The 43,843-nt window shown below is 35.4% G+C and carries 31 protein-coding genes; 12 read left to right on the plus strand and 19 right to left on the minus strand.

Annotated elements, in window-relative coordinates:
* Positions 1-41: 41 nt before the first annotated feature.
* Positions 42-671 carry a 3-keto-disaccharide hydrolase gene (locus AC07XN_RS05055; RefSeq protein WP_309917250.1) on the minus strand — a complete coding sequence of 210 codons (630 nt, stop codon included), beginning with the start codon at positions 669-671 and terminating at the stop codon, positions 42-44.
* A 348-nt stretch (positions 672-1,019) separates the two neighbouring features.
* On the opposite strand from AC07XN_RS05055, the gene AC07XN_RS05060 reads away from it, so the two are divergent.
* The 4 genes from AC07XN_RS05060 to AC07XN_RS05075 all read left to right on the plus strand — a co-directional run bounded on the left by AC07XN_RS05060 (position 1,020) and on the right by AC07XN_RS05075 (position 4,787).
* The gene (locus tag AC07XN_RS05060) at positions 1,020-2,399 is read left to right on the plus strand and encodes a cytochrome ubiquinol oxidase subunit I (RefSeq protein WP_494742249.1); all 1,380 of its coding nucleotides are present in this window, start codon (positions 1,020-1,022) and stop codon (positions 2,397-2,399) included.
* Between the two features lie 50 nt (positions 2,400-2,449).
* A complete protein-coding gene (gene cydB / locus AC07XN_RS05065) occupies positions 2,450-3,484 on the plus strand; it encodes a cytochrome d ubiquinol oxidase subunit II (protein WP_323250546.1) in 1,035 nt (344 codons plus the stop codon).
* Between the two features lie 249 nt (positions 3,485-3,733).
* Positions 3,734-4,204, plus strand: a complete 471-nt coding sequence (locus AC07XN_RS05070; RefSeq protein WP_494742250.1) for a hypothetical protein — start codon at positions 3,734-3,736, stop codon at positions 4,202-4,204.
* Positions 4,205-4,271: 67 nt separating this feature from the next.
* On the plus strand, positions 4,272-4,787 hold the full coding sequence (locus tag AC07XN_RS05075) for a hypothetical protein (protein WP_494742251.1): 516 nt from the start codon (positions 4,272-4,274) through the stop codon (positions 4,785-4,787).
* A gap of 6 nt (positions 4,788-4,793) precedes the next feature.
* Here AC07XN_RS05075 and AC07XN_RS05080 read toward each other — a convergent pair whose 3' ends face one another.
* The 5 genes from AC07XN_RS05080 to AC07XN_RS05100 form a co-directional block, all read right to left on the minus strand.
* The gene (locus AC07XN_RS05080; RefSeq protein WP_309917236.1) at positions 4,794-5,159 is read right to left on the minus strand and encodes a helix-turn-helix domain-containing protein; all 366 of its coding nucleotides are present in this window, start codon (positions 5,157-5,159) and stop codon (positions 4,794-4,796) included.
* 78 nt (positions 5,160-5,237) lie between these two features.
* Complete coding sequence (locus AC07XN_RS05085) at positions 5,238-5,609, minus strand: hypothetical protein (protein WP_494742252.1); 372 nt, start codon at positions 5,607-5,609, stop codon at positions 5,238-5,240.
* 263 nt (positions 5,610-5,872) lie between these two features.
* On the minus strand, positions 5,873-6,169 hold the full coding sequence (locus AC07XN_RS05090) for a type II toxin-antitoxin system HigB family toxin (RefSeq protein WP_494742253.1): 297 nt from the start codon (positions 6,167-6,169) through the stop codon (positions 5,873-5,875).
* Between the two features lie 91 nt (positions 6,170-6,260).
* Positions 6,261-7,217: an SGNH/GDSL hydrolase family protein gene (locus AC07XN_RS05095; protein WP_494742254.1), complete on the minus strand. Its 957-nt coding sequence runs from the start codon at positions 7,215-7,217 to the stop codon at positions 6,261-6,263.
* A 12-nt stretch (positions 7,218-7,229) separates the two neighbouring features.
* Entirely contained in the window at positions 7,230-9,935 is a 2,706-nt protein-coding gene (locus AC07XN_RS05100; RefSeq protein WP_494742255.1) for an alpha-L-rhamnosidase, read from the minus strand.
* Positions 9,936-10,152: 217 nt separating this feature from the next.
* Between AC07XN_RS05100 and AC07XN_RS05105 the strand changes: the two genes are divergently transcribed.
* From AC07XN_RS05105 to AC07XN_RS05115, 3 genes are all read left to right on the plus strand, one after another.
* Positions 10,153-10,761, plus strand: coding sequence for a hypothetical protein (locus tag AC07XN_RS05105; RefSeq protein ID WP_309917222.1), 609 nt, complete (start codon positions 10,153-10,155; stop codon positions 10,759-10,761).
* A gap of 184 nt (positions 10,762-10,945) precedes the next feature.
* Positions 10,946-11,308 (plus strand): VOC family protein, encoded by a 363-nt coding sequence (locus tag AC07XN_RS05110; RefSeq protein ID WP_494742256.1) that lies wholly within the window; start codon positions 10,946-10,948, stop codon positions 11,306-11,308.
* Between the two features lie 146 nt (positions 11,309-11,454).
* Complete coding sequence (locus tag AC07XN_RS05115; protein WP_494742257.1) at positions 11,455-12,264, plus strand: TlpA family protein disulfide reductase; 810 nt, start codon at positions 11,455-11,457, stop codon at positions 12,262-12,264.
* On the opposite strand, the gene AC07XN_RS05120 is transcribed toward AC07XN_RS05115, so the two are convergent.
* The 5 genes from AC07XN_RS05120 to AC07XN_RS05140 all read right to left on the minus strand — a co-directional run bounded on the left by AC07XN_RS05120 (position 12,245) and on the right by AC07XN_RS05140 (position 21,495).
* Positions 12,245-13,114 carry a hypothetical protein gene (locus AC07XN_RS05120; protein ID WP_494742258.1) on the minus strand — a complete coding sequence of 290 codons (870 nt, stop codon included), beginning with the start codon at positions 13,112-13,114 and terminating at the stop codon, positions 12,245-12,247. The genes AC07XN_RS05115 and AC07XN_RS05120 overlap by 20 nt on opposite strands.
* 186 nt (positions 13,115-13,300) lie before the next feature.
* Positions 13,301-15,598, minus strand: a complete 2,298-nt coding sequence (locus tag AC07XN_RS05125; protein ID WP_494742259.1) for a DUF5703 domain-containing protein — start codon at positions 15,596-15,598, stop codon at positions 13,301-13,303.
* A 14-nt stretch (positions 15,599-15,612) separates the two neighbouring features.
* Positions 15,613-16,722, minus strand: a complete 1,110-nt coding sequence (locus AC07XN_RS05130) for an NHL repeat-containing protein (protein WP_494742260.1) — start codon at positions 16,720-16,722, stop codon at positions 15,613-15,615.
* Positions 16,723-16,749: 27 nt separating this feature from the next.
* Positions 16,750-18,270: a DUF1501 domain-containing protein gene (locus AC07XN_RS05135; protein WP_494742261.1), complete on the minus strand. Its 1,521-nt coding sequence runs from the start codon at positions 18,268-18,270 to the stop codon at positions 16,750-16,752.
* Between the two features lie 3 nt (positions 18,271-18,273).
* Positions 18,274-21,495, minus strand: a complete 3,222-nt coding sequence (locus AC07XN_RS05140; RefSeq protein WP_494742262.1) for a DUF1553 domain-containing protein — start codon at positions 21,493-21,495, stop codon at positions 18,274-18,276.
* A 140-nt stretch (positions 21,496-21,635) separates the two neighbouring features.
* On the opposite strand from AC07XN_RS05140, the gene AC07XN_RS05145 reads away from it, so the two are divergent.
* On the plus strand, positions 21,636-22,514 hold the full coding sequence (locus AC07XN_RS05145) for a helix-turn-helix domain-containing protein (RefSeq protein WP_494742263.1): 879 nt from the start codon (positions 21,636-21,638) through the stop codon (positions 22,512-22,514).
* Positions 22,515-22,524: 10 nt separating this feature from the next.
* Here the strand turns inward: AC07XN_RS05145 and AC07XN_RS05150 are convergent, their stop codons facing one another.
* The gene (locus tag AC07XN_RS05150) at positions 22,525-24,189 is read right to left on the minus strand and encodes a PepSY-associated TM helix domain-containing protein (RefSeq protein ID WP_494742264.1); all 1,665 of its coding nucleotides are present in this window, start codon (positions 24,187-24,189) and stop codon (positions 22,525-22,527) included.
* 7 nt (positions 24,190-24,196) lie between these two features.
* The gene (locus tag AC07XN_RS05155) at positions 24,197-24,478 is read right to left on the minus strand and encodes a hypothetical protein (protein WP_494590179.1); all 282 of its coding nucleotides are present in this window, start codon (positions 24,476-24,478) and stop codon (positions 24,197-24,199) included.
* Positions 24,479-24,867: 389 nt separating this feature from the next.
* Between AC07XN_RS05155 and AC07XN_RS05160 the strand changes: the two genes are divergently transcribed.
* From AC07XN_RS05160 to AC07XN_RS05175, 4 genes are all read left to right on the plus strand, one after another.
* A complete protein-coding gene (locus AC07XN_RS05160) occupies positions 24,868-27,180 on the plus strand; it encodes a TonB-dependent receptor (RefSeq protein WP_494742265.1) in 2,313 nt (770 codons plus the stop codon).
* A gap of 6 nt (positions 27,181-27,186) precedes the next feature.
* On the plus strand, positions 27,187-28,494 hold the full coding sequence (locus AC07XN_RS05165) for a DUF4374 domain-containing protein (protein ID WP_494742266.1): 1,308 nt from the start codon (positions 27,187-27,189) through the stop codon (positions 28,492-28,494).
* A 4-nt stretch (positions 28,495-28,498) separates the two neighbouring features.
* Entirely contained in the window at positions 28,499-28,903 is a 405-nt protein-coding gene (locus AC07XN_RS05170) for a hypothetical protein (protein ID WP_494742267.1), read from the plus strand.
* A 356-nt stretch (positions 28,904-29,259) separates the two neighbouring features.
* Complete coding sequence (locus AC07XN_RS05175; protein WP_494742268.1) at positions 29,260-29,820, plus strand: Fur family transcriptional regulator; 561 nt, start codon at positions 29,260-29,262, stop codon at positions 29,818-29,820.
* 66 nt (positions 29,821-29,886) lie between these two features.
* Here the strand turns inward: AC07XN_RS05175 and AC07XN_RS05180 are convergent, their stop codons facing one another.
* The 6 genes from AC07XN_RS05180 to AC07XN_RS05205 form a co-directional block, all read right to left on the minus strand.
* On the minus strand, positions 29,887-30,825 hold the full coding sequence (locus AC07XN_RS05180) for a dihydrodipicolinate synthase family protein (protein ID WP_494742269.1): 939 nt from the start codon (positions 30,823-30,825) through the stop codon (positions 29,887-29,889).
* A 155-nt stretch (positions 30,826-30,980) separates the two neighbouring features.
* Complete coding sequence (locus AC07XN_RS05185) at positions 30,981-32,531, minus strand: sodium:solute symporter family protein (RefSeq protein WP_309917177.1); 1,551 nt, start codon at positions 32,529-32,531, stop codon at positions 30,981-30,983.
* Positions 32,532-32,699: 168 nt separating this feature from the next.
* A complete protein-coding gene (locus tag AC07XN_RS05190) occupies positions 32,700-36,215 on the minus strand; it encodes a malectin domain-containing carbohydrate-binding protein (protein WP_494742270.1) in 3,516 nt (1,171 codons plus the stop codon).
* On the minus strand, positions 36,215-39,031 hold the full coding sequence (locus AC07XN_RS05195) for a glycoside hydrolase family 95 protein (protein WP_494742271.1): 2,817 nt from the start codon (positions 39,029-39,031) through the stop codon (positions 36,215-36,217). Before AC07XN_RS05195 ends, AC07XN_RS05190 begins: the two co-directional genes overlap by 1 nt.
* Positions 39,032-39,389: 358 nt before the next feature.
* Positions 39,390-40,940, minus strand: a complete 1,551-nt coding sequence (locus tag AC07XN_RS05200; RefSeq protein WP_494742272.1) for an MGH1-like glycoside hydrolase domain-containing protein — start codon at positions 40,938-40,940, stop codon at positions 39,390-39,392.
* Between the two features lie 72 nt (positions 40,941-41,012).
* Positions 41,013-43,766: an alpha-d-galacturonidase gene (locus AC07XN_RS05205; RefSeq protein WP_494742273.1), complete on the minus strand. Its 2,754-nt coding sequence runs from the start codon at positions 43,764-43,766 to the stop codon at positions 41,013-41,015.
* Between the last annotated feature and the right edge of the window lie 77 nt (positions 43,767-43,843).

A 43,843-nucleotide genomic window follows, 5' to 3' on the forward strand; every position in this document is an offset into this window, starting at 1 on the left:
GCCCAATTGGGCTGGCTTTTACTGTTTAAAATCAAAAATTATTACTTCAAAATCTTGATTTTAATATCTTTAAAATAGGCAACGCTTTTAGGGTCGTGTCCTTGTAAAGCGATTGTTCCAGAACTAAGCTTTTTCAAGCCACGATCTGCTGGCAGTGTTTCTGGCTCAGTGTAATCAACAGCTACCTTATCGTCAATTTTGATGATAATTCTTTTATCCTGCACAATGATATGGTACTCATACCATTCGTTATCCTTCGCTAAATTTTCCTTAACATCATTGATACCGTACAAGCTACCTGTCTTACGCCAGTCGCCATGTGTTTGGTTTACTTGAACCTCGTATCCTTTTTCTGGCCATCCTGACGCTTGATAAGCTGTATGAATAAATATACCAGAATTAGAGCCAGGTAAAGTTTTTGCTTTTAATTTCAGTTCGAAATTCTTGAAATCATGATTACCAACAGCACCTTCATAAAATAAGTGAGCTCTTTCGCCTGCCACTTTTATTGTTCCATCTTCAATTGTAAATGTAGAAGGATGTTCTTCATTTACATGCCAACCCGCAAAAGTTTTACCATCAAACAGAGAAACCCAGCCTTTTTCTTTCTTTTGAGAGAACGCTAAATTAATTGATAATAAAAAACATAGTAATAATGATAGTTTTTTCATGATTGAGTTAAGTTGAATTCCTTTTTGAGGAATGAATTTTATTTATAGTCGCTAATTTACGAATTCATTTGGTGAATAAACATTCAAAGTTACTGTATGAGTTTCTATAGGGTAAACATGTATTTATTGTGATTGGAAGTTTATACCCCAAATTTCTCTATTATTTTCATCCCGGTTTCGCTTATTAATCCCTAATATTCCTATATTTTCTTGGGTCTGTCAAACTTAATTTGCTATGCTAAAATCAGAGAGAAATTAGGCAAAAAAATACTTATATTTTTAGCGATTTTAAGGTAGAAATGATTCTTTAGGTCTTACTTTTGAGGAATCTTTTAATACATACAGCTTATGGAAAATGTAGAAATATTATCTCGGATTCAGTTCGCTTTCACTATCGCCTTTCATTATATCTATCCTCCTTTAAGTATTGGACTAGCCCTCGTGATGGTTTGTATGGAAGGCCTGTATTTAAAAACAGGTGATAAAGTTTATGAGCAATTAACACGCTTTTGGATTAAAATTTTTGCCCTAATTTTTGGTATTGGAGTAGCCACAGGTATTGTAATGGAGTTTGAATTTGGTACAAACTGGGCTTCATATTCACGTTATGTTGGTGATATTTTTGGTTCAGCTTTGGCAGCAGAAGGTATTTTTGCTTTTGCCCTAGAGTCTGGCTTTTTAGGCATTTTAATTTTTGGATGGAATAGAGTAAGTCCAGCGGTACATTTTTTTGCCACTATCATGGTTACCTTAGGCTCAATGTTTTCGGCTGTTTGGATTGTGGTTGCTAACTCTTGGCAACAAACCCCAGCGGGTTATCACATTGTAGGTGAAGGGCTAAAAGCAAGAGCAGAAATTACAGATTTTTGGGCAATGGTTTTTAATCCGTCTTCTGTGGATAGATTATCACACGTCTGGATAGGTTCTTTCTTAGCAGGTTCGTTTTTAGTACTAAGTGTTCATGCATATTATATTTATAAAGAACGCCATGTAGCGCTTTCTAAAAAAGCCTTTAAAATTGCGCTGACAGTAGCCACTGTTTCAGCATTAGCACAATTATTTACAGGACATCATTCGGCAGATGGGGTATCTAGAAACCAGCCTGCTAAATTAGCAGCTTTTGAAGGTCATTATGATAGTTCAGCCGTGGCAGACATGTATTTAATGGGTTATGTAGATACTAAAACCGAGCAAGTAACAGGGTTAAAAATCCCTAAAGGTTTAACTTTTTTACTTCATCAAGACTTCTCTACTCCCATAAAAGGCTTACGGGCCTTCCCTAAACAAGACCGACCGACAGCTGTAAATTTTGTATTCCAGACTTATCATCTAATGGTTTCAATAGGAATGACTCTGATTGCTCTTACTTTATTAGCCTCGTTTTTTTTGTATAAGGGTACTTTATTCAAGCAAAAATGGTTGATGTTAGTCTTTTCTTTTTCGGTACTGTTACCACAAATTGCCAATCAGGTAGGCTGGTATTCTGCCGAAGTAGGTCGCCAGCCGTGGGTAGTATATGGATTACTTAGAACCTCGGATGCCCTTTCAAAATCTGTTAAAGCTAATCAGGTATGGTTTTCACTAATTATGTTTACTGTTATTTACGTTTTGCTTTTTTGTCTCTTTATCTACCTTTTGAACAAAAAAATAAAACATGGCCCTGTTGAACATCATCACACTGATGAGATAATTCATTCATCTAAGCGTAACAATCCTATTTTAGATTAAGGGTTTTCTACAACTCTTTTAAACTCAACAACTTTAAACTCAAAAAGCTTATGGCTACTTTTTTAGGAATAGATTTGCCCACTTGGTGGTTTGCCGTCATTGGGGCAGTTTTTACTGGATATGCTATTTTGGATGGCTTTGATTTAGGTGCTGGCGCTATTCACTTACTATTTAAAAAAGAAGAAAGCAGAAGAATCGCCCTCAATGCCATTGGTCCTGTTTGGGATGGCAACGAAGTATGGCTAGTAATTGGTGGTGGTGCGTTGTTTGCAGGCTTTCCCGAAGTATATGCTACTTTATTTTCTGCATTCTATATTCCCTTCATGTTGTTTCTGATGGTATTGATTCTTCGGGCTATTGCCATTGAATTTAGGAGTAAAGAAGCAATGCTTTGGTGGAGACAAATGTGGGATATTGTTTATTCTCTTGCCAGTACGATGATTGCTTTTTTATTAGGTGTTGTATTGGGCAACCTTATTCAAGGTATTCCGATTGATGAAAATTTTGAATATCAAGGAGATTTTCTGCAACTACTAAATCCTTATGCTTTACTGACGGGTCTTACTACTTTGGCATCTTGTACGATGCACGGTTCTATTTATTTAGTGATGAAAACCGAAAGCAGACTTTATACAAAACTGTCTATTATGGTACGTGATACCAGTCGCTTTTTTGTGATTTGTTACATCATGCAAACAATGGTAACGTTGGTGTACTTCCCAAGCATGGCGGCTAAATTCAAAGCTCATCCTACGCTTTTTGCCGTACCTATGCTTACGGTTTTAATTATTATTAATACCCGTAGGTTATTAGAAAAAGGAAAATATATGTTGGCTTTTTTATCGTCGGCTTTTACGATGGCGTCACTTTTAGTAACAGTTGCTATCAACTTATTTCCTAAAATTATTCATTCGACTTTAGACCCAAAATACTCAATTACCATTTATAATGGAGCTTCTTCTGAAAAATCATTATCAATTATCTTGCTCTTTGCTGTCATTGGAGTACCCATCGTGGCAACCTATACATTTTTTGTATTCTGGACTTTTAAAGGAAAAGTAAAATTGGATGAGAGTTCTTATTAGTTATTGAGTGAGTTGTGAATGAGTGATTTAGTGAATATTTTACTTACTTCTTATAAACCCTACTCATGGCATGACTGATAGAAATTTGTGTATTCTCAAAATAGCTTTCAAGTCATGCCATGAGGAATATCGTAAAATATTAATTTGTCTAAATAATTTTAATTGTAGCAGTAATACTTGTGTTTAGCGCTACCGTTCGTTACAAAGTAATAAATTTTACACTTGTCATAGACAAACCACATAAATAATATGAAAAAAAATTTAATTGTAGTGATTTTATTATTTGGGATTACTATTTGTAATGGACAGGTTATTAGTAAAAAGGATAGTCTTTTAGTAATAAGAGCATTAGATAAAGTTTTCAAAAACTTTAAAAAACCAAACTTTGTAGAATTCCAGAAAATATCAACAAGGGTAATCTCATGTATTATATGTGAAGATGCAAAAAATTCAAACCTTGGAATTTATGACATAAAGAGAAAAGATTTTTTCAATAACCATCTAAAAGCTATCAAGAACTCTGAAAGTTGGGAAAGAGCATCAAAGTCTAAAGAAATAATACTTCATAGACAAAATAGTAAGCGTGTTGACATAATTGCTTTTTTAACAACTTGGAAACCTAATGAGTATGCCCTTGGACATGAAGGAGCCCAGTTAGGTATTTACTTTTTAAAGGTTGACGAGGAATTTAAGTTTTCTGGTGTGGAAACTATTCCATAAACATAATATAATAGTTCAGCCCTCAACTACACAACTTTATAATACAATAGTCAAACCTAAAAATCGTATGAGAAACAATATGCTTATTGGCATTTTCTTTAGTATTTTGTTCGCTTCTTGTGATACAAATAAAATAATAACTGGTCGGTATCGCTCTAATTTTGCTCAATGGGGATTTTTTAAGACTAATATTGTATTAAAGTCCGATAGCACATTTCATTATCAATTGTCGGGTGACTTAGAAAATACTGAACTTGAAGGAATTTACAAAACTCATAAAGATAAGCTCTATTTACGATTTTATAAACTTAAAGATGAGCCAGCAGATGCAATCAAAATTGTTGGGAAAGATACTATTGTTGATTTTGAAAAACTTTATAATACACATCCCTATGAATTAAAAAGAGAAAATGAAATTGAATATCACTTAAAGTTTAAAATCTTAAAAAATAAGTTACAATCATATCGTATTGATAATAACAAACTTGTTAAAAGAATTAAAACTTATTCAAGTAGAAAATATATTCTTTTTTGGAAAAAGAGTCATAGTAAGAAATATTTTTTAAAGAGAGTAGAAGTATAAAAATTCTTACATCGAAATTAAACTATTAGCAGAAATACCTAAATTTTGATGCAAATTTTTAATCATTTTAAGGCTTAGCTGTCTTTTACCATTCAATACTTCTGATACTCTATTTTCCCCTCCAAAATATTTAGCCACATCTTTTTGACTAAGCTGTAATTCAGCCATTCTGTATCTTATGGCTTCTATAGGATTTGGTTTGGGTAATGAATAGTTTTTCTTTTCATATTCACTTGCCAAAATAGTAACAGCCTCTAATATTTTTTCTTCTTCAGAACCTTCTGGACATTCTAATAGCAACTCAATAAGCTCATTTGCTTCAGCAAATTCTTGTTCATTAGTAATCGGCTTGATTTGAATTTTCGTTTCCATTATTTTTAAATATTTGAAATATCGTTTATTTCAGCCTTTGTTGGTGAAAACACAAATAAGGGCTGAAATATTTATTTACTAAGATTCCGTGTGAGTTGTAAACTCTTTTGTATTTAGTCCTGTTAAATTACTTTCAATAAAGCTTATTCCTTCTGCGGTCAACCTTCCAACCAATTCAAATGGTCCCCAGATTTGAAATTTTATAAAAATTTGATTGACAAAGTGACTATTTGAAAACTTTACTTGGTAGCCTGCTTTAAAGTGAGAAGCATCCATCAATATGTTATTGGGATACTCACTTGTTTCACCATGTGTTATCATTACACCTCTAAAGTCTGTGCTTCCATCATAATCATCATCCCAAACAACTGCTGGATGATATAGTCCTTTTCGCAAATTTTTTCTGGCAACTCTGTTATGTGGTAATAATATATCTCCTTTTGTAAACATTTTGTTTTAGCAGTTAAAGTAAAAAGTCTTAGAAATCAACTTACAAGAAACAGTAAGCTACAGATTTTATTTGATATTTTAGCCCTTGTTGGTGTTTTCACAACAACTCGAGCGTGAGCAACATACCCATGTGTAAATCAAAAAAACTAACTATCGAGTTGGTTAATTTCTGATACTACTCTTGTTGGAGATAACTCCAACAAGGGCTGAGAAATTCTTGTTCATTAGTAATCGGCTTGATTTGAATTTTCGTTTCCATCATTTTATATATTTGAAATGTCTTTTATCTTGTCATATTCCTTATGAGTCCCCAAAAATCTTACATAAACCGCAAAAAATTTGTACCTGACATAAGCAACTAACCTGTATTTGTCAAGAGCAATGTTAAAAACAATTCTCCCATTACCCACAATATCAGCGCCTTTGAAATCTTCTATTATTTGATTGGGGTTTTCATACGTGTTTTCCTCCATCTTCTCATACCAGATTTCCAATGAGGTTCTTGCATCAGGGTATTTATCCCAAAACTCTTTTAAGGTTTTATGTGAGTATATTCTCATAAGTACAAATATAACTAAATAGTTCCACAATTTGGGAAGTTTAAAGGTTTTTATGGCATGAAAATTACATATCAGCCCATAAAAGTCTTCGTTAATTTCCTGACTTTATCATCGCTCTAATTTGTACTTCTAATTCTTGGGCTTTGACTTGTGCATCTTCCAAAGGCAAACCTTTATTCATTTCTGGGCGACGGTGTCCAATGCTTGTAAGCCATGCATCTTTCATAATATTTTGGCGTTGTGTAACTAGCTTCATAAAAGCCTCTGGCTCAGTAATATTAGTGAGCGTTGCTTGAACTGTTGGTGCTTTGGCAACGTCTAAAGCTCCTAAATGCATTAAAATACTTTTTGCCATAATCCAATGCCCTGCTTCGCCTGGATGAATGCCATCATTTGCCAAAGTAAAATAGCTTTCAATGCCTAATCGTTGGTCTAATCTTCGATGTGCCTCTAATACTCTTTGCATAGGATAATGTACGTCTATCACTTCCCATTTTTCTTTTTTTACTTGACTTAACAACCAGTCGGAATAGGTATCTAACACGTCAGCATAACCAATCTTTTTACCTCTTGCTTCATCATATATAGGTGGTGTAAGGTGAATTATTTTTGCACCAGAAGCTACCACTTTATCGTGCAACCATTGAACCCCATCTTTGAATTTTTGAAAACGGACTAAATCCAACGGTAAATAAATTCCATCATTCATGCCATAAGAAGCAAATACTAAATCTGGCTTAGTCTGCGCTAATATCCTTGACAAACGTTCATGCAAGTCAGGACGAGGAAATCGACCATCCGCATGCCCATCTTCCGAAAGACCAGACACCGTCTCACTAGGTAAACCAACATTGATAAATTCTATTTTCTGATTAGGGAAATGTGCTATACAATACGCTTCAATATCATTTACATAAGAACCTGCATAGGTAATACTGTTACCTAAAAACAACACTTTTTTTACTTCTGGTTTGAACAAAGGTGTTACTTGTGCAAAAACTGTTGAACCTAATAAAATAAGAAATAAGAAGAAAACGCTTTTTTTCATAACTGAAATTATTTACTGAATCTCGAACTGATAAGTTCCTGCTGTTAATGTGTTAATTTTTAATTGTTTATGGGTATCCGACACTACTTTTTCTTCAACTGTATATTGTTTTTGAATATGCTGCGATTTGTTTACAGTAAGTAAAATCGTTGCTGTGGCATTCGCTGGAATAATAATATTATACAAAATTTTTGTGCCTACTCTTTTCCATGAAGAAACTATCTTCCCTTGTGGAGCATCATGTGAAGCTTCAAAATGATTAAGGTTTTCTACAAAATTAGGTGCCAAGATAATATTCTTAAACCCTGCTTGCGAGGCATCAGGTTTAATCCCTCCAATGCCTTTATACAACCATGCCCCGATTTCACCAAACATGATATGGTTCATTGAAATATCACTTTTAGCATCAATCGGCCAGTTTTCATAAAGGGTGGTTGCACCATTAGCAATCCACCAACCCCACGAAGGAAAGGTTTCTTGCGAGGCTACTTTGTAGGCTACATCAGCATATCCATTTTCACTTAAAGCATTCAAAATGGCTTTTGTACCCAACAAGCCTACATCTAAATGGTTATTGTCTGCTTCTACTCGCTTGGCTAAATTGGCGGCTACTTTCGCTTTCAATTCTTCTGGCACTAATCCCCAATATAGCGGAACACTCAATTCTGTTTGGACACCATTCCCATATATACCTGTTTCTTTGTTTAAATATTTATTGTTAAAAGCTGTTTTAATCTTATTCGCCAAAGCTGAATATCTTTCATAATCAGCTGTTTTACCAAATAGTTTTGCAGTTTTTGCTAAGATAGTAACATCTACAAAATAGTAAGCAGACGACGTTAATTCTACAGGTGTTTTAGATTTTACAGGCACCCAATCGCCCAAGCCCCAAGTCGTTAATCCAGTCGGACTGATAGATTCAATATGATTGACATAGCGTTTGAGGTTTTCATAATTATCTGCCAAAATCTTAGTATCACCATAAAACAAATAGATATTCCAAGGAATAATGGCGATAGTACTTGTCCAATCTGGTCCATTTCCCCATTCATAACCCCAACCATCTGTAGGAATAATAGAAGGTAAAACGCCATTGGCTTGCTGCTCGTCTCGGTGGTCGGCGAGCCATTTTTCATAAATCGTGATACCATCAAAATTATACAAGCCTGTTTCGCTTGCAATGTGGGCATCTCCCGTCCAACCGTTTTTTTCTCTTTGTGGGCAGTCGGTTGGATAACCAAATAGATTTGATAAATAAGCATTATTGGTAGCAGACCAAATTTTGTTAATCGTCGGGTTTGATGAATTTATCTTTCCCACCACTGGCACATCGCTATGCATAAAATATCCTACCAAACTTTCTTTTGTCAAGGCTATTGGCTGACTACTCGTTATTTCTACATATTGAAATCCTTTGTAATTAAAATGAGGCATAAAGCTTTCTTCACCTTTGCCCGATAACGTAATAATATCTACCTGAAAAGGGTCTTTATTATCAGTAGGGCGGTAATGCACATCAATATTCGACAAGTCGGCACGTCCATCAGGGTACAACCTTTCAGCATGTTTTAGACGTAAAACTGTTCCTACTTTTCCCGAAACCTTGATTTTACTTACTCCCGAAATGTTTCTGCCTAAATCAAAAACATAGGTGGTATCATTAATTTTATTCAAACTCTTAGTCGTAATTTCTTCTACATTTCTAATCGGTTGCAAGGCCTGAGCCACAATGTTATTAGAAGGTGCTGTTCTGAAAATAACATCTTTCCATTGTTTATCATCAAAATTAGCTTTGTTCCAATCTGGCTGCTCCAATCGGGCATCGTAATGTTCTGCGGTGTAAATACTATTGAAAATAATGGGACTCAAAGATGTTTTCCAGTCTTTGCCTGAAGCTATTACTTCGCTAGTACCATCGTCATACTTTACCCGAATATCCATACAAAAGGTTGGTCGTCCACGCCAAGGCGCTTCGTGAAAATACCAAACTGCTGTAGATTGATGATTGTACCAACCATTTCCCAAGAGTACACCAATAGCATTTTTACCCGACTGCAATAGCTTCGTTACATCATGCGTAACATACAAAGTACGTCTATCAAAACGCGTGTACATAGGGTCTAAGCGATGATTGCTGATTTTTTCACCATTGATATATAACTCGTACAAGCCCGCCACCGCAATATATGCACGAGCCGAAACGATTTTCTTATTTGCATGAAAGGTCTTTCTAAAATAGGGAGCAGGCTTAGTATTTACATCCCTTGAATCGCTAATCCAAGCACCTTGCCAGTTGCTCATATTCATCATCCCTGTTTCAAAACTAGCGATTTCAGAACTGGTTTGTTGAGTGTCCTTATCCCAAGTAATTACACGCCAATAGTATTTTGTAAAGGCTTGCAGAGGTTTGCCCTGATAACTTACTAAAGTTTGTGAAACACTCTTTTTGTCAGTATTCCAGTCTTTGCCAATGCCTTTTGTTAAAGCCAATGAATCAGTATTCACTAAGATTTGGTAAGCTGTCTGTTTTGCTCCTTGTCGGGCATCAATCAAATGCCAAGTAAAGCGTGGTGAGGTGGCATCAATCCCCAACGGATTAACCAAATATTCACATTGCAAGGCGGTAACTTTGCAAGGTGTATTAGCAAAAATGGATTGACTAAGCAATAAGCAATTCAAGAAAAGGAATAGACGAAAAGGTATTAGTTTGTGGCTCATGGTTTTGGTTAAGAATGCTCTGAATTAAAGAGCGGAAATTACGGAGTAAATCTGGATAAACTATTCTCGTTTGTGGGTTAGGCTCAACTTGGATTACTAAACGACTTATCTTTTAGTTATTATTTTATTGAAAAAAAACGTCGAGTTTTTTTATGGAAAAATAAGGTTGTACTTTAGGAGTATACATATCTCATATTAACAAATAAGCTCTCATTCTATGACAACCAAAATATTTATATCATCCATTTTAGTTTTGATACTTACATCTTGCAATAATACTAGTCAACAGGACAATGCTAAATCAAATGAAACTCCAAAAGCTTTAGAGGACAACAGTTCATCTGACATCCTTCTTTCAAAAAGCCGAAGTGAAAGCTTATTGGAAAATCTTTACAGTGAACTTATAAACAAAAATACTGATTTGAAGACCTTTGAAGACAAACTTGAGCAAGTAAATAATAGCAAAAGAGATTCAATATATTTGTTTAATAATTTTAATGAAAAAAATATACAGTATTATGATGAAGCTAAAGATTACACATCAGAAATTCAAGATTCATTGTTGAGAGATAAAATGAGAAAGCTGATTGCGGGTAATTTAAAAAAATACAATTCCTCAATTACAAAGCACAACAAATTACTAAAAACAATAGAGAGCAATAATTTAACAATCTCTGATATTCATACTGCTTTAAAAATAGTAAAGACATTACCGTTGATGGAAAAATATCAAAGAGACAATTTACCAAAGACAAAATCACTTGAAAGTTATATTAAACAACAAAATGAAATAATACGCCAAGCTGAATTGCTCATAAAAAAATAAGTGTTTGTCTAGTCTTTGTTGGAGTTTGTTCTTCAACAATACTGAACCCAAGCTGTTTCAAGGCTTATTTAACTTGGAACGACAAATACAATTCAGTCTGATACTGAATTGTATATTTACCACAAAGTCTGAGACTTCGTGGAGCTAAGAATAAGAACTTCTAAAATTTTAATAATATCACTCCATGAATTTTGAAAAATTAGTTCCTAATATTTTTTATGTTGACATTAATGATGGACTGACATTATTTGTCGACTGTTTAGGGTTTACTATAGGTCACAATGAAATAAAATCCTTCAATCCATTTTGTGTACTAGAAAAAGATGGTTTACGCATAAATCTTTTTGAAAATGCAGTACTTGCAAAGGAACATAACCCTGAATTTCGATTAGTCACAAAGAATATTGAGGAAGTTTATGAGAAAGTTTCTAATTCTCATCCTCAATTCCTTCATCCAAACCTGAAAGTAATTACGCTTCGTCCATGGGGTGCTAAGGAATTTGCTTTGATGGATAAACAATTGGGGGTTATCATTCAAGAGTGGTAAAATAACTATATAATGTCTTATTTACCAAGCTGTTTCAAGTCTTATTTAACTTGGAACGAAAAATAAATTTCCGTCTGATACTACGAGGAGCTAAGAGTAAAACCCGTTTTTCATTAACACCGTTTATTATTCAAAAATAATCTTACATGAAAAGAATTGCGATATTTATTTCCATTTTCATAATATGTTCTTGCCAAGCAAAACATGATAATCTCATACCTAATACGGATGTTAAATTGATTTCGTCCGACTTCACAAAATGGTGGACTTATTATAACTCGGATACACAGCTCTCTTCCGATTTTACGGCTTATGATGAAGCCTCTCACAAGATTGATAAGCTTACTTTTCTAACAAAACTTACTGAAGGGAAACATATACCTGTAAGGCTAAAAGCAGAAAACCCAAGTGATGAAGTCCGTTTTCAATTATTTAACATAAATAGCAGTTCAGATGATATTAGCAATACCATTAAAAATGTAGCATCAACTGAACTTGCATATTTTAAGCTAGAAGGCAGTGCATTTCCAAGCTATGATTTTATTTCTTTAGACAATAAAAAGGTTTCGTCTAAAAGTAATAAAGGGAAATATGTCATAGTAAAAACATGGTTCTTACATTGCAAAGCATGCATTAAAGAATTCCCTTTACTTAATAACCTAACTAAACAGTATGCTAATCGTGACGATATTTCGTTTATTAGCTTTGCTTATGACGATAATAAAAAATTAAAGACCTTTTTAGCTACAAAACCCTTGAACTATAGTAATGTAAAAGTACCACAAGAATATATTGAGGACACCTTAGGCTTCAATATCTATCCAACCCATATAATTATAGACAAATACGGAAAAATCGTTAGGATTTTCAACCAAGCTGATAAAATGGAAGCATTTCTTCAAAAGTATTTAACCAAACAACATCTCCTTAATTCCCTCAATGATGATTTGAAATAATGATTGAAAGAGACAGAATATCCTGATTTAGTTCATCAATTGTAGAACGCAACTGATTAATCATACTTTCAAGTTGTTGTAGGTCTTCTACTGTATATAGCCCTCCTTCGCCGAAAAACAGTTTCAAGTCTGCCTGATTTATTTCTCCATCATCCATTAAAATATGTTGCCATCTTGTTTTAATATTGTAGGCCAAAGAGTTTGTTTTAGCATTACTCATTTGCTTATCAGTCAATAACTTCCAGATAAAAGGTGATAAATTTTTATCATTATTTGATTCCTCCCAAATGTTTTTAAGCAGGTTTCGATGATGATAAAATTCTACTTTTTTCCCTTTAGGGTTAATTGTGATAATACCTACACCAGCCCCTATTAAGCCAGCGCCAACGCTGATGGTTTTGTTCAGATTATCAGATTCGATAAAAGAAGTAACTCCCGCACTTACTGCACCAAGAATTACAGAACCAACTAACAAACGATTTGTCCTTTTTGAGTTATAATCATCCAAATAATCAAGTATTTGATGACTTCGAACACTTTCACAAAGTAATTCAGAAGAAATAGCCTCTAAATCTAACCTTGCAAGCTGAATTTTAGCGTTTATCTGATCTTTCTTTTCTAATAAGGTAAGCCTTACGCCATCATTTGAAGTTTTTTTAATAGTAAGATAATCATGAAGATCATTTAAAATTCCTAGCGATTTAGCAACGGCATAATTGTTTTCAGTAAGATTAGAATTAATAAAATCCTGAGAGGTTAAATCTGATGCCTCTTCAAAAATTGCATAGTTAATCTTATAATTGGGCGTACAAAAGCTATTCTTTAGGGCATTCACTTGAGGGTTCCTCAAAATTTTTGATGAGGAACAAGACCAAAAAAGTATAGAAGTTATTAGTAAGAGGGTACACTTTTTCATTTATATTCAGGAGCAGTTAATAAAATATCCCTTGTTATTTTATAATCGTAATATATGAAATATTTAAACCCTACAAAACTTACTTAGAATAACTTCTTTTTTTGATACGACTAGTCTATACTACTCCATCACGACCAAATCAGCTTTCCTAGCCTCAGGAATTACTATCAGCTTTTCAAGCTTGCCATTTCTTACAATACCTTCAACCGTTGTATTATAGGGAACATGTAGTTTGAATTGAGCATTCCATTCCTTTGGCCAAGCAGGTAATAGATAGATTTTTTTGCCATCTACTTGCATCAGCATTTCTTGCAAGCCAATCATTGCCGAACCTCCCCAATTATGGTCAGGAGTCCAGTCGAAACCTGGTCCCCAGAATGTTGGGAAACGATGATTTGAGTCTTTGAATTTTTCTCTGGTAAGTTCCAGAGCTTCCTGTACTAAACCTAATCGAGCTGCAAATATACTATATTGTCGCCAGCCGATATGACTTCTATATTTTTGTACATGTGGATCAAAGCGATAGGTATTGACGGCAACATCTAAATCAGGTTTGCCAACACCATAAATTCCCCAAGGAAACACAGGATATAGTTGTGGGGCTTCTGAATTCTGTACCCTAGCCCAAGTTTGTGCAGGTGCAAGGGTTTTATGTCCTGCCATTTCCTGCAATGGAATAGGTGGAATACGTTTTAACATTCCTCCCCACTTTTGTTTTCTAGTACTGTCTAAATATTTTTCAGGCAACTCAACGACTCTTGCTAATATCACCTTCAACGCCGAAATCACTGTTGTTGAATTGTAGGTCATTTTAAAGGTTTCCGCAGCAGAGCTTGGATAAAAAATATATTGCCCTTGCTCATCAAATGCTTTTACACCTCGTTTTTTTGCCAAAAGTTGATAATGTTCATCATAAAAAGTCAGGCAACTTTCTATAAAAGGCACATATTCCGAAATATCTCTTCCTTCATATCGCTCTGTTTCTAGCATCATTAAACAAAACTCCAACACCGTTTCCCATTCATATTCAAGCCAAGCATTGTATTCCATGCCTGCATCATACCCTTCGGGACGCTTTAGCCCATATTCAAAAATATTTGGTAAGCCAAAATTCTCAATTTGTTCTGTAAAACAAGCCCCCGCATGGTTCCAATAGACTTTACTTCGCAATTCTGCATTTTTCAGCGAACGTAAGTAAAAATCAAATTGAGGTTTTAGCATATCGAAATCACCACTTTTAAACATCGGGAAATAAACCAATCGTTGGTTTTGTGCCGTCATCGTTCCGCCACCCCAAAGTCTAAAGTCAGCAGAAAAAGGGTAGGTTTTATCGACATGTGCAGGGTCAAAAGTAAACAATCCGCCATTGAATTTAGTCGGCCATTTTCCATAAGCATTACAAGCTAATTGATAACGGAAGAGTTGGTAATTACGAGAAACCGTGCTGTCTTTCCCTTCGATATAAATGTAGCTTCTATCCCAAAAAGCCTTCCACCAAGCATTCGTTTTTTGTAAAGCTGTTTTGCTATTGGTTGTCGCATCTTTCAACACATCATCTAAGCCTTTTTGCCATTCCTCTAAAGTATTGGTCTGGGCAACATGCAAGGCAATGTCTATCTGCTGTGAACGAGTAGCTTTGATACTTTCAAGTGACCAAGCCTTAAATTCTGTATCAGCATATTTACCGATAGAAGTATTTGAAGCTTTAAGGTTTTTCCCCGTTATTATTCCCCCAAAAGTATTGTTTTTGATAGGGTCAAATAGTTGGTCTTTTACCGTATTCATACCTTCCATTCTCACGGTATAATCGAAGATGTTCTCTACATCGCTCCTATTTCTATGGTAAAAAAGTATAGTATTCCCTTGAAAATTGATATTGTCTTTAAAGGTGGTGACATCAAACTTTTGTTTGCTTTTATAGGAATTAGCTCTTAATTCTTTGACTTCTGTAATAAGATGGTCTTCATTTCGCCAAGATTCAAAAGATGCTTTTATTTTAATGGCTTTTTCGCTCTTTAAATCAAAGTGTATTACTGGGCGAAAAACATCAACCCATATTTTCAACAATGTTTTGCCTGCACTAATACTGACAAAGCCTTCTTCTAAATGTAATTCTTGTTTAAAATCAGAGGCATTAAAAGGATTGGATGATAATTGTAGACGAACTCGACCCTGTTTTAAAAAAGTATTGTTCTCATCAAAAGTGCCACTTCTGGAAAGATATACCAATACATCTCCATTTTCAACCCAAACATTTAGACCTATGTCACCACCGCCACAAGGCATTGATTCTGAGGAGTTTTTACTCTGGCTATTCCAAACAACGTTGTACGCTTTTAGTTGTTTGTTTTGCGCATTACTGACAAAAAACAAACCTATCAAAACCAGTAAAAGAATACTTTTTATAATATAATACATCCCTATTTTTAAGGTTAAACACGAGTCAATTTTACGGGTGGCGTATGATTGGCATTCCATTGACAGATATAAAGATTTTTATCTTCGTCCACACACACATCATGTCCGTGCTGAAAAATAGCGTTGGCTTGTTGAAGCGTAGGTTGCAAGATACCATTTTTATATATTGGGGCTGTCCCTCCTGGGCTAGCTACCACTTTATTGTTCTTATCCAGAATCGTCACAAACCCAGAATCTCCTCCTAATTTTTGCCCATTAGCATCTTTCGACCAGCATACGCCTGCATAAATATTTTCAGCATCAAGTACGGGGCGACACACATACATACCAGGCAAATCTACTCTTTTAATAAACTTTCCATCTAACGTAAAGAATTTAAAAGCATTTTCTTCTCTGGAAGTACAAATCAACACTGGATTATTCTTATCTCGTAAATCAATGGCAACACCATGCGCATTGTATAAATTATGCTCTTTATTAGCATTATGCTGTCCGCCAAAATGACGAATATATTGCCCTTTACTATTATATTGAATGATATAGTCAGAACCATACCCATCTGCTACATAAATATCACCGTTAGGTGCAACAGCCGTTTCTGTAGGCATAAAAGGCTCATTATCTTTATAAATACCTATCGTGCGTGGGTGACCAATCGCAAAAATTACCCTACCATTTAAATCCGTTTTTAATACCTGTCCTGCCTGAGCATTCCATTTACCTGTTTTATCTTGATACCACCCACAGTCTACAATCAACAAAAAATCTTCTCCGCCTTCTTTGCTCAACGTCAAACCATGTCCCCCAGGAAAAGCCGTTCCCCAAAAATCCAGCAACTTACCCGACTTATCAAAAATCAAAATATTATTTCTAATATCATCGCCCAACATAATCAATCGTCCTTTGCTATCTTGCACCATTTCATGACAATTGAAAAGTGGATTGGAGTTGGCACTAATTTTTGCCCAACTTTTATCTACTTTATATTGATAGTCTCCATGACCAATGATTAATTCTTCGGTCTTTTTGTCTTTATGAAGAATAGAAAAACCAAAGCTTGGGTATGATAGCGCTGTTGCTGAGACTAAAGCTGTATTTTTAATAAAATGTCTTCTGGTTGTCATAGTATTTTAGGTTCTGTATTATTCAAATTAGGCTAATATATCTTTTACAACTTTCCCATGGACATCTGTTAAGCGAAATCTTCTTCCTTGAAATTTATACGTCAGTCGCTCATGGTCAACACCCAACAAGTGCATTAATGTAGCTTGAAAATCATGCACATGCACAGGGTCTTTTATGATGTTATAACTAAAATCATCTGTCTCTCCATAGCTCAATCCTGCTTTTACACCTGCACCAGCCATCCACATAGTAAAACACCTTGGGTGGTGGTCTCTGCCATAATCATTGGTACTCAATTTCCCTTGAGAATATACTGTTCTACCAAATTCACCGCCCCAAATAACGAGGGTATCTTCTAACATTCCCCTTCTTTTCAAGTCTTTTATTAAGCCCGCTGTCGCTTGGTCAGTGCTTTTGCATTGCTGTGCTATTCCTTGCGGAAGTCCACCGTGTTGGTCCCATCCTTGGTGATATAATTGTACAAACTTTACATCTTTCTCTAATAGCTTTCTTGCTAAAAGACAATTGGCTGCATACGTTCCTGCATCTCGACTATCAGCACCATATAAATCAAATACTTCGTCGGGTTCATCAGCGGTACTCATTACTTCTGGTACGGAAGTCTGCATACGATATGCCATTTCGTATTGTGCTATTCTCGCTTCAACTTCAGGGTCGGCATAGGTGTCATTTTGTAATTTATTGAGCTTCGATAAGTAATCCAACATCTCTTTTCTGTCTTTTCCATCATAACCTTCGGGGTCATTTAGAAATAACACAGGGTCTTTGCCTGATCTAAATTGTACTCCTTGATGTTTGGACGGCAAAAAACCATTTCCCCACAAACGTGCATAAAGGGGCTGGTCTTTTTGTCCATTTTTAGACACTAATACAATAAATGTAGGCAAGTTTTGATTGTCAGAACCAAGTCCATAACTTACCCAAGAGCCTATTGATGGTCTCCCAGGAAGTTGATTACCTGTCTGAAAAAAAGTGATGGCAGGGTCATGATTGATGGCTTCTGAATGAATAGATTTTATGATACATAGTTCATCTACTACTGCGGCAGTGTGTGGTAATAATTCACTCACCCACATTTGGCTTTGCCCATGCTGATTAAATTTGAAGGCAGACGGCACCATCGGTAAAGCACTTTGGTTAGCACTCATACCTGTCAGGCGTTGTCCTTTTCTAACAGAATCTGGCAAATTTTGTCCTGCTAAATCAATCAGCTTAGGTTTGTAGTCAAAGGTTTCAAATTGCGACGGCCCGCCACTCATGAACAAATACACTACCCTCTTGGCTTTAGGAGCAATATGTGGCAAAGCCTTTAGAATTTCTTCTTCCAGATTAGATGTCGTATTTTCTTTCACAATCTTCTTAGGAGAATCAAAAAAACCACTTACCCCAGTCAACAAAGAGCCTACAGCTAACGAACCTAAACCCAAAGAGGTTTTAGTCAAAAAACTTCTTCTATCTAATTTATCATGTAAATGATTGAATTCGGGCGTATGAAGCCTAAACTCTTCGTCGTGATGATGTGCCATTTTCTATCTTTTAGTTAAAGTAGCATCTGAATTTAAAATAGTATTTGCCACTACAGTATTCGCGGCTATCAGCGAAGTATCTAATTTCTTATCTACTACATACTGCCCCGCTTTCAATATTCCTTTTGCTTTTTGAGGATACTGTTCAAATTTAGCGCGTGACACTCGTTGTAACTGTGCTAATAACGCTACCTCTTTAGCATGTGGGGTTCTTCCTGTCAATTTTCGATAAATGTAAATGATTCCCTTATTTACATCCCCTATTCTAGCCATTTGCTCACCCATTACTTTGCTTGCTTCCACGAAAGTTGGGTCATTCAATGTGACTAACGCTTGCAATGGCGTATTGGTTTTTTGTCTTCTTACCACACACGAACTTCGTGAAGTGGCATCAAAAGTAGCCAAAGTTGGGTTTGGAACGGCTCTTTTTACAACCACATACAAGCTCCTGCGATAAACAGATTTACCAGAATCTGCTTTATAAGTGGTGTTATTAATTTCCCATAGTCCTTCTGGCTGATAAGGTTTTACGCTCTTTCCGCCAATAACAGGATTTAGCAAACCACTAGCCATCAGGGCATTGTCACGAATCATTTCGGCAGTCATTCTATTCACAGGGCCATGTGCCAATAAACGATTTTCTGGGTCTTTTTCTCTTGTTTCTTTATTGACACGAGAATCCTGTCTATACGTTGCTGACATTACTATTAGCTTATTGAGTTTCTTAACATCCCAACCTGATTCTCTGAAAGTAATGGCTAACCAGTCTAAAAGTTTTGGGTGACTTGGCATTTCACCTTGGTTACCAAAATCTTCGGTTGTTTTTACTAAACCTACCCCAAAGAAATTTTGCCAAAAACGATTCACCGCTACTCTTGCTGTCAGGGGATGGTCTTCATGTGTAAGCCACTGTGCCAATCCATAACGATTTTTAGGTAAATCATCTGGATAAGCCAACACTGATTCGGGCGTATTTGGAAAAACCTCTTCGCCAAAAGCATCATAATTTCCTCTTAATAAAATATGGGCTTTTTTAGGTTTTGGCATTTCTTGCATCACCATTAATTCTTCAATACCCTCGGTAGAATCAGCCAAGGTAGTTCGTAGCTTTTCAAGTACTTTTCTTGAATTTTGTAGGTCTGGATAAATAGCTGAAAGATAAAAAGCTTTTAAAGACGATAACTCTTGTACTGATAATTGATTAATATTTTTGTTAGCAATTGTAGACCAACTAGCTTTCTGGGCGAGTACACTTATTTCATAAGGACTTAGTACGCGATTATATACCGAAATATCATCGACTTTCCCATTTTTAAAGCCTAAGCCACGCCACCAACCTCCAATTTGCAAAGCGGGCTGGATGTCACTACGGAATAAAATATCTTTTTTCAACTGGTCTGTCTTCGTCTCCATAGTCATCTCTTGCCCATTTTGGTACAACTTAAAACCATTGGCTTTTGACGAACCATCATAAGTAATCGTCAGTTGAATCCATTGATTACGAAGAACAGGTTGCTTAGAAACTTTTGTGATGGCATCAGACGGAGCAGTATGAGCCATGTTTAACTCTAACTTATTGTCTTTCAGATACAAATGATAGCCTCTGAAATTATACAAACGCTCTGCTTGGCTCTTGTGTAAAATCACGCCTTCTTTCAATTCTTTTGGGATATTAACCCAAATGCCGACTGTAAAAGCTTGTGATTTACGAAAAACACCTAATTCAATCAAATCCAGAAAAACATCCCCATCCATCAGCATTGTTTTTCCTTTTGGTGTACTTTCAAAAACTGGTATATCTCCCGTCTGCCCCGACTCCCTTCTCATCACGGCTACTTGCTTTGGGTTAACGGTATTTTTCAATGTGCCGTCTTCAAAAGTATAAAGTGCTTGCAAGCCTATTTTGGGAATACTTTCTTTAGCTAATGTTTTGTAGCTCTTATTGGTTAACCATTTCTGAAAACTACCGTCAGCCTCCCTGATTTGCTTGTCAATTGTTTTTTCTTGTTGTGCAATTTTGGTATTGATAAAATGCAGTATCTGTTCCTGTCGCTTCGTTGGCAACATCATGGTGGGTGTGGGCAGGGCATCATCCCACGAAATTTGTCCTGCTTCTTTTACATTGTTAAAAAAGCTAAATAACTGATAATAATTTTTCTGAGAAATAGGGTCATACTTATGATCATGACATTTTGCACACCCTACCGAAAGTCCTAAAAACGCATCCCCAAAAGTATTCGTCCTATCAATCACATATTCAGTTTGGAATTCTTCTTCAACAATACCGCCTTCCATATTTTGTTGATGATTACGATTAAAGGCAGTAGCAATCATCATTTCTTTGGTTGGTTTAGGCATCAAATCGCCTGCCAATTGCCAATGGACAAATTTGTCGTAAGGCAGATTCTTATTAAATGCATTAATTACAAAATCCCGATAAGGTGACATATCTCTTAGTCTATCCACAGTATACCCATGCGAATCGGCAAAACGGGCTAAATCTAACCAATCAACCGCCATTTTCTCACCATAATGTGGTGAATTCAACAAACGGTTTACTTGTTTTTCATAAGCATTCGGAGAATTATCTTTCAAGAAAGCATCCATTTCTTGCACTGATGGTGGCAAGCCCGTTAAGTCGAGAGACAAACGACGTAGTAAAATTTCTTTAGAAGCTTCTTTGGAAGGACTTAGTTGTTCTTCTGCCAGCTTTTCTTGGATAAAATTATCAATCGGATTTTTCACCAACTCCTCGTTTTCTACTTCAGGTACGTCAGGCATTACAGGTTTAACAAAAGCCCAATGAGGTTTATATTCAGCTCCCTCTTTAATCCATTTAATCAATACCGCTTTTTCTTTGGCTGTCAAACTTAAATGTGATGAAGGAGTAGGCATTACATAATTAGGGTCATCAGAAATAATCCTATGAAAAAATTCGCTTTTTGCTAAATTCCCTGGATTAATCGCCACTTTATTGGGATTTTCTGGCAAATCTGCATAAGCAAATTCGGCTAAATCTAACCGTAAGCCTGCTTTTTGTTTGGCTTTGTCTGGACCATGGCAAGCAAAGCATTTATCCGAAAGAATGGGTTTTACATGAATGTTATAATCTAGTTCTGCTGGGACTTCACGCATAGCTACCTCAACCTCTTCAGGTAATGTTGGCGAACATGAAAGCAGCGCTAAACTCGCTAAGAAAATCAACAATATAAATATCCGTGTCATTATCATAAAATTGGGCAAACAATCCTACAAATGTATAATACAATATATTATTAATATTATACAAAACTGACCAATATTTTCACAAAGTCGACTTTTATTAATAGCTTTATGGCTATTAACATTCTCTTAAAATACTAAATATGCTTAGGAAATCATTGAAAAACACATTTTCGTTATTAAATGCCGATTATGTACAATTGAACAAAACTTGGAATTTCAAGCATGTAATTAGCCCATTTTACAGAATGTATTTGATTGATGATGGACAAGGTATCCTTTTTAATGCGCATGAGTCGCAAGTATTAGAACCTAATTATTTGTACTTAATTCCAAGTTTTACGGTTTGTAATTATCAATGTGACCGTTTTCTGAGCCAATATTATATTCAATTTATTGAAGAATCTATCGACGGAAATGCCTTATTTTCAAATCATCAAAAAATCATCAAAGTACCTGCACAAACAATAGATTTTGAGCATTTCAAAAGAATATTAGCATTGAATAAAGGAAGAGGATTGACGCTATCAAACGACCCTAAAGATTATGAAAAACATCCTATCTTGCAATCGTTCAAACAAATGAATGATACCTTAGATGCCTCAGCATTAATGGAAACACAGGGAATTATTATGCAGTTGCTTTCGCGGTTTATGACCAAAGAATATTTCGATATTGAAGAAAAAAATGTAATTCCCTCTAAAATATTAGAGTCCATCAATTACATACAAACGCATCTTGATAATAGCTTGACAGTAGAACATTTAGCAGATAGAGCGAATTTAAGTCCCGATTATTTTTCAAGAATTTTCAATGAAAATACAGGAGAAAGACCTTTGAGTTATATTCAATACAAGCGAATAGAAAGAGCTCAGTTACTGATGATTACAACTGAGCTCTCGATGCATGATATTGCTATCAAAACAGGATTTGAAAGTCTTTCTTATTTTTCTAGGATATTTAAACAAGTTATCCAACAAACTCCTAGTGAGTACAAAAAGAATAATCGGGTAGTATATTAATTGTTAGCTTCTAGCTAAGAATAGGCTTTTCTAATACCGTACTGCCCTTTTTAGTCTTTTCTACTTTATCCGATTTTCCATAAATACTTGTTGCTAGAAAGAAACTTATTGAGGCAACCAGTAACCAAAAAATATCTACAGCTGCTACATAAAATTGTTGATTAGCTAGTGACTTCCAAAGCCAGTCGCCTGTTGTAATCCCATTAGCAATAGGAACAATCAATGACAAAAATCCATTAATATATAAATATCGCTTTGTTAAAATCGATTCTTTTTTGCTAAATAAGCCCAGAATCATCAGTATCAACCATGATACAAAGAAAACGGTATTGACTAATGAACTGTGGTTATTCAAAGCCATTGGTATTACTCGCTCAGCAATAAATAAAATAGCTGTCGCAGGGAACAATCCAAAACAAATAGCCAAATACCACATTGTGATGTGGTGATGAAACCTTTTTTGTTTGCCGGTATACTCTTTCTTATTCCTAGCTTCTTTCCATATTAATACGCCACTAATAATGATAAAACAAGTAATGAAAGCTAGTATAAAAAACATGATTTTCAGGGCGATTCCACCAAATTCTGCAAAATGTATCGCCCCTATCGCTCCTAAAACAGCCTGTGTATAAGTTTTTTCTCTTGGTAATACTTCCATCACTCTTTTACCATCTTTTAACGTAACGCCTACTACTCCATAACCATTAAAGATAGTTTCATCTTGTACATAAGCTGTTAAGATAGCATCTTCTCTGCCTAAATGCTTGACAGTTACTCTCGTCACTTCAATATCAGGAATAGTTTTATAGAACTCGTTCACTACACTATTAACACTCTTTAGGTTGGTGTTTATGGGTGATTTCTCATTTACTTCAATCACCCTATCAGGTCTGAATGCTGTAAGTGCTGCTTTTTGGTCCCCATTAAAAAACACAATCGTAGCCGGAGCTAGTAATAAAATAGACAAACAATAAAAGGCCCCTGTAACGGCATACATCATCTGGAAAGGCAATCCGATAAGTCCAAAAACAGTATGCGCATTTGTCCAAATTTGTTTCCAAGTTCCTTTGATAGAAAATCCATAAAACTTTGTGATGATATTTCGCCAATGGATTAATACACCAGTGATACTGGCAAACAGAAAGAAAAAAGCGACGAAACCAGCTAGATACATTCCAACAATAGGAATCTGACTGAAATAATGCAAGCGAAATAATGTTTCTCCGATGGTTGTCGGCGAGCTTTCGTGGTTTTTCCCTTCATAAACTTGTAAGGTTTTATTGACAGGGTGATATGACAATTCTAACGATTCGGCTCTTGCCTTGTTAACTTCTTTCCTAGTATTTTTATTTTTTTCGACCTTGTCTTTCATCGAAACCCAAACAGTTGTTAGGGGTTCTTTGGTTGTGCCAGGTCTGATAATAATGTCTTTTTCAGTATCTACCTCAGGGTATTGTTGCTTTACTTTTTCTATTATTTGGTCGTATTCAAGACTATTTTCAGTCAATTGAATCCTTGCACTAGGGTTTTCCCACTGATAAATCTCACTTCGAAAAATAGTGAATGCCCCAGCAAAAAAAATAATATACAAGGCAAAGCTAATCACGATACCTGCAACAGTATGTGTATGGAAAAATATATTAAATGCTCTATTTGATAATCCTTTTAATTTCATTTGTGCTTTAGCGAATTAGGTAAATGATTGATGAACAAATTAGAATGCCTGCCAGATAGATACCCCATATTTTCCAACCACTTTTAGCTAAAAAAGCAATTGAAAGTAAAGCAGCCCATAATAAAAATGCTGTAAAAGTACCCGTAAGCATTACCGCAACCTTGTTTTGAAGGAGTATTCCTAATAATAAATGGATAGCTACCGACAATAATAGTCCTCCTAAGATTCCTGCCGATACCTTCAAAAATCTTTGTCCCGAAGTAGATAAATATTCTTTTTTAGCTGGCATGGTTAAATAAGTTTATAAGGATTATTACGTGTATTAAAATCAGAAAACTATAAAACCATTTTTTCCCTAAAACAGCAAATAACTGCACAACACTAGCAGATAAAATAAGGCTTGTGAGGTACATCAAACAACCGATTGTTCCACCCCATTGGTAAATAAAAACACCCAAGGAAACAATGAAAAGAAACAGGCCTATTGGCTTTTCATAAGAAAACCGGAATGTTAAGATATCTTTTGGAAAGTATTTAACCTTTGAATAGTACAATAAAATTCCTATTAAATTAAAGTATATAGCTATCATAAAATATTTTTTTTGCAAATATTATTTTTATTTAGACTATTTCCAAATAAAAGTATAATTTTGTTGCACAATAATCCTAATCCAAAAAATGAGACTAATTTTCCTTTTTATGTTAATGGGCTTTCAGCTATTTGCTCAACAGAGCGTAGTAGATGGCGTAGTGAAAGATGCGCAAGGGCAGACATTACCCTTTGCTACAGTATCGCTGAAGAATACGAAAAATGCAATTATTACCAATGCAGATGGCTATTACAAACTAACGAAGATTCCACATGGTGAGCATATCTTAGTTTTTAGTGCTGTAGGTTTTCAGACCTTAGAACATAAGTTCACTGTAAACACCTCTTCTAAAACGATTAATATTCAATTAGAAGCTTCGTCTAAAGAATTGGACGAAGTAACTGTCAAAGCAACTGCGCAAGCTAAGGTGCAAGAAACAAAACCGCTTAGTATTAAAAGCATTGAAATTAAAGATGTTGTTAATCAAACAGTTTTGCTAACAGACGTACTTGACAAAATTTCTGGCGTGCGTATCCGTAGGTCAAGTTCGCTAGGTGAAGCTTCCGATATTTCTATTAATGGCTTAAGAGGAAATGCTATTAGGGTATATATAGACGGCATTCCAATGGAGTTTATGTATCCTTCATTTGATATTTCAAACCTACCTTTAGGAAATATCAAGCGTGTAGACGTTTATAAGGGTGTTTTGCCTGTTGATGTTGGTTCTGATGCCCTTGGTGGTGGTATTAATATTATCACTGAACAAAAAGCCTACAATACCTTTAAAGCTTCTTATAATATTGCATCTTTCAATACTCATTTGACGGACATCAACCTTGGTCTAGCTAATAAAAATAATTATTTCTTGAATGCTTCTCTTGGCTATAATTATTCAGATAATAATTACAAAATGAGGGCTTTAGTGTATGAAACTAACAAATATGAACAAGTAAAACGTTTTCATGATACTTATCGCTTTTTGTATGGTAGTATTACAGTCGGGACTCATAGCAAACCTTGGGCAGATGAATTTAGGCTTTCGCTTAATTTATCTGGAGGTGATAAAGAAATGCAGAATGGCGCAAGAATTACCAATACTGCTATCGGCGAAGCAAAATATACTGCCAGAAATTTATCTGCGGTATTAAAATATGAAAAGTCGTTTTTGAATGAAAAAATATTGTTGCGTACGCTTGGCAATTATACAGACCAATCTTTAAAATTTGTAGATACAACAACCAACGTATATAGCTGGAGCGGTAGCATCGTTGGTAAAAACCAACCAGGCGAATATTATCTTGGAAATACTATCAATTATACACAGGGACTTACCAATAGAACTAGTATTGAATATAGAATCAATGACAAGCATAAATTGTTATTGTCGAACTTATATGCTCATCAAAAGTTAACTGGTATTGATTATTTGAAAGAAAGTGGTGAAAGAGACTATCTAACCATACCGCAGTATTTAACCAAAAACATTGCTGGATTACAATATGAAGGGCTTTTCGGAGAGAAAACTACGTTATCGGGAGCCATCAAAAAATATGATTATATGTTGGATGGAGCAGAGAACAACACCTTCGCATTGGTCAAAAAGAACGGAAATTTCTGGGGTTGGAACATGGGTGCAAAGTATAACTTCAGTGAAAATACTTTCATGAGAGCCTCGTTTGAAAGAGGATATTTAATCCCACTTTTCACCCAATTTGTAGGAAATGGAGGCGATATTCTTAGAAACACGGATTTATTACCTGAAAGTAGTGATAACCTAAATGTGGGTCTTTCTAATAATCATAAAATAGGCGACAACATTCAGTTAAGTACCTCATTAAGTGGTTTTTATCGCCAACAATATAATATCATTTATCTAGGAAGTTCAGTATTTAGAAGATACGAAAACGCTGACCAAGTTAGAACTTTAGGGGGTGAAGGAGATGTATCTGTTTGGTATAAAAGAGCCGTTAATCTGAAAGCAAACCTTACTATCCTTAGTAAAACCTTTACGGCTGTTTTAGATACACGCAATAATTATTTAATCGGAACGGCTTTCCCGAATTATCCAACAACGTTTGGCAATGTAGAATTATCATGGCAAAAAGCCAATTTTCTATCACTCAAAAACCTGATTCGCTTCTATACTTTTTATAACTATATCGGAGCCTTCAATCACATTCTAGTAGCAGCGAGCAATTCTCCGACAACAACCCCAGATGCCTATGTACCCGTGCAGCATCGCATTGATTTGGGTTGTTCTTATAAATTAAGCAAACAGAATCTTACCCTATCATTCAATATTCAAAATCTATTGAATGCAGCACTTTATGATAATTTCTTGGTGCCTAAGGCAGGTATCAATTTTAACGGAAAACTAATTTACGAAATCAATAATTTTTAAATCCTTATGAAAACGAATAAACTATTACTTTCTGTTTTACTTTTTGCTTCAACTATCGCTTGTAAAACGGAAGAACCCTTAGTAACAGAGGAATCTAAATACATGGAAGAAGGCTACGTCCTTAGTACATTATCACAGTCTACGGCCAGCAATGCCTTTTATATTGGTCATTATACCACTATCCCTGGTGATAATATAGATATGACGACAAAGTCTTCTTATGAGTATTTTTATCCTAGAGCTACTTGGAAAAACTTTATGTTTGGCCAATCACTTAAAAATGAACAAACTCTTTCAAAGCAAGCCGTTTTGAAGTCAACAGGTTTAATGACAGAAGTTGCTTCTATTCCACTTCTAAGCTATGTTTGGGATGTTGAAATTATTAATGAAAACTTAGGTGTTTATACCACTGGTGTAAACCATTCGGTACATTTATTTAACCCAACCACTATGGAAAAATTGGGGGATATAGATATGTCAAAAGCGATGGATATTCCAGGCAACGATCGTAATAACTATAATACCATTATTTACAGAAAACAGGATAATAAGCTATTCCTTCCATTATATACTGACAATTCTAAAACTGGTAATTTTTATGATTCACAGAATGTTTATGTAGAGGTAGTCAACCTGACGACTAAACAATGGGAAAAAACATTGACAATAGAGCAAGCAATGTATCCTATTTCGAGAGGTTTGGAAAATAGTATGGTTGATGAATCTGGTAATATTTATATTCTTACACAAGGTTCGTATGGGTTAGATAATCAACTTGGTATTAATGCCGCTAAACGTTCTCGTCCACAAATCTTGAAAATTCCTGCAAACTCAACAGAATTTGATGCTACTTATAAATTCAACCCTGTTGATGCTATTGGCTTAAATTCGCTACTAGTCCAGCTTGCTATGGGTACTATTTATCATGAAAACGGTATCGCTTTTGCAGCAGTGTCGGGTCAATCAAATTCTGCAAGGGTTCTTGAATTGGTTGGGAAATTAGCAAACGGAACTATTACTGCGGTAGAATATCAAGAATTATCAAATAGTGTATTCAATGACCCTGACCAACGTTGGGTAAAACTGGATTTGAATGCAAAAACAGCTACTATTATTCAGGATATTCCACTTACAGCCGCTTATGCTTATCCTTTTTCTTATAAATATGATAGCAAATTTTACTTCAATGTAAACAATGCAAATTTAGGATTAAACGGATATTACGTATATGACCCTATTACAGGTAAGGCATCAAAAGCTATCAATATTGCCAAAGGTGGAGTTGTAAATCATTTTATCAAACTGACCAAATAAACTAATGAACAACGCACAAAAAATAATAACTCTCTGGATACTATTCGTAGTATGCATGATTCTCCATTTTAACTACCATGTTGGCGAACTTTTTTATGGAATAGAGATTAAAAGAGCTAATGCAACGGGCGTTGTACCTCCGAGTGCTGCCATCATCAGATTTATCTTTGAAATTTTACCAATGTCGTTGATAACGTTTATTCTGTTTATTGAAAAACCTATCATACGTAAAATCAATTTTGGCATTGCTGCAATCTTCGCATTGGCTAATTTGGCTCATTTATTTGAGGAATTTATGAGTCCTAAGTTAGATTTATCTCAGTTGAACTTAGTAAGCTTTGTATTTATTAGCAGTTTGTTGTTAACCTTAGCAAGTTGGAGATGGTTAAAAGAAGACTTGAGTGCTTAATATTGAAGTGAAAATTGTTTGTTTTGTTTTTCAGAAAGCCGTTAATTTAAAATAAGTCTAAATATTTTTTGTGGTTTATTTAGATTTAGTCTAATATTGCATAATAATTAAAAGACTTATTTTAATGAACGGTTTTTATAGCTGAATTATTCTAAAACCAATATTCATGAAAAAAACAACTTTCCGCTTACCTCTATTAAAAATTTGTATATGAACAAAATGCCCTTTAAAACCTAAAGGGCATTTTGTTCATCATTTTTGCTTTTTAGTCTAAATAAGGGTGTTTTATCATGAACAAGTATTGCAAATTATGGTGATTCTCAACTTACAATTTCATTAATGGATAGTCTATTACCTTGAATACATTCTTCCCTATTTTCCAAAAACAAGTAAGGATAAAAAATCAATACGCAAACATTAATATGGCTCTCTCAAATTTAAATACTGTTAAAATCTTCTTTAAAGAATTTTTAGATGCTAAAGGCTATCGTAAAACACATGAAAGGTTTACGATTTTAGAACACATTTATGAAAGGAATGATCATTTTGAAGCCGAAGAACTTTTTATTGCCATGAAAGCTTTAAATTATCATGTAAGTAGAGCAACGGTTTATAATACCTTGGAGATTCTGGTTGAGGCTGAACTAATTATAAAACATCAGTTTGGCAATAAAATTTCATCAAAATATGAAAAAGCTTACGGCCGTCGACAACATGACCACGTAGTATGCACTGATTGCCAGAAGGTTACCGAATTTTGCGATCCAAGAATACAAAATATTCAAAATATGGTTGGTGAGTTTTTTAATTGCGAAATCCTTCACCATTCCCTTACTTTTTATAGCAAGTGTAAACAACAAGATTGTAGTGAAAAACTAAAAATGAATGTTAAAGAAGATAGAAAGAAAAACGAGTAATATAAATAATAGCATCTTTAAATCATTGAGTATTCCTACTTTGATTCAAAGATGCTTGGCAAAATTTCAATAATTTAAGGCTGGTTTTAAATCAAGTTCATCTTGCAAAACCCCATAATTATTGTACAAGTTTTCTATCTCTTTGGTAATAGTAGACGTAAATGTACCTACTTTTCTACGTGTAAAAGTAGAAATATCTAAACCTCTTTTTTGAAGGAAATATTTTGAAACTATAGGATATACGTTGTGCATTACATCCATATTATCAATCAAAAATTGTTGTACACGAGCTACTTCTTTTTGCTGCAATACATCGTCATAATTATCACACAACCATACTATCAATTCAGGAAAATAATTTCCTTGTATACACGAAAGCCCCGCCGAACCCGCTTTTAATGATTCAACGGCATGACCCATATAGGCATCATAAAGCCCGAATTTATGTCCTGCTGTTAAGTTTATTTTTTCTTTTACTTGAACAATATCCAGACAAGTATCTTTATGATAAATGACCCTTCCAGTCTCCACAAAATCTTTTAATTGGCTTGGAGCAAGTACTCTTTTATAGGGAACTGGACATTCATAAAAGCCTACAGGAATTGAATTTGTTTTGGCTAATAAAGAAAATACTCTCTCGTTGAATACTTCATCAGTTTCGTTTTCATCTGCTAATAAGCTCGTTATCAAGATGACAGCTTCTGTCCCTGTATCATTTACTTTTTTGACAAAGTCTGCTTGTTTTTCGATAGCACCGCCAAATGTTCCCGTGGCAACTACAGGTACGGCGCCGTTCACAACCTTAATTACGTGTTCGATTGACTGTATTCTTTCTTGATCTGAAAGCTCAAACATTTCACTTGAAAGACAATTGGCAAACAAACCACTTGCACCAGCCTCAAGATAAACTTCTGTTAGTTTTGTTAAAGCATCAAAATCTATATACCCATTGTCATTAAAAGGCGTAAGCATGACAGGGATAAATCCTTTTTTCGATTTTTCCATTTTTATTAAATTAGATAACCTGCTTTACCGATTCTTTTCAACAATAACATTGCTTATGATACACGAAACCCTTGAAAAAAATGGCACAGAGATATTGGGGGGTAAAACAGTATTGTTTACCCCAAAAAGTTTAAAGTGAAAAAAATATATTGTTTTTAACCTTGTTTTCTGTACTTAGTAATAAGAACTCCCGTGAGGAAAATGCTCAGCGTACCTATTACAATAATCATATTTTTATGTAGCGAACTTCTTAAAAAAGCATATTCTTCTGGAATACTTGAAGAGAAGGTCATCCAAACAATCACTAAAATGCCTACTATGGTAGCAATCAATGCTTCATGATTTTTGCTTTGGCGACTAATTATTCCTAATAAAAACAAGCCTAACATTCCCGCTGCAAAAATACCTGATAGCTGCCACCACACATCCAAGACACTCTTTACGCCAATCATCGCAATACCTGTTCCCATTCCTAGTAAACCAAATACTACTGTTGCAATATGCAATATTTTCATCTGCTGTTTTTCGCTAACGTCTTTCTTGATATATCGCTGAAAAATATCAACAGAAAAAACCGTAGCCGATGAATTCATCCCTGAACTGATAGTACTCATTGCCGCAGACAAAATAGCTGAAATAATTAAGCCCATTAATCCTACAGGTATTTTTGTTACCATAAAATGTGGCATTACTTTATCGCCATAATCTGCTGGCTGTAAAGTTGCCATTATCGATTTAATCTCAGTTGCCGAAGCATTAGGAAAGCGTTCTACTGCTACTTGATGCTTGACGGCCTCAATCAATTCAGGATGTACTTGATAATAAGCAAACAAACACGCTCCTATTATAAAAAAAATCAAAGAAGCGGGTAAATATAACCATACACAAAGCCAAAGCGATTTGGAGGCTTCTTTCTCTGACGATGTTGTATGATAACGTTGTATATAATTTTGATCCATCCCAAAATTATTGAGGTTGATAAAAAACCCATACAACAAAACCACCCAAAACGACGACTGTACAAAATCAGGAGAAAAACTCCCTAAGCTAAATTTATGATTTACTTCGCCTATTTCTACGATTTTACTAACACCGCCCGGCATTTCATTGACAATCAGATAGAGTATTAATAATGCCCCAAATGTCTTAATAACTGCCTGAACCACTTCTGTCCAGATCACTGCCTCAATACCGCCTAACACAGTGTAAATAATAATACAAACACCCATTACTAGCATGATTAATTCCATAGAATAACCCGTTAGTGCTTGTAAGCTAAGGGCTATCCCAAAAAAGATAGAACCCATTCTAGCCAATTGTGTTAATAAAAAACACACTACCGCATAAGTACGTGCCCACGCACCAAAACGATGTTCAAAGTGGGTATATGCTGATACTTCGCCCGTTTTTCGGTAAAATGGCACAAAATATTTTGATGCTACCCACGCTGCTAAAGGCATGGATAAACTAAATACAAAGGCATTCCAATTACTCCCAAACGCTTTGCCTGGTACGCCTAAAAAAGTATTGCTACTCAGAAAGGTAGCATAGATAGATGCCCCTATTGCCCAACCTGGAATTTTTCCAGAGGCTGTTGTAAATTGCTCAGCGTTTTTATTCTTTCTTGAAAAATAAAACCCTACCAAAACCATTCCTATCAGGTAAATAATAATAATGGCTAAATCAAAAACTGGAAGGTTTTTCATGTATTCTAACTACGGGATTGTATGATTATAAAACTGTATTTGGTTCTATATTCAACAGGACAAATATACAGTAGTATTTCTCTGATTATTTATAGGATTTTTCTTTAGTATTATACGATATTATCTTGTTACAAGTTTTTGCAAAGCTTTTTTCGACAAATCAGCAATTTATTGCACATCAAGTGCATCAATCGACAGGTTTTCTGCATCTTCCGAGGTCAGTTTTAACTGATAAGTCCCCGCATTTATCATCGTTCCTGTACTAGTATTATAGTAACTCCATTTCCCTTTTTTAGAAGGAGGAAAAACAATCAAATCACCTTTTTTAATTACTGTCCCGTTGGTCGTCACCATATCAAGCCTAACTTTCAATGATTGTTCCGTAGGATTATAATACTTTATTGTTAAGGAATATGTATCTGCTACACCCACGGCAATCGTCCATTCCATCACCCCTGCGGAAGGCTTTTTGAAAGAAACTCGTTCCTTTTCCATCAAAAATTCTTTCACTATTCCTTCGCCTGATAATTGAGCATTAGTCGCTTTATAGCTCTTGATAGTTTTTAAATCATAAGCAGGTTCTATGGTACTAGTTTGGTTAATCATCACTAAATAATGTGGTAACTTTTCAGAATTTATACCTAGCGAAACCTTTTCCCCTTTTAAAAAACGTTTTCTCAATACTTTAAATGACACTCCGTTTCGATAAGTGGTTTGTATCAAAAGTCCTGTTTCTTCAAAGCTAGTAAGCCACGCAGGTTTTTGCATGACTGGTTCAGCTATCGCAACAAAAACATCAACATTTCCGTTGACTGTAAAAGTAAGCTTTTCTGATGAATCATTTTTCGTAAACTGTAAGGATTCTGACCCGTATAAATTGGCTGGCAACGATACTATTTTCGCTTCGTCATCGGTATATACTTTGTCTCCAGTATCTAACCAATGTTGAATTGTACTTAAAGGTATTTCTTCAGATTGAATTAAACTCGAATTAGTAGCAGTTGCTTTTATTTTTTTATCTAAACTAGCTATTGCTATCGCTGAAATCAATGCTTGTCCAGATTTGATATTAGGGAATGAAATGACTAATTGTCCTCCTGATATTTTTACTTTAATGGTTTTCTTCAACGCTCCGTCGTGCCCAGCTTCTTTCCAGATGTCTAGGTTTTTCAAGACAGTTTTTTCATTCACTGCTACATCAAACAAACGCCAGCCTGTACAATCCATTCCACCGCCAGCACCAAACCAAGGTTCGATAAAATATAACTCGACTAGGTATTCTCCATCAGGAACATCAAAATGATACTTTAATTTATCACGCCCATAACGAAAGGTCTGGAATAATTTCCAATCAGGCGTGCCTTTAATTGGGTCAAATGTTCTTCTTTGACTTGCAAAGAAATTAGGTATTCCCTCAAAATCATCCGTCCAAGAACTAGAGCCCCAAGTATTTTTATTTGTCTTGTGCTGATCTGCCAACCACTTATTACCCTGCTTGTCCGTCAATTGATTTCCCCCACAATTTACTCTGTATAAATAATGATAATCTTTTTGTGGGCTTACTAAGTCTTGTTTTCCTTGATAAAATAGCTTAAAATGCGGTGCTTCTGGAAGATGATTTAATACGATATAGTCTTTGGCAAGGGCTTTTCCTTTTACATAAGCAACGGCATACAACACATTGTATTGTATATCAACACCATCCCATTGGAAATGAAAGCCTATTCCATTTCGCTTTCTTTTTCCCAAGGAAACGTGATTTACATCATTAAACAATTCTACTTCGTCAGCATTAGAATATACGATGATACTATCTTTTTTACCTGTAGTTGTCCAACGGTCTGGCCAAGTGTGAGATGCAATATATACCATAGGCTCTTTTGTTTTGGAAGCATAGTTTGCCCGAAACATATAAAAAACATCTAATGGTTCTTCCCACGGCGTTAATAAACCTTTGTAATTAACAGGCCCAACACGGTCTAACTCACGTAGACCTTCCCCTCCTTGCACTCTTCCTGGGTTATCGTGTGAATTAAAAAGCCAAAAGAAATGACCTGTGGTTTTGTCTTTAGCAGCTTCCGCTAAACGTACCTTCAATTCCATCAAATTGGTCATTTTGTCTTCGCTAAAACCCTCGTTTTTATGTAAATCTAGGGTTCGCCAAGCACCATATTCCCCAATAAGTATTTGTCTTTCTACATCCTGACCATATAAATTAGGGTCGCCACCATAAGTGCCTGTCCAGTTCTGTGGAACATCCCAGTCTGTCCCTTTTCCTCCATTACAAGTAGTTATTTTCCGCTGCGAAGATGCTGTAGGGTCAAGTTGACGAATAATATCGCTACATTCTCTGGCAAAATCTTCGGGCAGGGTACTTTCATTTTCCAAACCCCAAAGTACTATAGATGGACTATTTCTACGTTCTTTAACCCAATCTTTTAAAAGTGTCTTGAAGTTTTCTCTAAAAGCAGGTGTATCATACCACACATGTGCCGCCATTTGTGGCCACCAAAGTATGCCCGATTTATCCCAATATTGCTGATAATCTAAATTATGCGGTTGGTGAGCGTCCCGAAAAGCATTAAACCCTGCCGACTTGATTTGCTGTACCCTAGCATAAATTTGCTCTTTGCCGAAAGCATGGCTATTTCCGATTAGGTGTTCATATTCTGCGATACCATTGATAAAAATAGGTTTTCCGTTCAATAAAAACTGTTTTGAGTCCTTTTTCCCAATAGGCCAACTGATGGTACGAATACCATAATCTGTTTTTATTTCATCTATTTTTTTCCCATTTTCAAATACACTTGTGCGTAATTGATAGAGATACGGGTCGGCTAAAGACCAAAGGTGTGGTTGATTGATGGGAAGAAACTGCTGGTTAATGGTAACAGTGGTATTAGAAGTAACTTTCTCTTGCGTCTCTGCTTTTGTTATAATTACACCTGTTTTATCGATTAGTTCATTCAGTATCGTAATCGTTGCCGATGCTTTTCCATAATTCTTAATCTCTGTTGTTAATTTCAGCGTAGCCGATTTTTCTGAAGCCGTTGAATCATTCCAGATATGAACACCAAAGGGTGCTATCCGTACTTCATTAGTAATGATTAAATGAACTGGTCGAAAAATACCCATCGGTTGTGAACCTTCAGAAAAACCTCGTTCAGGTGAACATCCCCCACAAACCCAAGGTAAATCTTGGATATTGGCAGGGTGGTCGGCACGAACTGCTAACGTATTTACCTGATTATCAAGCAAAATATATGCTGTAACGTCTAATGTAAAAGTAGTTCTTCCACCCGCATGCGTACCCACTTTTTTACCATTTAGCCAAACGGTGGCATAAGAGCTCACACCTTCAAAATATAAGAAAAAACGTTTACCTAGTTTCTGCTCTTTTATTGTAAAGTTTTTGCGATACCATGCATAACCATGTTTATTGCCGTGAAGCATTCGCCTATATCCTTCGTATTGGTCCCAATTATGCGGGACATTTACATTTTTCCATGTCGCGACTGAAAAAGTATTTTGCTCAAAATGGGCAAAAGCATTGGAAAGGGAATCGTTAGCTGTAGTAAACCAATTGTTATCTAATGAAATATCCTTGCGAAGAAATGTTTGTCCTTCGGAAGGATGGGACAAAAAAAGTGTCAGAATTAAAAAACTATATAAGAATATTCTCATTATTGCAACGCTCCATTAAATGTATAACTTTTACCCTTCGTGGTTTTAAAATCAAGCACTTTATCTCCATACCTCAAAGCGCATTTTTCTCCTGCTTTTGATAATATTTTCAGACTTACCAACTTTCCTTCCTTCCACGTAAAATCTAATTCAAAGCCACCTCTGGCTTTGATTCCCTTTACAGTTCCTTCTTTTAAATCACTCGGTAAAGCAGGCAACAAATCAATGTATTTTGTATGACTCTGGATGAGCATTTCGGCAATACCAGCAGCACCCCCAAAATTACCATCAATTTGAAAAGGCGGATGAGCATCAAATAAATTTACATACGAACCACCTGCTCCACTAGCTGGACGAATTAGCATTTTAATCATTTTCATGGTATGATCTCCATCTTTGAACCTAGCCCAGAAATTGATTTTCCAAGCCAAACTCCATCCTGTTCCTTCGTCACCACGATAAATTAATGATTGTCGTGCCGCCTTCATTATCTCTGGTGATGTTTCCCAAGTAATGTCATTGCCGGGATGAACTCCCCATAAATGCGACACATGACGATGTTTGCTAGTCGTATCATCTTTATCTTCTAGCCACTCTTGCAACTGTCCGTATTTTCCAATTTGGTTAGGAGCTATCTGCTTATATTTCGTTAATAAAGTATCTCTAAAAGCCTTGTCAATTTCCAATACTTCACTGGCTTCAATACAGTTTTTGAATAAATTTCGAATGATTTGATGATCCATTGCAGGGCCTGCTACCAATCCCCCATTTTCTGGAGAATTAGAAGGTGTACTGATTAACCAACCCGTTTTAGAGTCTTTTACCAAGAAATCTACAAAAAACGCTGCCGCTCCTTTCATGATAGGATAAGCACGGTTTTTCAAGAAAGCTTTGTCTTGGGTAAATAAATAATGCTCCCACAGGTGCTGGCTCAACCATCCGCCACCACTCACCCAAATACCATGATTTGAAGCATTGATAGGGGCAGTTCCACGCCAAATATCAGTGTTATGATGCACCAACCAACCTCGAGCATTATAGTACTTTTTAGCCGTTTCCGAACCTTTGTTGGCCAATTCTTCAATCATCTTGAAAAGGGATTCGTGCATTGGTGACAGATTAAGTACTTCGGCTGGCCAATAATTCATTTCTGCATTAATGTTGGTAGTATATTTACTTCCCCAAGGTGGCGTAAGCAAGTCGTTCCAAATACCTTGTAAATTAGCAGGATTTGTTCCTAATCTGGATGAAGAAATTAGTAAATACCGCCCATATTGTACATAGAGTGCCGCGAAAGATGGGTCTGAGTGATGTTGAAATTGTTGTATTCTCTCATCAGTCGACAACTTGTCCATATTATCTTTTCCAAAGTCAATTGAAAAAGTATTATAATATCGTTGATATTCTTTCAGATGGTTTTGCTTGATGGTAAAAAAGGCTTTTGGATTTGTAGCGGTAAGTTGTTGGATGCTTTGAAGCCTCTTTTTACAAATTTCTATTGGATTGGCAGATGTATTTGCATAATCAATAAAATTGGTTGCTGCCACTAAATAAAGCGTTACATCATCTGATTGTTCAACTGAAATTTTATTGTCATTGACACTAACTTTCCCATTTTTAGCAATAACCAATAGATTGCTTTCTCCTTTTAAAACTCCATTCCGAACTTTTACAGATAAGGATAAAGTATGATTATCTATGTTGTGAACTTCAAAATATTTATGCGGGCTTGTTAAGCTAGCCTCAAAGCTAATACTTTTCAACTGACTGGCTGAAAGATGTACTACTATTGCCTGATTGGGTTCACTAGCAAAATACTCTCTGGTAAACTCTATTCCTTTTGAGGTATAGCTTGTTCTAGCAATGGCTTCTGATAGCAATAATTCTCTTTTATAGTTGGAATAGTTTTCCGTACCTTTAAAATCTAGGAATAAATCTCCAAAAGGCTGATAATCAGCCTGATATTTTCCAATAACTGGTGGCTCGTCATTTTGAATAAAATATTTCCAGTCTTTTACCAAGGATATTCTTTGCACGCCATTTTCTCCTGCTGGATAAATTCCGATATGTCTGGTAGTATCCTTATATCCTGCTATTCCTCCTTTATCAAAATAATTAATTACCTGAATAGCGATACTATTCTTTCCTACCTTTAATACTTCAGCAGGAATTTCATATTTTCTAATATCTGTGCTGTTGGTTGTACCAATTAACTTTCCATTTATATAAGTAAAATCATGGTCGCGAATTCTATTTAAATCCAATATCAAGTTTTTACCTTTCCAATTTTCTGGTAAATCAAAAGTAGTTCTAAACCAAAGTGCACCGTCTAATCCTTCCAGCCCTACCGTTTCCCAACCTTCATAAGTTGGTACTTTGATAGTCTTCCAAGCAGTATCATCAAATTTATCGTCAGCAGGATTTCCAGAAAATTCTTTTAATAACGTTAATCCCTTTAGCCAGTCTTCTCGTTGTCCTTCACTACTTTTTGTGCCCATGAATTTTTCTTGGGCCAACAGTTCAGCCTCTTTTTGCTTTCCTTCTTGTAATAATCGACGGATTTCTGCTAAGTGTTGTGATGCGTTTGGGCGATTATAATTCCTTGGTTCACCTGTCCATAACGTCTCTTCATTAAACTGTATCCTGTCTTTCTCTACTCCTCCAAAAACCATTGCACCCAATCTGCCATTTCCAATTGGTAAAGCATCCGTCCATTTTTCCGCAGGCTTTTTATACCAAAGTTTATAGGCTTGCGCATTGGTGAGCAATGGTAAAAAAATAAAAAGAATGCTTTTGAGTAAAGAAGTAGATTTCATGATGAATAGTCTATGGATTTGTCAGTTAAGGGATTTAAGTATAACATTATGTATAAAAATATTACTCAACTCTTACTATTAGGGGGCGACTTAAGTCCTAACGATTACCCACATCTTTTAAGAAGTTGAAATGAAGATGTAATTATTGACAAAATTGTTTCAAATAGGCTTAAATCATCTTTCAAACTGAGCTTTGGTCGTCTCATGTCACAGCCTGACTACCTGAAGCTCTTATTTCTAGCGAGGGACTTAAGTCCCTCGCTAGAAATAAATACCTTGATTACCAGCTATTTATATACTTGTGGGTAATCAATAGGACTTAAGTCGCCACCTAAAGGAAAGATTTGACATTAGTAACTTATAAATTCACCTCTAAATGTTTTAATTTTTTAGCTTGGGCTATTTGTTTTCCTTCAACAAATACCACAAAGCCTTTGCCTTTTCCGTATTTTTTTCCTGTTTTATCCCAAAGAATTGTCAGGTTTTTCCCGTGATAAAAAACGTTGTCTAAACAAAACCAATCCCATTGTTTTTCAGGTATTAATGGATTGATTTCTAATATATTATCAGCTCTAGGTTTTAGTCCAACCAAATCATTAATAATCAAATCTGCAAAACTTGAATGATTATAAAATTTACTTCTTGGGTTATCCCCTTTCAGCCATTCTCCATTTTTTTCATCCTGATACTCACCCAAATACAACTTGCCATTCATTTGATGTGAATTGGCATATTTGAATAATTCATCATAAAAAACCTGTGAACTCATCGTTCCATGATTTTTGTAATTAGTAAGCAAATTCGATAAACCTTTCAGGGTTTGTGTAGTGGCATAAGGCCAAAGGGGACCATCCCATTCGCAACCATGACCAGACCCATGTGTTCTAAACAGTGGATGACGACGCTCGGCAGTCGTTAATCCCCAAGGAGCTTTAAAGCCTGACGTATCCGTCAATTGATTCCATGCAAGGGCAACATTGGGTTTATCCTCAGGTAAATTAAAATACCAAGGAATAAAACCGATAGCCTCACGTGCATCTGAAAAACCATTTGTTTTTTCAAGTTTTACTTTGAAAAATGAAGCCTTTCCGTCCCATAAATTATCTAATGTCAATTTTCTAAGTACTGTCGCTTTCTGCTCATACTTTTTTGCTATCGTATCGTTATGGACAAGATTTGCCATTGCAGTTAAAGCCTTGGCATTGCCATACATATAGCTATTGATGGTAGGACGAATGTTCTTTTCTTTTCTTCCGCCACTGATAGATTCTTCCATGGCATCTTTTACATCAAATTGGTAGAAAAGCTGATTGGGTAATTGTTTTTCTACTTCCCATTTTCGATAATCAGCTTCCAGTGTCAAAAGATTTTTTTCGATAAAAGCCTTATCTAAATTCACTAAATAACGATTGTAAACTGCATTATCCACCCAACTACTAAATCCATGAAAACGTTGAACGGTGTGTTTTGGGTCAACATCCAACCAAAAAGTAATATAATCGTTAATGTATTGTTGATTTCGTAGCCAACGTCCCTCGTAAATGTGATGCCCTAAAGCACTACTCACAGCGTTGTGTTTCCCTGCATGATTTACTTTGGTGATAAATTCTGTAAAAATAAATCCGTCGGAAGTTTGTTTAAGATGCTTACGCAATGCCCACCAACGGTAATAATATACTTTCTGAATGACCGAATCTGGACATTCAAACAATGGAATATTCTGAGAAAGCCAGTCAAAGGATTGGGCATTAGGCACATAATTTACGACAGCTTCATCATCTGACGCATTAAATTCTGTTACGAATCCTTTTAGTTTATCCGTTGATAATATTGTTGCTTTTTGGGCAGATGAGTTATAACCTTGCCAAAACAAAATCATTAATAAAAAAGAAAATCTTAATTTCATCATTCAAATCTATGTTTAAACCAGTAGGTTTTCGGATTAAAAACTCAAAGCTTTCAGCTTCTAGCTGAAAGCTATTTACTCAAATAGCCAATCAATATTTTTCTTGTTGCCCGCCAAGCCTGCATCTGAGATAGGTATTTCTTGATTCCCTTTCATAAAGCCCAGTACTAAGCAAGCTCCTTTGCCAAGATTCAAGGTATGACTTCCTGCTTTGAACGAATAAGCATGAATATTTACAGCAGGAAATCCAGCGATGAGCAAAGCATTAGAAATCTTAATTTCAGATTGTCCGTAATCATTAGCACTGGCATCCGTTTCTAATTCAGGTGATTGCAAGAATTTACGGTTTTTATCATTAAAGAATCCAACTAATAACTTTACAGGCTCTGCAGTCGTAAACGTCAGGCTAGTGCCCACTGTCTGTTGCTTCTCTTTACTAAACTTTATTCCTTTTAGTTTTTTTAATTCAACAGCCAAATCGCTAATAGCTGATAAAGTATCTGAAAATACTGGTTGCGCTTTTTCATTCTGATAAAATCCTTCAATGTTTGAGGTAATTTTTACTTCAACATTTTCAAAAAGTATAGGTTGCTTGATGATAACATTTTTCTGAGATTTTAAAGAATCAATCGAAAACTTAAATCGTGTCAATTCTTTTTGATAAACAGGCAACATTTCTTTCCAATGAATAAAGGTTGCATCTACACCTCGCATGGGTATTTTACGCTGTTTGGTTTGCATACTATTGGCATACAAATAGGCATTTTGCGTATATTTCACTAAGTCGCCAAAATGTCTTACGCTACTTTCTAAATAGGGTAATGCTTTTTCTAAATCTTTTATGTCATTGGAATTTTTATAACGAAGTACTGCTAATGAAGCTCTTACTTTTTCTGCATAGAAATTTGCCATGGCATCATAACAATAAGTATCGTTTTTCAATCGAGCAAATTCTGCTTTATCCTTTGTTACAAATTTTGAAGCCTTATTGATAGCTACAACGGCTTTTCTACCATGTTCTACTACTTCGTCAGCCACTCTTACTGGGGTTTCTCCTATGTGTTTTTCATTTTTCCACTCTTTATCGGCATATTCAATAATCATTTCGCCTTCAGGTGCTTCCGATTCATACAGCATCGTGAACAAACCATAACGGAATGGATTTATTAACTGTGTCATTAACATCCCCAAAGTAAGTGTTTGACGATTACCATCGGTAATACCATAACGTCTAAGCAATTTTGGTGAAATTTCTCCCACTTCTTCCATTGCTTCCAACACATTTTTTGCCTTTTCCTGTGGCAAACCATATTTATTGGCTAGTTCTTTACCCCAATAATTTACTTCGGTATCACGCTTCCTATGAGAATTCCACGCATATCTTGCCCAAGTTTTATACCACATCCAATCTCTATCAATTTGCATCAAACGCTTGCCTCCCACTTTATCCGCCGCAAATGGCCAATCCCAATAAGATGCTTGTGGGTACAAATGCAGACCATTAGCCTCATAAGTATTATGCATGGCCAACACTGATTTTTGAATAAAGTCTGGTGAGCTATAACGAAAAGGTTCAAGATTTGCTAAAATATGCACATTCTCTACATGAACCGTCCCGATTCTACTTAAACTTCTGTGTAATTCAGCCCAAGAACCTCGTGGCGTATAAGTCGTCAGTGCTTCTCCGTTGAACTTCGCCATGGTGTATAGGTTTTTATACAATGGCAAAGCCTCTTTCATTACTCTTGGCGCATCAGTATCATGCGCACGTAGAACGATAGGCGGTTCAGTTGTTTGTCCTAGTGCTTTCAAACCATCTTGTACCCCTGGAATGATTGTCTTAGTAAACCAATCAACATCATCTTGCCCTACGCCTTCCATCGCTTCTCCTAACGTAATTAATAAACCTACATTTGGATATTTCTCCACAAAGGCAGCTATAGATTTACGCGTATAATCGGCAATAATAGGAATAATAGGACGATTACGGTCTTGTGTTTCCAAATGATGTTTTTCAGCAAAAGGTTTAGGTATAATAATATTATAAAACATCTGTATTACCCAAATACCTCGTTTGTCTGCTTCCTGTGTTAGAAAACGGAAAATGTCTTCATTCTTTTTGAAAGTCTCGTCATCAACTTCTACTGCATAAGGGTATTCTTTTAGTTTCACTAAAGACGAAAAAGGATGTCCATTCCATAAATACAAAGAATTATAACGGTTTTCTACCATCATATCTAAATACTGAATCCACATGGCTTTATCATAAAACCAAGGAAAACTCTCAGGCGTATACGGATATTCATAAGTTCCTCTTCCTGGCAATAAAGTTGGCTTTTGTAAGCCTATGCAAGTACCACGCAAAACCATTTCTGGTTGTTCGGTAATGTTGATTTCTTCTAATATTTTCCCTTTTTCTTTGATTTCCTCAGCTAATGCTAAACATCCATACAACACTCCTGACGCATCTTTCCCAACAATTGAGATTGGTTTGTTAAGGGTTTTTGCAATGGAAAATCCTTCTTTCTTAAGCTCTTTACGGTTGTCAATATTGTATAAAGAAAAGGCCTTTTGAAGCCTTTCATCTGATAAAGTACCTATTAAGATAACTGTCCCTTGTTCTTTTGTTGCTGAAACAAGCTTTACTGCTACTTGATAGCCTATTGCTGATAAACTTGTTTTAAGCTTGTCAGCACCAAATTTGATGCGTACTTGACTAGAGTCTGTCACTAAAATAGTAGCTAAACGTTTTTTTTGTGGACTTTGAAAAGCTAATATTTGTAAAGAAAAGCCACAGAAAATCAGCAGGTTAAGGATAATATATTTCAAAAAATTATTCATATGATGATATAATATATTGATAAAGCGATTGGACAACTTTTTTATTTTTAAGAAAAATCTAATAA

Source organism: Arcicella sp. GW458-12-2-14-TSB2 (assembly GCF_059423785.1).

Coding starts and splice junctions, on each gene's coding strand:
- AC07XN_RS05085 (WP_494742252.1), bottom strand. CDS start 5,609: ATGTTTACAAAAGGAGATATATTATTACCACATAACAGAGTTGCCAGA.
- AC07XN_RS05135 (WP_494742261.1), bottom strand. CDS start 18,270: ATGGCACATCATCACGACGAAGAGTTTAGGCTTCATACGCCCGAATTC.
- AC07XN_RS05115 (WP_494742257.1), top strand. CDS start 11,455: ATGAAAAGAATTGCGATATTTATTTCCATTTTCATAATATGTTCTTGC.
- AC07XN_RS05200 (WP_494742272.1), bottom strand. CDS start 40,940: ATGATGAAATTAAGATTTTCTTTTTTATTAATGATTTTGTTTTGGCAA.
- AC07XN_RS05070 (WP_494742250.1), top strand. CDS start 3,734: ATGAAAAAAAATTTAATTGTAGTGATTTTATTATTTGGGATTACTATT.
- AC07XN_RS05095 (WP_494742254.1), bottom strand. CDS start 7,217: ATGAAAAAAAGCGTTTTCTTCTTATTTCTTATTTTATTAGGTTCAACA.
- AC07XN_RS05155 (WP_494590179.1), bottom strand. CDS start 24,478: ATGCCAGCTAAAAAAGAATATTTATCTACTTCGGGACAAAGATTTTTG.
- AC07XN_RS05075 (WP_494742251.1), top strand. CDS start 4,272: ATGAGAAACAATATGCTTATTGGCATTTTCTTTAGTATTTTGTTCGCT.
- AC07XN_RS05080 (WP_309917236.1), bottom strand. CDS start 5,159: ATGGAAACGAAAATTCAAATCAAGCCGATTACTAATGAACAAGAATTT.
- AC07XN_RS05185 (WP_309917177.1), bottom strand. CDS start 32,531: ATGAAAAACCTTCCAGTTTTTGATTTAGCCATTATTATTATTTACCTG.
- AC07XN_RS05105 (WP_309917222.1), top strand. CDS start 10,153: ATGACAACCAAAATATTTATATCATCCATTTTAGTTTTGATACTTACA.
- AC07XN_RS05090 (WP_494742253.1), bottom strand. CDS start 6,169: ATGAGAATATACTCACATAAAACCTTAAAAGAGTTTTGGGATAAATAC.
- AC07XN_RS05140 (WP_494742262.1), bottom strand. CDS start 21,495: ATGACACGGATATTTATATTGTTGATTTTCTTAGCGAGTTTAGCGCTG.
- cydB (WP_323250546.1), top strand. CDS start 2,450: ATGGCTACTTTTTTAGGAATAGATTTGCCCACTTGGTGGTTTGCCGTC.
- AC07XN_RS05160 (WP_494742265.1), top strand. CDS start 24,868: ATGAGACTAATTTTCCTTTTTATGTTAATGGGCTTTCAGCTATTTGCT.
- AC07XN_RS05190 (WP_494742270.1), bottom strand. CDS start 36,215: ATGAGAATATTCTTATATAGTTTTTTAATTCTGACACTTTTTTTGTCC.
- AC07XN_RS05130 (WP_494742260.1), bottom strand. CDS start 16,722: ATGACAACCAGAAGACATTTTATTAAAAATACAGCTTTAGTCTCAGCA.
- AC07XN_RS05180 (WP_494742269.1), bottom strand. CDS start 30,825: ATGGAAAAATCGAAAAAAGGATTTATCCCTGTCATGCTTACGCCTTTT.
- AC07XN_RS05110 (WP_494742256.1), top strand. CDS start 10,946: ATGAATTTTGAAAAATTAGTTCCTAATATTTTTTATGTTGACATTAAT.
- AC07XN_RS05055 (WP_309917250.1), bottom strand. CDS start 671: ATGAAAAAACTATCATTATTACTATGTTTTTTATTATCAATTAATTTA.
- AC07XN_RS05145 (WP_494742263.1), top strand. CDS start 21,636: ATGCTTAGGAAATCATTGAAAAACACATTTTCGTTATTAAATGCCGAT.
- AC07XN_RS05195 (WP_494742271.1), bottom strand. CDS start 39,031: ATGAAATCTACTTCTTTACTCAAAAGCATTCTTTTTATTTTTTTACCA.
- AC07XN_RS05170 (WP_494742267.1), top strand. CDS start 28,499: ATGAACAACGCACAAAAAATAATAACTCTCTGGATACTATTCGTAGTA.
- AC07XN_RS05125 (WP_494742259.1), bottom strand. CDS start 15,598: ATGTATTATATTATAAAAAGTATTCTTTTACTGGTTTTGATAGGTTTG.
- AC07XN_RS05100 (WP_494742255.1), bottom strand. CDS start 9,935: ATGAGCCACAAACTAATACCTTTTCGTCTATTCCTTTTCTTGAATTGC.
- AC07XN_RS05165 (WP_494742266.1), top strand. CDS start 27,187: ATGAAAACGAATAAACTATTACTTTCTGTTTTACTTTTTGCTTCAACT.
- AC07XN_RS05150 (WP_494742264.1), bottom strand. CDS start 24,189: ATGAAATTAAAAGGATTATCAAATAGAGCATTTAATATATTTTTCCAT.
- AC07XN_RS05060 (WP_494742249.1), top strand. CDS start 1,020: ATGGAAAATGTAGAAATATTATCTCGGATTCAGTTCGCTTTCACTATC.